Origin of the sequence: Vibrio sp. 1180_3, from assembly GCF_029478545.1 — a bacterium.
GTDB lineage: Bacteria > Pseudomonadota > Gammaproteobacteria > Enterobacterales > Vibrionaceae > Vibrio > Vibrio aestuarianus.
The window spans coordinates 1-57,671 of record NZ_SJFM01000018.1 but is presented as its reverse complement, the minus strand read 5'-3'; the positions used below and the strand labels follow the sequence as shown (position 1 = coordinate 57,671).

The window sequence follows — 57,671 nt, the reverse complement described above, 5'->3', positions numbered from 1 at the left end:
CTAAACCAATAACCCCAGGCAGAACAAAAACCTGCAAAGTCTCCAAAACCCTCTCTGGCGAAACCAAACACACCGCTATTGATGTGCGGCTTATGAATCGCTAATTGTTGGAAAGAAAGCGCAAGAAAGATCATCCCTATACCAGTGATCCCCCATCCAATCATGACGGCTAAAGGGCTAGCCACAGAGGCCATATTTTGCGGCAGGCTAAATACACCAGCACCAATCATTGAACCAATGACAAGCGCTGTGAGTGAGCCTAAACCGAGTTTATTATCCATGGTGATGTTCCTGTGAGTATCTACACATACGAGGAAGAAGGCGCTATTTTAGAGAACAATATGATAAGACATAGCCCTAAAGTGATCTTTATCACCTAGATAGTGATAAAGATGGCAACTTCATTGCCGAGGATCAAAAAGATAGTAAGTTCATCATCAAAATAACAGTGCAAACAGTAAAAAACTCCGCATTCTACACACAGAAAAGCGTCTTAATATAAAAAGTTGCATTAATTCAAACAATAATACTGAGTTAGCCTTAAAAATTAATTACAAAAATAGGTAAATATAGCGATTAAACCGCTTAAAACACACAAATACTAAACCGATTAAAGTGCTGTTATGAAAACATTTAGCCCATAAAAAATGCCGCTCTTAAAAGAGCAGCATTTTTAGCGTAATGATATTTCGCGATTATTTAGCGAATTCAACACCAATAGCGATATCACCTTGCAGTGTTTCAAGCATGCCGTCTAAAGCAGCTTGCTCATAAGCACTTAATACACCGTAGCTTAATACTTCTTCTACGCCATCTTTGCCTAATTTGATTGGTTGAGCAAAGAAAGAAGCATGTTCGCTACCACCATCAACGTAAGCGCACTCAACAATACCAGGTTCACCTTGCAGTGCTTTCACTAAAGACAGACCGAAACGGCAAGCCGCTTGTCCCATAGAAAGTGTCGCACTACCGCCACCCGCTTTTGCTTCAACCACTTCAGTACCCGCGTTTTGAATACGCTTAGTTAAAGCTTCGACTTCTTCAGCGCTAAACTCAACACCTTCAACTTGAGATAGAAGAGGCAAAATAGTGACACCAGAGTGACCACCAATAACTGGTACACGAACCTGGCCTGGATCTTTATCTTTAAGTGCTGCCACAAAGGTTTCAGAACGAATAACATCCAGTGTAGTCACACCAAACAATTTGCGCTTGTCGTACACACCCGCTTTTTTCAATACTTCAGCCGCAATTGGTACTGTTGTGTTTACTGGGTTAGTGATGATGCCAACGCAAGCTTTTGGGCACACTTTAGCAATTTTTTCTGCCAACGCTTTTACAATACCAGCATTAACATTGAATAGATCAGCACGATCCATACCTGGTTTGCGCGCAACACCAGCTGAAACTAAAACCACATCCGCACCTTCCAGTGCTGGTGTTGGATCTTCTCCAGCATAACCTTTGATCGATACCGGCGTCGGGATATGGCTAAGATCAGCAGCGACACCAGGAGTAACTGGTGCAATATCGTATAACGCTAGATCTGAACCAGCAGGAAGACGGTTTTTAAGTAGAAGTGCTAGGGCTTGACCGATGCCACCAGCGGCACCAATAACAGCTACTTTCATCGTAGTTCTCCTTGAGAGTTAATCTCTTATAAATGTTTTTAGTAGGGTATTTTTAAGGTAGAACGCTATAGCAATCACAATATGATTACAATCAATTAACGTCAGCTTTGCGACCTTGCGCAATCGCAAAAAACCGTGCCACAAAACCAGTGGCGATTATGACGCTTATTATCTTTACTGACAAAGGCTTAAGCCGCTATTCGACCAAAGTTTTACGTCAACTTTACAGTGACCTTTTAGACACTTTTGCAGGATAGTTTGGCTATAACTGCATAGCTATGCGAGAATATGCAGCAATAAATGTTCAATCGAAGACGATGACTATGCGCAATAATGATAAGCAAGATAATCTAGTTCGTGCTTTTAAAGCCCTACTAAAAGAAGAACGATTCGGCTCTCAAGGTGACATCGTTGATGCACTGCGTAACGAAGGGTTTGAGAATATCAACCAATCTAAAGTTTCTCGCATGCTCACTAAGTTTGGTGCCGTACGTACTCGCAATGCAAAAATGGAAATGGTTTACTGCCTTCCTGCTGAGCTTGGGGTTCCGACAGTATCAAGCTCACTGCGCGAACTGGTGCTAGATATCGACCATAACGCTGCACTGGTTGTGATCCATACCGGCCCTGGCGCAGCGCAGCTTATTGCTCGCTTGCTCGACTCTTTGGGGAAATCAGAAGGTATTTTAGGCGTAGTAGCCGGTGATGATACGATTTTTATCACCCCAACTTTGAATGTCACGACAAAGCAACTATTTGATTCTGTTTGCGATCTGTTTGAATACGCAGGTTAAACTTCAGCTCAAACTCCGCTCATTTTCTAACATTATCAGAGTCGTGCCGCTTATTGAGGCGTGACTCTGTTCACATCTTCAAAAATAAGACATCACTAATTAAGCGATAATAACTCATTGATAGGCAAGCCATTGTCATATATTTGACACTAAAGGAGTCACTAATATATAGCCTATTTCGCTATATTTTTTAACATTCCTATAATTATGTGTCGATTTTTTGGTATTATTTAGCCGCTTTTTCAACACACGGATTGAAAAAGACGACGTTTCCTAGTTAAGGAAACTCCCCCTATATTGCTATTATTTATGGGGTTAATAATGGATAAGGAAGGAAAATTCATGGCATTGAATAAATTGATTAAAGTTGGAGCGATTGCAGCTGCAGTGATTGGCGCGGGTGCGGTCAATGCTCAAGAGTTCATTACAATTGGTACCGGTTCGGTGACGGGTGTTTACTACCCAACAGGCGGTGCGATTTGTAAACTTGTCAACAAAGGACGTAAAGATCACAACATTCGTTGTTCTGTAGAATCAACTGGCGGCTCTATCTACAACGTTAACACTATTCGTGCTGGTGAGTTAGATTTCGGTATCGTTCAGTCAGATTGGCAGTACCACGGTTACAACGGTACCAGTAAATTTGAAGAGCAAGGTCCATTCAAAAAACTACGCGCGGTTTTCTCACTTCATACCGAACCTTTTAATATCATCGCGCGCGCTGATTCTGGCATTAATGGCGTAGCAGACCTGAAAGGTAAACGTGTCAACATTGGTAATCCAGGCTCTGGTGACCGCGCAACCATGGGCGTTGTTATGGATGCGATGGGTTGGACTAACGATAGCTTCAAACTTGCCTCTGAACTAAAAGGTTCTGAGCGTTCTCAAGCATTATGTGATAACAAAATTGATGCCTTCATCTACATGGTTGGGCACCCAAATGGTTCAATCAAAGAGGCAACAACTTCTTGTGATGCAAAATTAGTTTCTGCAACAGGGCCTGAGATTGAAAAAATCGTCGCTGATAACCCTTACTATGCATACAGCACAGTACCTGCTGGCATGTACCGTGGTACAGATCAAGATGTGAAAAGCTTTGGTGTAGCGGCAACATTAGTGACGAGCACTGACGTTTCAGACGATGTTGCCTACAACTTAGCTAAAGCAGTATTTGAAGATTTCGATACCTTCAAACGCCTACACCCTGCTTTCGCAAACTTGAAAAAAGAAGACATGGTAAAAGCGGGGATCTCTATTCCTCTTCACCCTGGCGCTGAAAAATACTACAAAGAAATTGGCCTGCTAAAATAATGTCGCACTGCGATAACTCATAACTTAGCGAACCAGAAAGGAGGTGTCATGCCTCCTTTCATTAACACATTCATATATTCCAAACCGTTAGAGTTTAGCCAAGCTGTTCAAACTCTATATCTTAGGGATGTATTTTGGTTTTCAATGATTAGAAAACCAACTTTGATCGATTCCTGAAAACCCTACTAATCTGTTCACGGCAATGAATCATTCATGCCGAATGCACTGATGTATGGAAACTTTTCAGATCAGACCATCACATAATAAGGATAACGTACATGACGAAGACAACGACTCAGTCTACCGATGTGCAAGAAATGGTGGCGCAATCCGATACTGGCGCAAGAAACCCAAGTGGGTTATCTGGGCGCATTCTATGGTTTGTCCCACTATGTTGGTCATTGTTCCAACTTTGGTATGCATCACCGTTACCATTTATCTTCAATTTTGCTGTCTTGAACGATACTCAAGCACGAGCCATTCATCTTACTTTTGCCGTATTCCTAGCGTTTACCGCTTATCCCGCCATGAAGAGTTCATCGCGAGATCGCATTCCTCTTATCGACTGGCTGTTGGCCCTAGCAGGAAGTTTCTCGGCTGCCTACATCTACCTTTTTTATACCGAGTTGGCGGGGCGTTCGGGAGCTCCGACAATATTAGACATCATCGTTTCAGTCATTGGTATGGTGTTACTTCTTGAAGCAACACGCAGAGCGTTAGGTCCACCGTTAATGATGGTGGCTGCGATATTCTTGCTCTATACCTTTGGCGGCCCATACATGCCAGATGTCATTGCTCATAAAGGTGCAAGCTTAAATAAAGCAATGTCGCATTTATGGCTAACGACTGAAGGGGTATTTGGGGTTGCGTTAGGGGTATCCACTTCTTTTGTCTTCCTCTTTGTTTTATTTGGCGCCATGCTTGAGCGTGCGGGAGCCGGTGCTTATTTCATTAAAGTAGCGTTTTCAATGCTTGGCCATATGCGTGGTGGTCCAGCAAAAGCTGCGGTGGTTGCATCCGGTTTATCTGGCCTAGTATCTGGCTCATCGATTGCCAACGTTGTGACAACCGGAACCTTTACCATTCCATTGATGAAACGAGTTGGCTTTCCGGGCACTAAAGCCGGAGCGGTCGAAGTTGCGGCATCAACCAACGGACAATTAACGCCACCAATCATGGGGGCGGCGGCATTTTTGATGGTCGAATATGTCGGTATCTCGTACGTTGAAGTTATCCGTGCCGCATTACTGCCTGCACTCATCTCTTACATTGCGCTTATCTATATTGTGCATTTAGAAGCCTGTAAAGCCGGTATGACCGGACTACCTCGTCGTAATACACCGACCTTGCTTCACAGCTTGCTCTCTTTTACCGGCACAATTTTAGGTTTGTGTGTCATCAGCGCCGTCGTTTATTACGGCATTGGCTGGACTAAAGACGTATTCGGCGCAGCAGCAACCCCTATCGTTACCATTGCATTACTGTTGACCTATGTCGCCTTAGTTAAGATCTCTGCTAGCTATGCCGCTGAAGGGGCAATGGATATGGATGCCGAACTGACCGAAGTTCCGGATCCGGGTCCGACGGTAAAGTCTGGTCTTCATTACCTCTTACCAATTGTGGTTCTAGTCTGGTGCTTAACGGTAGAACGTTTTTCCCCAGGGCTTTCCGCCTTCTGGGCCACCGTGTTTATGATCTTTATTTTGATCACTCAACGACCTCTCATGTCGCTCATTAACAAAACCAATGATGTGAATACCCAGATCAAAGCGGGTTTTATCGACTTAAGTGAAAGCCTAGTGTCTGGCGCTCGCAACATGATCGGTATTGGTGTAGCAACAGCGGCAGCAGGGACTGTCGTCGGTGTCGTGACGTTGACGGGGATTGGTCTCGTCATGACTGACTTTGTTGAGTTCATCTCTGGTGGTAGCGTGATCATGATGCTGATCTTCACCGCAGTGATCAGTCTGATCCTCGGTATGGGTCTACCAACAACAGCTAACTATATCGTTGTATCGACGTTAATGGCTCCGGTGATTGTTACTTTAGGCGCGGCACATGGGCTTATCATTCCACTGATTGCAGTCCACCTATTTGTGTTCTACTTCGGTATTTTGGCAGATGATACACCACCGGTTGGTCTCGCAGCCTTTGCCGCGGCGGCTATCGCGAAATCAGATCCGATTCGTACTGGTATTCAAGGTTTTGCCTACGATATTCGTACCGCTATTTTGCCATTTATGTTCGTGTTTAATACACAACTACTGTTGATGGGTATTGATACTTGGTGGCATTTAGCATTGACCATCTTCTCAGCCATCACGGCGATGCTACTGTTCTCAGCAGCAACTCAAGGGTGGTGGTTTACTCGCAGCAAATGGTGGGAAACCGTCTTATTGCTGGTGCTCACTTTCTCATTCTTCCGCCCTGGTTTTTGGTGGGATATGATTTATCCAGCGACCGAGATTCACCCAGGTACTGAGATTGCTCAAATTACTGAGGCGCTCAATGTCGGTGAGTCTATTGAACTGATCGTTGCTGGTGAAACACTTGACGGAGATTTCCGTTCAAAGACGGTACTACTACCTTTTAATGATAAAGCAGTAAGCGCTGAAGAGCGTATTCAGTCTATGGGGCTAACACTCAAGCAAGTCAATAACCGTATGATTGTCGACATGATTGAATTTGGTAGCCCAGCAGAAGCATCAGGGATTGATTTCGATTGGGAAATTCGCTCAGTCGTGGTTGATAGTGACCGTCCAATGAAAGAGTGGGTATTCCTACCTGCGCTACTATTGGTCATTGCTTTAGCATGGAATCAAAAACGCCGTATCAGAACACAAAAAATACGCGCTTAATCAATATGCCTAGCTAAAGCTAGGCATATACTTAACGGAAACAAGGTGCTCCAAAGCGCCATATCGCACAATGAGATAAACAATAATGTATAAACATATCCTTGTTCCAGTTGACCTAAATGATAAAGGCTTTGCAGATAAAGCCGTTGAACTTGCTGTTTGGCATGCAAGACATTCAAACGCTGAAATTCATCTATTAAACGTACTACCTGGCATTCACATGTCTATGGTCGCGACTTACTTCCCTAAAGATGCTGCAGCTAAAATGAAAAGTGATGTCAAGCAGCAGCTCAAACAGTTCGCTGATCAGCATATCGATGATGAAATTATTTACAAACTGCACGTAGCTGAAGGCAAAACCTACGCGACCATTTTAGATTATGCAGAAAAGCTCGGAGCGGATCTGATTGTGATGCCAAGCCATAAACGTTCGAAGATCGATAAAGTCATGTTGGGTTCAGTGGCGAGTAAAGTCGTGCAGCATTCACCGATTAACGTGTTGGTTGTAAAGCCACAAGGTTAAAAACCTTATCCCCCACCGAAAAAAGGCGCTGAATGCGCCTTTTTTACGTTAGGAATCAACTATCACATTAATCGATATTTCCACCTTTCCATTATGAGAATAGTTATCAATAATGTTTGTATCCCATAGATAATCAATAGGTATACGACATGAAAAAGACACTTAACTTTGCAGCTATACATTTTAGCATTGCGTTTACAGTGGCTTATTTATTAACCGGTGACATCATTCTCGGTAGCTTGATTGCTTTGCTTGAACCTATGGTCAACACAGTTGCTTTTTACTTCCATGAGAAGCTATGGGCTCAATATTCACTGCTGCAACGCTTTGCTCAGTCCGCCACAATCAAAACCACCAGTTTTGCTGTCATACATTTTAATGTCGCCTTTGGGGTCGCCTACTTAATGACAGGGAGCTTTTTAATTGGTGGGGTAATGGCGATGATCGAACCAAGCATTAATACTTGTGCTTACTACTTCTACGAGAAATTTTGGCAACGCAAACATGCAGCCACTTGGCACCCAGCCCATTGTTCACACTAAAATGTCTTGAAATTGCAGTAGAGGTGCAAACAAGTCCCTCAATGGCTGTAAACAAGGTAATTGGGAAAGTTGAGCGCCATCAGCAACTTCACAGCGCAAGGCTTACAAAGGAAAATGAGTGACACATAAATCTTCACTCAATGCGATATGAAATGATTGCTGCTGTCCATCAAGTTGCACGGTTAACGTGTAAAGATCACTCGGATCAAGCTTATTCAGATCAGCATATTTAGGGGCTTCAACTTGAAATAGCGCACTGGCGTGATCTTGACGTACATCGATCGGCAACTGATAGCTCATCCCATTAAATTTAACCACCGCCGCCACCAACCCTGGTGAGTAGGTTTTGTAGTGCAGATTGACCAAAAACTCACACCCACCACCGTGGTGCCAAATCTGTTCAGTGGTCACATGCTCTAAACGAACGTGACGAATAAACTGTAGATACGGCTGCTGCCAAATACCGATTCGTTGATCGTACTTTTTAACCTGATGATGGCCCAGTGGACAAAGTTCAATCGCATCTTCTTCATCAAGCAACCACTCTTCTTCCTGTTCGAGAAATAAAATCTCAAAACGATTGCGCCCAAGCTGCATTAAAGGACGAATATCTTTTTTATAGATAGACTGGCTACCATCACAATCGAAAAGGGCCACGCCGTTTAACCGTATTTCGGCATAAAAATCGATCCCTTCCAATACCAAATCTACCGCGGCAAACGCCAGCATAGACTCATCGACATCAATATCATGCATCAAATGCCATTCTTGTTCGGCAATCTGCTGCTCTGTCATTGTTTCAGGCAAAACTTGACTAAGAGGAGCAGGAAAGCACAAATCATCTTGAGGGATCGACAAATCAGTCAACGGTGAAAGCTGCCAAAAGCCAGCGAGAGAAAGTTGCATAATAAACTTGAGCCAGATCAATTTTGTCGCATTATATACAAAAAAAACACTCAAATGTGCGCTTACAGGTAACTATTTATTCTGTAGTCCAAGATAAGCAAAGATGAAATGTTGGATAAATCAATGCACCTTGCCTAGTTGCAGATAAAAAAATACCAGCAACAAGGCTGGCATTCTTTAACTGAGGAATTACTCTTCATCATCCTCGTCGTCGTCACCGTACAGTGCATCCTCACCAGAGTAGTAAGTGCCCCATCCATCGTAGATGATGTCATATTTTTCAGCAAGATTGATAAGCTTAGCCGCTTGTTCGTCAATAGCCTCGGCATTAAGCGTTGACTGCATTGTCGCATCACAGCACAGTAATTTATTGCCATCTTCATCTTCAGTTTCTTCAGCTTCAAGAACTTCAAAGCCCATTTTAAATGCTTCAACGACCGCTTTTTCTAACGTGTCAAAATCTTCAGCAAACAGATGGTGCTCAATCTCATATAACGCTTCTGGATCACTTCCATCTTCCAATAGTGCTTGAATGATGTCGCGAGTATCCTCTTTTTGGATTTCAATTAACTCTTCAACGGACACGTAATCATCTTGTTGAGGTTGAGACATAAGGCGCTCCAGATTTGGCAAAAATAGATCTAAATGAATTGCGACGAAATATGGCATGGATCGCTAAAAATTACCACCAACAAAGCATTAAGATCGTTATCTTTGTAGAAGATCATTCACCTTAAAACTCTCGTAAAGCGGCGAGACAGCATAATTTAACAATTTATTTTCAATTGACCACTTCAGCAGATTATCTGCCTATCGTTTTTGGTGAATTACGCCTGAAAGTGCCCATTTATCGATCATCCATGCATATTCGAAAATTAGAACTTACAGAGAATCTCTGACCTTTATTCACTAAAAACGCATAAAAGCGAAATTTTATGCATATATTGTTCATGCTTGATTACTTTCTATTTTACACAAAAGCGCATAATAAGGCATTTTCTATTCTAGCTCTTATTTATGTAAAATTGGAATTTATGAGTGTTAAAGTAAATATTAATGAAATTTAAAACTAATAATGTTGGTTTTTTTGGTTTATATTACCAGAAGGATAACTTGCATCTTAACGGTAAGCTTGTCATTAATAGCCTCAGGAATAAGAGTAAGGATACAAAATGAGTAAGTTGTACGTGGGATCTGAAGTAGGCCATTTACGAAGAGTACTGTTAAATCGACCAGAACGCGCCTTAACCCATCTTACCCCTTCGAACTGTCATGAACTGCTGTTTGATGACGTTCTCGCGGTAGAAGATGCGGGAAAAGAACACGATGCTTTTGCTGATACACTAAGAAAGCAGGATGTCGAAGTATTGCTATTGCATGATCTTTTAGTCGATACCTTAGCGGTGGCAGAAGCAAAAACCTGGCTGCTTGATACTCAGATATCTGATTTTCGCTACGGGCCGATCTTTGCTCGCGATCTTCGCCGTTATCTAGCCGAGATGGACAACGAGCACCTTGCCACTATTTTACTTGGTGGGCTAGCCTATTCGGAACTACCGATACCTTCATCATCAATGCTACCAAAGATGCATAGACCATTGGATTTTGTGATTGAGCCTCTACCCAACCACCTATTCACTCGTGATACATCATGCTGGGTATACGGTGGCGTATCACTCAACCCAATGATGAAACCAGCTCGTCAACGTGAAACTAACCATCTGCGTGCAATTTATCGCTGGCACCCAGTCTTTGCTGGTCAAGATTTCATTAAATATTTTGGCGATGAAGATCTGCATTACGATAATGCCAATATCGAGGGTGGTGACGTACTGGTGATTGGTAAAGGTGCGGTTCTGATTGGTATTTCAGAACGAACCACACCACAAGGTGTAGAAAATTTAGCGGCGAACCTATTCAAACATGGTCAAGCCAAAGAGGTAATTGCGGTTAATTTACCCAAACATCGCTCTTGCATGCACCTAGATACCGTCATGACACATATGGATATTGATACGTTCTCTGTCTATCCGGAAATTATGCGTAAAGACTTAGATACCTGGCGTTTAACACCAAAAAACGATGCTGATATACAGGTCGAAAATGTCCCCAGTTATATTCACGCCATTGAATCGGCCCTCGAGGTTGATTACCTTAAAATCATCACCACTGGTGGTGACAGCTATGAAGCAGAGCGTGAACAGTGGAATGATGCTAACAACGTACTGACAGTAAAGCCAGGCGTGGTTATCGGTTACGAACGCAATGTGTATACCAACGAAAAATACGATAAAGCAGGTATTGAAGTACTTACGATTCCAGGAAATGAGCTTGGACGCGGTCGCGGTGGAGCACGCTGCATGAGTTGCCCAATTGAACGCGATGGTATTTAACCATTTCTAACTTGGTAAGTATTGCCTCATAAAAAAGCGGCGAATCATATCGCCGCTTTTTGTTAATCCAACCACCCCAAAAGTGCTTATTCCGTACCACCAACCGTCAAGGAATCAAGTTTAAGTGTGGGCTGACCGACACCCACTGGTACACTTTGTCCTGCTTTACCACACACGCCAACACCACGGTCAATGCTTAGATCATTGCCGACCATCGACACCTGCTGCATAGCTTCAATCCCTGAACCGATCAAGGTTGCACCTTTAATTGGGTGAGTGATCTTACCATTTTCAATCATGTAAGCTTCTGAAGCTGAGAAAACAAACTTACCAGATGTAATATCGACCTGACCACCGCCAAAATTAGGCGCATAGACCCCTTTTTTAACGGTAGAAATGATCTCTTCTGGTGTGTGTTCACCTGGCAACATGTAAGTATTGGTCATACGCGGCATAGGCAAATGTGCGTAAGATTCACGACGACCGTTACCGGTCGGGTTCACGCCCATCAAGCGCGCATTAAGCTTATCTTGCATGTAGCCTTTTAATACGCCCTTTTCAATCAAGGTATTATATTGGCCGTTCACCCCTTCATCATCAACATTGAGTGAACCACGCAAATCTTTCAAAGTGCCATCATCAACAATAGTACAAAGATCTGAAGTCACTTTTTGGCCGATCTTACCGGAAAATACCGATGAGCCTTTACGGTTGAAATCACCTTCCAGACCATGTCCGACCGCTTCGTGAAGCAGTACACCCGGCCAGCCAGAACCCAAGACCACTGGCATAGTGCCCGCGGGAGCGGCTACCGCTTCTAAATTCACTAACGCTTGGCGAATCGCTTCATCTGCAAATTGGAAAGCAATTTTGCTTCCGTCTTGTTCAGTCAAGAAAAAGTCGTAGCCAAAGCGTCCACCACCACCAGCACTACCGCGCTCACGGCGGTCACCTTTTTGAGCCAATACGCTGATAGACAAACGAACCAATGGGCGTATATCCCCAGCATAAGTGCCATCAGTGGCAGCGACTAACATTTGTTCGTGCACACCACTTAAGCTAACCGACACCTCCTGAACCATTGGCTCTTTAGTTCGGATGTAAGCATCGAGCTCTTTGAGGAGATCTGTTTTTTGCTGCTTTTGCCAGCTTTCTAATGGATTATCCGCAGAGTAAAAGGCTTGGTTATCGGTTCGCTTAAATGCTTGAACACGGCCATTTTTACCTTGCTGAGCAATACCACGCGCCGCCATAGCACTTTGTTTCAACCCTTCAAGTTGAATTTGGTCTGAATAGGCAAACCCCGTTTTCTCTCCGGTAACAGCGCGTACGCCAACACCGCAGTCGATATTAAATGAACCATCTTTGATAATGCTGTCTTCAAGTACCAATGACTCATGCCAGCTAGATTGAAAATAGATATCGGCATAATCAATTTGGCGAGTGGCAATGCTCGCTAGCGTGTCAGCAATATCTTGCTCAGTTAAGCCAGCGGGTTTTAATAGTGCATCTTCAATGCGGTTAATACTCATAGTTTGCTCTTATCATCTATAAATTGATTCGTGAATCGTGTATGTGTGGCAATGGGCATGCGTTGGCGAATCTGCTCAACGATGCTTAAATCAATATCAACCACCAAGTTATCAGCTTGGTTGGCTAAGCTTGCGACAACTTCACCCCAAGGATTGATAACCATAGAATGCCCCCAAGTTTCACGCCCACATGGATGAACGCCCGTTTGCCCGACGGCAACGACCCAACACTGATTTTCTATCGCTCGCGCTCGCAGCAGAATTTCCCAATGTGCTTGTCCAGTCACAGCGGTAAAAGCTGCGGGAACTATTAAAATCTGTGCACCTTGTTTTCGAAGCTGAGAATACAAATGAGGAAAGCGAACATCATAACAGATGGATAGACCTATTTGACCAAATGGTGTCGAAACAACATTCAGCTTTGTGCCGGGGGTAAAAGTTTCAGACTCTCGATAGCGTTGATGGCCATCGGTAACATCAACATCAAACATATGTAGCTTATCGTAATGTGCGCAAAGTGTGCCTTGCGCATCAAACAGCAACGATGTTGTCGTCACAGCAGCACCTTGCTTAATCGGCATACTACCAACCAACAACCAGACCCGATACTGACGCGCAATCGATGCTAACTTGGCTTGAATATCACCTTGCCCTAGTGGCTCTGCATATTGGTGATAATCTTGCCGAGTACCAAATACAATCGAGTTTTCTGGTGTGACAACCCATTGAGCGCCTTGAGCAGCCAACTGACTAACTTGTTGCTCGATATCAGCAAGATTCAAATCCGGCCGAGGGCCGGAAGTCATTTGAATAAGTCCTACGCTATCCATGCTTGTGTCCTTATTTTTCTGCGATATTTCTCAGTTTTTCGGGCAGTTTGAATTCACCTTTGCTACGTGACAGTTCTTTAACAACAGGAGCGTTAATGGGCCCTTTAACCTCATAGTTCACTTGGCTAAACACTTCCACTACGGGCGCAATGACCGTGGTAATTGCCAATACATACAACGCGGTTTGTGGCGTTACCGCAAACGCTGTCAGTACTGGAATGCCAGAGGTAATATCAGGCACAAAGTTAACTTCAGCATCGACTATCCGTGTATTAAGGTTGGCTAACCCTTTAATTTTCATGTCACCCGCAACCGCATCCATCTCGATATTATTAGTCACAAATACCCCTTGGGAAATTTCACCGCTACCGGTAATCGAGTTAAATGCCATACCTTTATCAAACACGTCGCTAAAATCGAGCTGCATCTTACGGATGATCGAATCTAAACTAAACAAACCAAGTAACCGCGCCGCGCCACTTACATCTGAAATGATACCTTTTCCTAATTTAGTTCTGAGTTGTCCTTGTAGCGTATTGATCTTCATTGACCATGGTGCGCCATCCCAATTACTTTCAGTGGACAATTCAAAAGGCGCTTTCTGAATGCCGGAACTAATACCAAAACGTTCCATTACATCGCTGTTATTGTCACCTTTCATATTGAGGTTGAAAACAGTGTGACTGGTTTGCTCGCTGAGCGTCCAAGTACCATCTATATTGATCTGGTTAGTACCGCTATTGATGTCAATACTCTTCCATTCGAGCGTGTCACCATGGCGTTGGAAGTCCATATTTAACTGACCAATTTTATACCCTTGCAACCAAAAATCATCGATAGCTAAGGTTAAGTTTGGCATCAACTGATGAAACTGGCGGTCAAAATCAGAAATAAGAGGCTCGGCTTGACGATCTGAATCCACTAGTAAGTTTTTATTATTATCGTCATACAAAGTATCTAAAGATGGAATGTAAACATGCAGACGTTCTAATGAGACAGACAAATCATAAGGCTCAATATAACTGGCTTGTCCTTTGACTTCTTGACTGTCAAGTTGTACCAACCACCCTAGGTTTTTACGTCTTGCACTAAAATCAACATCGTGCCATTCAAGCCCAGCTAACATCAATTCCTTGACGTTAACATTAATCTTTTCTGGCTGTGGAATAGTCGGAGTGTTCATTTTATCAAGCACAGCACTAGCTTTTGGCTGAGGTTCATTGGCTACGTTTAACCACTGGTCTAAATCAAATTGATCACTACGTATCAGAGCATGATGCCCCACGACAGGGCTAATTCTGAAATTTCCATTTCCAACCACTAGGTTGGTGGCGGTAAGCACTGGTGTATTAGGCGTTATGTCTATTTCCGCTTGGTATTTAACTTGTGGCAATTGTAAGCGAGCCGTAATCGACTCTTGATTTCCAGAGGCTTGCAAACGCGCTCTACCCGCCACATTAGATGATTTTTTCAATGGATATGGGTAATCACTTTCGATCATCTTCATATCTGCTGTGCTATCAATTTGGTAAGTAAAACCAATATCATTGAGCTGGAGATCAACGCCCATTTGCCATGGTGCATGACCACCTAAACGACTCACCCAACGTTCACCAACAAACGGGGTCAAGGGTTTTATGTCCCAATCACCTAGCGCATCAATCTTCACTGAGTAGCCTTGAGGGACATTTTCACCCTTAAAATCGACAGAGATTGGCTGAGTCAGCAGTTCAGCGGAAAGACCGGCCGCCGTTACGACATCATTATCAAATTCAATTCGTCCTGATACCCCGTCCAGTGTCATTGGTGGTGCATTAATTTGGACATGGTTACTGTTTAAGTCAGCCCAACCCCACGCTCTGGCTTCTCTATCGTGATCAAAAGGGATATTGAGCTGAAATTGTGATTGAACTTCGCCACTCACTTGAATAGCAGTTAATGCCGCACCAACCGAATCAACCAACGGTGTGGAAGTCATGTAATCACGAACTGCGTTGCCTTGCGCTATCGCCGTGGCTTCAATTTCTATATGACCACCCGGTGCAAGCTTGGGAATACGACCTGTAATTCTTTTGGCTGTCACATCCATTAACGTTGCAGAATGTGAATCTAAATACATCACATCATTTTCAAATAACAGATCAAGCTGCAAATCGGTGATCGGTGGCCATGCGGTATCAAAACTAAACTTAGCTTGCTTTAATCCAACCCACGCCTGGAACATGCCGTTATTTTTATCGTAAGGGAAATCTGCCAGTTCACCGTACCACAATAGTTTAGAAGTAGTGACTTTACCGGCCTGAATAGCCGTTGAAAGATAATCGGTTAAACTACGACCCATCGCAAGCGTTGGTAAATAACGCCACGTTTCACCAGCGTTGTATAAATCCGCTTCCGCATAGAAGGAAAGCAAAGGGCTTTTTTGCTCAGGGAAATCGAGGCGAAATGCACCAAGCACTTGTAGATCGGGCGTTGCTGCAGTGACTTTATCGGCCCATAATGACCAACCGTCAACCTGTTGTTGCCAGACAATATCAACTTCAGCTTGGCGGATATTTAATGGCGCTTGGAAGACTTCGCCATACGGTAACACATCGTCAATTAAAGTGACCTTGGCTCTGGCTTGTTCTGTATTACCAGAAATCGCAGCTTGCAGGTGATGAACTTCAGGCAATAACTTCCATTGCGCCATTGAACCGTCATTCAATTTGGCAGAATATTTCAGTGAATTTAGCGTTTCGCCTTTACTCAACCGGATATCTTCCAGTGTGCCGCCAAAGTTTAACTGTTGCAAAAGCTGGTTGGTTTTCGATGAATCAGGTGCAAGTTTGACTAACGGAAGCAGTGTTTTGATGTCCAATTGAGAAAGGTTTAAGCGCCATTGGCTAGGATGCCAATCAAAAGCGACATCAAGATCTGGCCATGCATCATCATCCGTACGAAGTTTCAGTGAGTAAGCATTTACTTGCCAACCTTTATCCACAGGAGAAAGCTTAACCGTTCCTGATTCTAATAGCAGATCATGTTGACGCTCATCATGCCACACCAGTTCTGACGGCTTTAGCTCAACATAACCATCGACTGGCTGGTTATGTTGAGCCGTTAGCCAACCATCAAAGCTAATATTGCCTTTTTCAATCCCGGTTTCATCTTTCAAGTAACGTGTTAGCCAGGGCCCGATTTTAATATTGTCAGCACTGACATAGAAATTGCCGGAAATATCAAGCAATGAACCATGATCTTCGAAGTTAGCACTCACCAACAAAGAGTTGATACTGGTATCAGCAATACTGACCACACCTTCCGCTTTATGCTCAGCGCCATTATTTTGCCAACGCAGACGCTCTATATCTAACTGACGAATATCGCCCGCTACCGACTGATAAAAGACAGTAGAGTCGAGCAACGCAAAATCATCCAGTTGCCGTAGCAGTAAGTTATCTAAACGATGAATGACACTGCTCTGAGTGTTATTTTGAGGATTATCATCTTGATTAAGTTCTAACCAATTTACCGAACGAATATCGAGTTTGAGTTGATGTACGCTCAGGTCAGCAATGACAGGCTGTAACTGTAACAGAGATTGAATAAGGTCAAACTCAACATCAATTTGCTGGGCGGAAAAATAAATTTTCGAACCATCGGGTAAATTAGCTTGTAGCCCTTTTAAGGCAATAGAAGGGTGCGTATTACGCCAGAATCCCTTTACCTCACTGAGCTCAAATTCAAAGCCTGAGTTTTGGTTGATCCAATGCTGAATCTCGCCCTGAAAACGATTCATTTGTGGCAGTGCAACACGCAAGGTGGTTACAGCAATGGCTAAGACCACCATGGCACTGACTAGTAGCCATAACACGATGCGCCAAAGGCGCGTAAAAGGTGATATCACAAAGGTCCTACTACATCATTACAACGTCAAATTGCTCTTGAATATACAGTGGCTCAGCCTGAATACGCACTTCTTTACCAATAAAGACTTCCAGTTCAGCCAGAGCATGAGACTCATCTCCTTGCAAACTTTCTGCCACAGCTGGCGATGCATACACCACAAATTTATCCGAATCGTAGGCGCGATTGACGCGTGTAATTTCACGTAATATTTCAAAACAAACAGTCTCAACCGTCTTCACACTGCCACGACCCTCACAGGTTGGACAAGAAGAACAGAGCACATGTTCAATACTTTCGCGTGTGCGTTTACGCGTCATCTCTACCAATCCGAGTTGCGTAAAGCCGTTGATGTTGGTTTTTACACGATCTTTAGATAACGCAGCATCTAATGAAGCGAGTACCCGCTTACGATGCTCTTCCGACATCATATCGATAAAATCAATAATGATGATGCCACCAAGATTACGTAACCTAAGCTGACGAGCGATCGCCTGGGTTGCTTCAATGTTGGTGTTAAAGATGGTTTCTTCAAGGTTACGACGACCGACAAACGCACCAGTATTAATATCAACTGTGGTCATTGCTTCGGTTTGATCAATGATCAGATAGCCACCAGATTTAAGCTCAACCTTTCTCTCTAGAGAGCGTTGAATTTCATTTTCGGTGTCATACATGTCGAAAATTGGTTTATCCCCTTCATACAGTTCAAGCTTTTCGGTAAGCTCTGGCACGTATTCAGAGGTGAATTCTTTGAGGTTTTCAAATTCAAGACGTGAGTCAATGAGGATCTTAGTCAGTTCTGTGCCAACAAAATCTCGTAAAATACGTTGAGATAGACCTAATTCACCGTACAAGGTAGTGCGTGTTTTGTACTTTACGCGTCGTTCTAACACTTTCGACCATAAGCGTTTAAGAAAGGCAGCATCTTGCGACAGCTCTTTTTCATCCGCCCCTTCCGCAGCCGTGCGAATGATAAAGCCACCATGTTCATCACAGTAATGTGAAACTACTTTTTTTAGTCGCTCACGCTCACATTCACTTTCAATACGTTGTGAAACACCCACATGACTCGCTCCAGGCATGAACACTAAATAGCGAGAAGGAATGGTAATATCGGTTGTCAAACGAGCGCCCTTGGTACCTAGAGGGTCTTTCACCACTTGTACTACAATATCTTGCCCTTGACGAACCAGCTCTGAAATATCACGCACTTGAAACTGCTGTTTCTCGTTTTCAGCAACACATTCGGTATGAGGAACGATGTCGGATGCGTGTAAGAAAGCGGCTTTATCTAAGCCAATATCAACAAAAGCCGCTTGCATACCAGGTAAAACCCGGCTGACTTTACCTTTGTAAATATTACCGACAATACCGCGCTTTGCTTCACGTTCAATATGGATCTCTTGAAGAACTCCACCTTCAATCATCGCCACACGAGTTTCACTCGGGGTGACATTTAGTATCAACTCTGCACTCATGAGCACACCTCAATGTTAAATTATAAGAATTCGTGCAAGAGCTGGTCAGTTTCAAATAGCGGTAACCCTACAACGGCGTAATAACTGCCTTCGATCCTCGTTACAAATCGTCCACCCAATCCTTGAATGCCATAACTGCCAGCTTTATCGCATGGTTCTCCTGACTGCCAATATTGTTCTATCTCATTGTCTGACAGAGGTTTAAACCAAACATCCGTGGTCACAACCACGGATTTATAGTGATCATTTGTTGCTACGGTTACAGCAGTCATCACTTGATGCTTTGTCCCCGATAAATGGCGTAACATTTGTTGAGCATGGTTAAAATCAATAGGTTTTTCCAGTACGGAATCACCTTGCACAACGATGGTATCTGAACCGATAACAATCGCATCTGCGGAAATCAGTTTAAGTCCAGCAAACGCTTTATCACGAGAGAGCCGCTCAACGTAAGCTCTCGGGCTTTCATTCGCTTGTCGCGTTTCTTCCACATTCGGTACGTTAATATCAAATTGATAACCCAATTGGGCGAGCAATTCTCGGCGTCTTGGCGAGCCAGAGGCTAAAACAATTTTTTTACTCATCACTTCACATGCCAATGGCGACGAACTCGACGAAGTAGTAAAAACATCCATGGCCATAAAATGCAGTTAATCAACCCACTCCATAGTGAAAGAGGATTGAAAGTCACATCTTGAATCAAATATTCACCACAGAAAATCAATACATCTAGCAACATCGAAAGCAAACCAATCACTACCGCTTGTTGCCACAACGCCATATTGCGTAATACTAAAAAGTTGATCGCAACCAAATAGATCACGATCGCCATCATCATACCGCGAATACCGAGTGTAGAACCGAGCAATAAATCCCAAAGTAAACCAAGGATTAATGCGGTGCCGACGTTGATTCGATACGGCAAAGCCAGCACCCAATAACACGCAACCAGCAATAACCATGATGGGCGCATCAGATCTAATTCACCAGGCCATGGAATAGTTTGCAAAATCAGAGCGAAAAGAAACGAAACACCAATAACCAATTTACCGCGAAATACTCTATTGGCCATGTTCTACGTCCTCTGACATTTGCTCTGGTGTTGCTTGTAATACTTTATGTTGGCGGTCTTCATTAGGCCAAATAAGTAACAAGTACCGCAGCCGATCAAAATCGACAACAGGGTCAGCAATGATGGAAGCAAACTCGCGCTGCGTGTCTTTATCAACAACAGAAACGTGCGCCACTGGGTATCCTTCTGGATAAACGCCACCCAGACCTGATGTTACTAATAAATCACCCACTTCAACATCAGTGCTAGTTGGTATGTGCTCTAACTGAATTCGGTCAATCTGACCATTACCAGAAGCAATGACCCGTATGTCGTTGCGGATGATCTGCACCGGAATTGCGCTATTGGAATCGGTAAGCAGCAACACTCGGCTATTATGTGCCGCAACAAACGTAACTTGCCCAACAATGCCTTTATCGTTGATAACCGGTTGTCCTTCATAAACACCATCAATACGTCCTTTATCGATCACAACTTGATGTCGATAAGGTGAGGTATCCACCGCCATGACTTCGGTAACGACCTTCTTTTCATCACGAACAAAAGAAGAACCAAGTAGTTTGCGCAAGCGCTGATTTTCTTCACGGTATTGGTCAAATAAAATCAAATCACTTTTCAGCCCTAAAGCTTCTCGTTTCAGTCTTTGATTAGATTCTAAAAGGTGTTGGTGTGTTGTAAATCGTTCATAAACTCCATCAAACATACTGCGCGGTAAATCAGCAGCATATTGAATGGGGGCAACTAAACTATTTAAAAAAAACCGAACGTTAGAAAATGCGCCTAAACGACTATCAGCCAGCATTAAACTGGCTGATATAATGACAGCGAAAAAAAGACGTAGCTGAAGAGATGGTCCTCGACCAAATATTGGCTTCATTCTATAAAAATCCTAGATTTCATGATGAGAGCACAACGGCTCTCAAAGCCATTATTCTTCGCTAAATAGGTCGCCACCGTGCATATCGATCATTTCTAACGCTTTACCACCACCAAGGGCGACACAAGTTAGAGGATCATCAGCAACAACCACTGGAATACCTGTCTCTTCCATCAATAGGCGATCGATATCTTTCAGTAGTGCACCACCACCAGTCAGCACCATTCCATTTTCTGAAATATCAGAAGCTAGCTCTGGTGGACACTGCTCAAGCGCAACCATTACCGCAGAAACGATACCGCTCAGAGGCTCTTGAAGTGCTTCTAAGATCTCATTGGAATTCAACGTAAAGCTACGCGGCACACCTTCAGCAAGGTTACGACCACGCACTTCAATTTCCATTACTTCATCACCCGGGTAAGCTGAACCGATTTCGTGCTTAATTTTTTCTGCCGTTGCTTCACCAATTAAGCTGCCATAGTTGCGACGTACATAGTTGATGATAGCTTCGTCAAAGCGGTCACCACCGATACGAACAGAAGAAGAGTAAACCACACCGTTTAGTGAGATAACCGCAACTTCGGTCGTGCCACCACCGATATCGACCACCATTGAACCTGTTGGCTCTGATACGCGTAGGCCAGCACCAATTGCCGCCGCCATTGGCTCATCAATCAAATATACTTCACGAGCACCAGCACCGAGTGCAGACTCACGAATAGCACGACGCTCAACTTGAGTTGAACCACAAGGCACACACACAAGAACACGTGGGCTTGGTTTAAGGACACTATTGTCATGCACTTGCTTGATAAAGTGCTGTAGCATTTTTTCAGTCACATAGAAGTCAGCAATAACGCCATCTTTCATTGGACGAATAGCAGAAATATTGCCCGGTGTACGACCTAGCATTTGCTTTGCCGCATGACCGACAGCAGCAACGCTTTTACCGCCACGACCTTTGTCTTGACGAATAGCAACAACGGAAGGTTCGTCGAGGACAATACCTTGTCCTTTAACGTAAATAAGAGTATTGGCGGTACCTAAATCGATCGATAGGTCGTTAGAAAACATGCCACGCAGTTTTTTGAACATATTCTTCGCTCGTCCTGCAAGAATTAGAAGATAAAAAATTGCACTAAATGTACCAATGCCTCGCCATCACAGCAAGGCATTGCTACATAAACATGAACCGAAACCCGTAATTTCTAACAGATCCCTAACTTAGGTAGGAAAAAACGCTCTAAATTGAACTCATTCTTCGATTAATTTCTTTCGCGCCACCAGATAACGCGATCACTACCTCGGTACAAACCAAATTGAACTCGTCCCGATACGCCGTTTTCAAAACTCCCATCTTGATCTTCATCGATGCGTAACCAAGGCAAACCATTGGCATCAAGATCGAGTAAAGTATCAATAAATCCTTGCTCCCCCGCACCTGGAGCAGAGAATTTAATCGTTGTCACACCAGATGATAATGTACGATTCGTTAGGGTCGCCTCTACAGCCGGTGGTCCACCCGAGCCTAAAGTCAGATCCGTCGCTGTTAAAGTGAAATTCGCAATGTCTGGCAACTGAGTACAACTATCGAAACGGTTAATGACAAAACCATTTGTCGAATAATATTCACTCACCACCTGTTGCAATAACGGTGCTGTGTCTGGGCCGTAAGTATCGTGGATCACCAGTTTTCCCCAACGCAGTTTCATTTCGTTATCAATATCGGCAATCGTATAGTCTATGCAAGGGCTACTTGCCGTCGCCCTATAACAAACACCATCGAGATCAGTAAGATCGGACGCGGTGAGAGTAAGCTCTAGTTTGCTATTAAAAGGAGTAATCGCCTGTGGTGGTTTTTGATAAATTAACTCTTCGCCTAAAAGCTCAATACGGGAATCCCCCGCATTGATTCGGTTTACGCTAGTCGCATCTTTATCAAAGCTGATTGATAAATCATGCACGGTATCCTCATAGGCTCGATTATCCCACTGTTGGTTATAACGCCACCAAGCACTGTCGAAATAATTGACCGTTTCATTGCCTAACGCGGATCTTGGGTTTAAGTAGACACCAGGATTTTCTTGATACCCAAAAGGTTGTCCTAAATAGCTAAAGGATTCCGTGCTTGAAGAAGTAACCTCACATTCAGCCTTTAGGATTGTCACAACCGAGGTTGGAGAAAAGTAAGCGGGAATAAAACGCCCAACGGGCCCAGTCGATACCATAGTAATTGGTAAATTTTCCGCTAATAAATCAACGCCAAGGTAAGAAGTCGGCGACAGCAAAGAAAAATCAAATGCCCCAACTTCACTCACTTTTTGTAGCACAGTGGTTGAACTGCCCAATTGATGATTGTATTCCACTTCACCAAGATTACCCGGCACGCCAGTTGCCGGCTCTATCACTGTATGCGAGAGCTCAATATTTGTTTGCTGATAATTTGTCACCCCTAGATTATTGGTGAAATCATTATCTTCAACGGGTTCAGCCGCTACCGCCTTGACGTGCAGATTGAAGTTTTCATCGGCCCTAGCAAAAATATCACAACTCATATTGGCACTTGGACACGCTCCATCATCACCATAATAATTAGTAGCACTGAGCACCAAAGCGCGAGGGACACGAACAAAACTGTCTTGCCCTGTGAGCGTTAAATCCTGCTCTTCTCCGCTACCATTAAAACGCGCATTTAAAGCAAGGCTACCTGCGTCACGATAAGAGACACTAATGCTCGCCTCGCCATTTTGGTTGAAATTGAGATTAACAGGAACCGAAGAATTTGATGATTGCCCTACAGCAACGTTATTCACTCCAACGCTGTAAGCTGTGAAACCTTGCCCTGCACTTGGACTCAAGTAATCACTCCAAAAAGAAACGGATTTCTGTACATTCTGGAAGCTAGGCAAACACTGCTGCGAAGCATTGTCTTTACGTACCGCTTTGATGGTTCCTGTTACTGTTTGATTGGCATAGGAATTCGGCACATCCAAAATAAAACCACTGTCAGCAAAAGTGATGGTGCAGTTGTTAGTCGAAAATGGGCCTGCATCGCCATTATGGCTACATAACGTATCATTGAAAGCGATCGCTGTAGGAATAGATCCGGACACACCAACGGTGACATTACCTGCACTGTTACGCCTTAATTGAGTATTGCCCACACCATTACTGAAAGATAATGTTGAGCCCCCCACCCAACCACCATTGGCGCTTGGCAAGGAATTAGGTATTAGATAAGCCGTCACCGGATCAGTGAATAAATTATTACAACTGTCGTCGGCACACGCTTTTATAGAAACATCAGAAGCGGCACAAGTTAACCCTTGCGCAGGCAAGGAGATACGGAAGTGATTAATCTGTTCTCCGACTGGTCGTGAATCGAGCGCACAGACTTCAAAATTATCAATTTCATGATAATTGGTTGAGCCTCCCGTTGACCCTGTAATGGAAAGTAACAGCTCGTCAGGAACATTACTTTGCCCAGCAAATCTTAGGACGTTAATTGGTCCAATTAATGTTTCCCAATTATTTGAACCCACTTTTCGTTTGATGGTGACATTAGATACACCCGCTTGCGTCGAGTCGATCGAGATTTGATAACGATGCAAAGGGTTACCATTATTGCTATCGATTTTAGGATTTAAGCAGTCACCATTGCTGTTTTGTGAACCATTATTACAAGTACCGGCTAAATAACCGTAACCACTATAACCACTACCAGAGCCTCTAAGTGCAACGGCTTGTCTTCGACGCCCCGGCCCATCAGGGCCGCCTTCGATGGAATAGTTACCAAATTCATCAATACCAATCCCCAGCCAGCCACCCGCAAACCCCGGTTTCTGCTCATAGGTTTTATAGCCATAACCTAACGGGCCACCAAATGCTCCCACTTGTGGAGTTATACTCGCATCAGAAAAGACGATGGCTACGCCATCTGCTCCCGAACCTCCATAAGCAAAATAATCAAACTCAACATCGATTTTATTATTTGCCGCTGGAAATATACGCTGGAAGGTTGAAGCAGTGGCCTGATTCCCCACCGCCTGAGTCAAGCGTAAACGCTGGTTAACGATCGAGGGAGTAAATGAACCGCTACTACTAAAAACGCGCCACTGCTCGTCCAAAGGTTTACTCTGAAAATCATCGGTAAAACAACTTGGCGTGAGACCTCCACATAGGTGACGCTGATTATAAAGGTCCCAAATTTGCTGATCGGTTAATGAACGATTAAAGATCAAAACCTCATCAATATTTCCATCAAATGCACGCCCAGGATGGTTTTGATCTTGTCCTATTTGCAATGGGCGATTATTAGTTTGCAGTTGTTTGTTTTGGTTCGATGTTCGAGACCCCGCAAGTACACCATTAATAAAAATATTTGCGCTGCTATTTTTAAAATTATAGCGAATAGTAACGTGGCTCCATTGATTATTAGGAATGCGTGATGTACTGGTTAAAGTGCGGGTTGAACCATTTTTTTCTTGCCACCACCAATAAACATAACCAGCAGAGTTTATATGAAATTCGTAGTTGTTATCTTTAGATAAGATGCTGTATAAGTCGCGATTTGGACGACTCTTCGGATACACCCATGCTGAAATCGTTAACTCTTTATCCAGATCCAATTTGTTATCGTATGGTACCTCTACATACTGATTACGTGCATGTGTAAACTCACCATAACCACATGTCCCTAAGTTATTAATCTCAGGTAAAGCAGGCAAATCCTGTGTGGTACTCGCTCCATTAATCGCTCGGCCATGAAGATTATGTCCCGAACTATCAGCAACAGTACCTTGAAGATTATCCCAACTGTCCTCATCCATTTTTAACCACATGACAGGATTCGATGGCAGGGTATTACTGCCCTCGATGATTGCATCATCGGTCATTATCAATTTACGGCTATTGGTACGACCGACAATTCTGGCTGAATTATAGAGATTCAAAGTCTCCGATATATATAAATCACCGGTTATTTGAGTGTCACCTTCGAGCTCTGCGCCGCTATATCCAATGACTTGAACGTTACTATTAATCGAGGCTTCAATAGTGGCTGCTGTATTTAATGCGATCTTGCCATTAACGAAAATTCTCACATCACCATTTGCGATTATCTTGCTGCTGCCATTGAGTTGCAGCCAATTAAACCAATAATCACCAGTATGAAGTATCACTTCAGCATTGCTGCCCATAGCCAGTGAATTCACCCGATATTCCGTTCTTGAACTATCAAACTCTAAAGTGCAATTACTGTATAAAGAAATATCCTGTGTATTGGGGTCATTAATGGATAAGCGGTCCCCAGAATCACAGTAACCGATTGAGCTACCACCGTTATTATTTTTAAAATTATCTAAATTTAACTCTGGCGTTGGAGAGCCTGACACATTACAAAGCACACCATTACCAGCACTATCATCACAACTGCTGTCCGGTCTCTCATTGCTTGTGTTTATAGTGCAAAATGGTAAATCAACGCCATTTGTGTCTTTGATCTGTGAGCGGCCATATTGAGTCAATTGCGAACCAGAAATGTTACTGCAACTGCCACTTACGGCATGCCCTTGTGCGCTATTCGGGAAATAGACAGACTCATTAATCGGTGCCAGTGCTTTAGCCAAACTGGCAAAGCACAACATTAAAATACAAAATGCAAACTGGCCCAATGGCTTAACTATCATCACGAATTCCAGCCTCAATAATTCTTCGGTAGATACTATCTCCTGCTTTACAGGTTCCGGTACTCTCTAATTGATAAACCTGATCTCCACTATCATCCAGCACTCCAATTGAATGACAAGATACCTTTGCTTCACACCGCTCAAGCCCTTCACCTTCAAAAGTATAGTTACTATCAGTACCAAGCCGGCAGCTTCCTTGTGCCTGTGGGCTATAAAAACGGCTAATATCGATTTGCATCGCAGAGCGAGCGGCCATTTCGGCTCTTGTGCCTAAGACCATGGATACCAACTGTTGACTATTACGTTGTTGATTTCGGTTGGCAACCGCAGCAACAAAGCCCACCACCACAATGATAAAAATAACCAACACCAAACCACTGCCTTGTTGTCTATGGCGTGTTGTAGATAAGCGCATCATGGTCAAACTTGATCTCCTCACCACGGTCAGAAAACGTTAATTCAATTTTAATTAACCCATTTCGTTGCAGCTCAGGTTGTGTAACTTGAAAGCTAGCTTGGCTGAGATTTTCAGCGACTAACACTCCACTTCCAAGCTGACTCGGTGTTAGTGCAGTGCGATTTAAAGAGTAGTTAGCGTAACGATAAATACGCTGATTTTGATAACAAAAGGCGACCGGGGCACGATAAAAATAGAGTCGCTTAGCCGGAGATTGAATTGAAAAACCGGTCGCTTGAGTCAGCGAGACATCAACCATAGTGGCACGGTTCACATCGGTAAACTCAACATCAGCATCCACTTCTGCCATCTGACCATTTACCGAAGGGGCTTGGCGTAATAATGCCGCATTGGTTGGATAAACGACGAGTCGCTCTCCTTTGGAGACGCTTTTATTTATAGGCAGAATACGGATCGCACTTGATGCTGCTTGAGGGGAAGGAAGGTTATTGTAAATCGCGCTATTGGTGATAGGTAAAAACTCAATGCAGTCATTTTCCACCAGCACACTGTTAGGTACCGCTTCTCTTAATTCTCGGCTTAAACGTTCAGTAATAAAACGCCCTTGTTGGATAAGCGCTTCGCGCGCGGTGGTATCGACATAAATGCCCATCCCTTGGCTGATCACTGAACCTAAAAATAGCCCAACAACAGATAAAAGAATGATGGAAATCACCATTTCAATCAGGGTAAAACCACGCATTAAAAGTTTCCCCTCGTTGCAGCAAAAGGATAGCGGTTACCACTAGGGTCGATGATCACTACTGATATTCGTTTATAGTCGGTTATCGTTGCTGCATCTTGCCCGGTCATAACACCACCGTTGTTTTGTTCATAAAACACTTTAATCTCAACGTTATAACGTTGGTAATCAGCACTAATATCAGCGCCTAATACATCTTTAACTGAACCAGTTAAGCCATGAAAATCATCAACATCGTTATAAAGCGTATTCGCATTTTCACCCGCGTCAGGCCCAAGCGCACTCGGCAAGGTGCAAGTTTCTCGCCCTGTGGTAGCCACCAATACACACTCCGGCACCCCACCATTGGGGCCAGAGTTTTCGTCAAAAGCGCGGCCTATTACTTCATCTAATACGGCGCGACCAAGTTCAGCCGCTTTCACCGCCAATACTTGCTCAGCGCTCTGCTGAGAACGCGGATAAAGCGCAGCGGTGATGCCGGTCATGGCAATCGCAATCAAGGTGATCACAATGATCATCTCGATTAAGGTAAAGCCTGTTGTTCGCTTAGCAGCCATAAATAAACCCTTCGCTATTGATGCACACTTGGCGAGACTCTCCAGACTGGGGGTTGCTTACTGTCACTGTACATTGAGCGGCAAGGCATTGAGCGGCGCGCCCTAAGCTATCAAAATCAAAATAGTGGCTACCGTCGTTGTTGGTCAATGTCAGGGTAATATCGTTTGCTGCCGCATCAACAAAACTGCTGTCTGTCGACGGATTGGGTAGTGAGGTGGTGCAAGCACCAGCAGAAACGGAAGGAGACACTTGTTGCGCTTGATTATTACTGACCAACCAGCGGTTACAATAGCCCGTGCGCTGCATGGCACGGTTTTGCGTTAAACGTAATGAGGCCAGAACTTCACTTTGCGTCGTAATGGTAGAAAATGTGGAAACACCACTGTAGCGGCTCGCCGCATAAACAGAGACAATGCCAAGCAGTAGAATAACGACAATCAGTTCGATCAAGGTAAAAGCCGACTGCTTCACTAAACGTTGTCGCATCACAATGCCTCAAACAAAAATAAGTACTTAGATTATATAAGAAATAGCGGAGTTAGACCTAAATTTTGCTGGGTTTTATTGCGAGAAGAGCTGGGTCGATCAGATAGATATAATAAAGGCCAGCAATGCTGGCCTTTATACTCAGTGAAAAGTGATTAACAGCCTTTATCAGTTACAGCAACAGAAGGTTCAGCTGCCGAAGATGCTGCTTCAGAATAGCTCACGTAGCAATTAGTCGCTTCAATTTGTGTAGCCCCAGAAACAGTGTCACTTTTAAATGTTGCAACTAAAGAGTTAGGTGTTCCACTTTTAGCGGCATAACTCCAATCATCCTCAAGACCAGAAACGGCTGCAACAATACCTGTTTTAGTTGCAGCTGGATAACCATAAACAACATCAACACCATTGACGCTCTTTCCTGAAGATACGGTTTCAACTCCGTCAATTGCAGATTTACCATATACAATACCGGAAGCTCCAGATATAGCTCCTTTTAAACCTTGTAAAGCCGACTCACGAGCATCACTCTGTAGGTTCAAGAAACGTGGGGCTGCGGTAACCGCCAAAATACCCAAAATTACAATTACCACCACTAGTTCAATAAGGGTGAAACCGCCTTGTCTTTTCATAGTTACCATCTCTCTATGTTTAAATTAAATGCGCAGACTTACTGCAAAGTTACGGTCACACGACCTGTTTTGATTTCGTACACAAACTGGTGTGCGGTTCCGCCCTCTTGTTGTACATAAGTACAAGTGGATAAACCGGTATCGGCTTGTGCTGAGTATTTTACGTCAGAGTTAGTCGCAGCATTAGCGACTGTGTCAACTTTTGGTGGGTTTTGTAATAAATTATCCATTAAATCAATACATGCTTGGTCAGTAATCGCATTTGGGTAACTAGTATTATCGGTATTCAACGCAATTGGATAACCATCACGAAAGCCGGTTGATGCCCCACTGCTGTCTTCCGAACGAGTTAGCCAAAAGTTTACCCCATCATAATTGACGGTATTTTGTTTCTCAGCGCCCAGCGTCACCGATGTTCTCGCTTGTGCCTCCCACTGAGCACGAGCCGACAATACACCAGTAGCATAACCACCAGCGACACCTTCAATACTGGCTTTTTTGGCTTCATCAGTTACATCTAAGAAACGAGGCAACGCAGCAACGGCAAGTAAGCCGACTACCACAATGACAACCACTAATTCAACCAAAGAGAAACCGGTTTGCTTGTTATGCATGCTTCTACCCATTTATTATCAGTACGACGTATTATACGCGCATATTTTCACATAACTCTATGTTAAGTGACAATTTATCTTACTATGCCGGAAAATCGACGCTAACGGTAAACTTATCACTCAAAATTTCAATAGTTATCACTTGTTTTTGGCTGTAATGATAGCGACATTGGTATTGGTTAGTTTCAATTTTAGCATCAATCGCAACCACACGGCTTTCTAGCACTTTTTCATCAGGGTACAGTAAGTGTAGCCAATGCTGGCAATTGAGCATTGGTGATTCATCCTTAGCCTCATCGATTACCGTTGCATCGTTATTAAACAATGGCAGTACCCATCCGGCCTTGCTCATTGTTAACTGTTGACCATCCATATTAAGAATTAAAGGCTGACCTTTTAGTAACCAGTTTTGTTTATAGAGATTGGCACTTTCAACAATTCGGTTACGTGCAACCGCAAAAGCCGTTTGGTTCGCCTCCTGCTCTATTGACTTCCAAACAAATAAAAATGAAAGCAACAAAATGAGTACCAGAAAAAGCCAAATCACGAACTGAGAGCGCTCTATCGCTGTTTTCACATTAACGACCTTTAATCGCGTCTAACATGCCCCACATTGGTAAGAAAATACCGAGTGCTAGCACCAATACCATACCAGCGACAATCACCAATAAAATCGGTTCGATGCGAGCCGTTAATGTTTTAAGATCGTAATCCACTTCTCGATCATAGAAATCAGCGACTTCCAGCAACAACTCATCAATACGTCCCGTTTCTTCACCCACTGAAATCATCTGAATGACTAATGGGGTAAAGATCTGCGCATTAATGGCTGTAGCTGACACGCCTGTCCCAGCTTCAATCGCGGCTTTCATTTCCAATAGCCGAGACTCTAAAAATTTGTTATCTAATGCTTCTGCAGATAAAGCGACAGCTTGGTTAAGCGGTATACCTGCTTTCAACATTAACGCGAAGGTGCGAGAAAAACGCGCAAGCTGCGCTCTGTTGACTATGCCACCGACAATGGGCATTCGCAGGCGAAATTTATCCCATTTCTCACGACCGGCAGCGGTATTCAACCACGCTCTAAATCCAAATAAACAACCAATAATAACGCCGACCATCATTGGCCAATAGTTGACAAAAAAATCTGACATACCAATCAAAATACGCGTCGGTAGCGGCAAGTCGACACCAAAACGACTAAACATACTGGAAAATTGAGGTATCACTTTAATGTTGAGAATAAATAGTGCGACCACGATAAAGCTAATCACAAACGTTGGATAACGCATTGCTGTTTTAATCCGCTTACGAGTTTCCACTTCTTGTTCGTAATAGTGAGAAAGTTGCAATAACGCCTCATCAAGCCGGCCTGTATTCTCCCCGACCTGAATCATAGAGACGAATAATGGGCTAAACACTTTAGGGTGTAATTGCATTGAGCCAGACAAACTGCGCCCGTTGGTCAGTTCGGCACTGACCTCTTCTAATGCTTCTTTTAACTGTTTATTGGCGCAATTTTGGATCAACCCTTTCATTGAGCGTAATAACGGCACCCCAGCTTTGGTTAAGCTATAAAGTTGACGACAAAATATCACCAACACTTCAAGCGGTACCGCGGGGGTGAACACACTTTTCCAGTCAACACTAAAGCCAGAGGCCCCCTTATCTGATGAGATAAGCGTAGGAATAACCCCCTTGTTAAATAACGCTTCAGCGGCCAGCTCTTCAGTTGGAGCTTCCACTTGCCCTGAGGCTTTACTGCCATCTAAATTTCGGCCTTGATAGCGATAAGTTGGCATTGGTTATCCTATAAATAAATCGCTTGGATGACGCCCGATGAATCACCTTCACCCAAGCTCATCACTTCATCTAAACTGACGATACCTTGCAACGCAAATTCCATCGCTGATGCCAGCAGTGGTTTATACTGCTCGGATTGACGCGCAGCAGCGGCAAAGCCAACCGCATCATTTGCCCTTAAGGCATCCATCATGCCGTGTTCCAGCTCGAGCATTTCAAACACACCAATTCGACCACGGTATCCGGTTAAATTGCAGTTTTGACAACCGCGACCATGAGTAAATGTCGCCTCGACTTGGTTTGGGAAACGAACCGCTAACCACTGCTTACGAGCCTCATCGACGTCATCATTGGTCTTACAATCTGGGCACACTTTACGCACCAAACGCTGTGCCACTACAGCACGTACGGCACTGGCTACTAAGTAACCTGGCGCACCCATATCCATCATCCGTAAAGCACTGTCGACCGCATCGTTGGTGTGCAACGTACTGAGCACCAAGTGACCGGTTAGTGCTGCACGCAAGCCAATTTCAACAGTTTCTTGATCACGCATCTCCCCAACGAGAATGATATCTGGGTCTTGTCGCAAAAAGGTTCTGAGTACTTTTGAAAAATCGAGATCAATTTTGGTATTGATTTGTACTTGGTTAACACGCGGTAAACGATACTCGACTGGATCTTCAGCAGTAATGATTTTTTTGCCCGGAACATTGAGTTCGGACAACGCACCGTACAAGGTGGTGGTTTTACCTGAGCCGGTTGGTCCGGTGACTAAGATCATGCCATGTGGACGTTTCAGTTGGCGACGCAAGCGCTTAAGCAGATCATCGGGAATACCTGATTCTTCTAGCTTACGAACTCCAGAAGACTGATTGAGCAAGCGCATCACCACAGACTCACCATATTGCACTGGCATGGTAGACATACGAATATCGACCGATTGGCCTTTAACTCGGATATTAAAACGACCATCTTGTGGCAGGCGTTTTTCTGAAATATCAAGGTTTGCCATCAGCTTTAAACGCAGTACTAACGCAGAAGCAATGTTAGTTTCATTGAGAAGGGTTTCATGCAATACGCCATCAATACGCTGACGCAAACGCAACACATTGGCATCCGGTTCGATGTGAATATCCGATGCCCCGACTTGAATCGCATCTTCAAATAGTGAGTTAATCAGCTTAACAACCGTAACTTCATCACTATCATCGCCACCAATATCAAAATCAAATGCATCGTTACCTTGGTGCTCAAGCTGTAACTGTTCGGCAAAGGAGGCAATTTCTTTTGTACGGCGGTAATAACGGTCAAACCCTTCAACCAGTTGTTTTTCAGGTGCGATAGCAAATTCAAAACGATATTGAGGCAGTTGAGTTAACAGTGATTCTTGGGCAAAGAGATCCGCAGGATCACTCATTGCAACGCGCAGTATGTCGCCATTTTGACCAATAACTAGAGCACGTAGACGGCGCGCATGAACTTCAGGCAGTAGTTGCACCGCATCAATATCGACGTTCGCTCTGCTCAAATCAATTAAAGGCAGAGAAAGCTGCTGAGACAAAAAGCTCAACATTTGCTGTTCCGATAAAAAGCCAAGTTCGATCAGGGTGTCACCGAGTTTACGACCGGTGTTTTTTTGCGCGGCAAGCGCTTGTCCAACCTGCTCTTCAGTAATGATGCCTTCTTCAACCAGCAGATCGCCCAGCCGTTTACGTAACTTAATTTGCATTTGTACTCTCCTCTAAACTACCGAGCACTTTCAGGCGATCACGAATAAACAGCTGTGACTGATTAGAGAGCCCGACTTTAGTGAGTGATTGTTGATAAGAGTATTTAGCTGCGCTTAAATCCATATTTCGCTCTTGGGTAATAGCAAGCCCAAGCCACCAGCGAGCATTCTCACTGTCTAGCTTGACTAAAGATTGGTAGCTTTCCAAAGCCATCGTATCTTGTTTCACTTTTTGTGCTAATGCTGCCCGCAGCGCAAGATAGTCCACGGAAGGATTATGCGGTAAGTGCACTAATGGGGTTAATGCCGCCTCTGTTTGCTTTTCTTTAAGCAGTAATTTAGCCAAAGCAATACGTAACGCTTCACCTTCATAATTCGATTTGATACCAGCCTGCAAGATATCGAAAGCCTTGCGTGCATCACCTTTACCGTAATATAAAGCGGCCAATTTTTGGCGAGCAATATCATTATCAGGAGTGTAACGCAGTACTTCATTGTACGAATCTAAGGCTTCTTTCAGTGAATTACTGTCTACCGCTTTAGCGGCGCGCTGCATCGCTTTTTCTGCAAGTTGCTGTGGGGTTAACTCGACTTGTTCGATCATCACACTAGATGTATCGACAATCACAGAAGCCTCTGGTATTGACGCAACTTGCGCAATCTTAATCGGTGCATTTTTTTCTGGTTCAGCAGGAGAAGGCACACGCTGCACTTCAACATGTGATTTAGAATCAGTGCGAGACTGTATCGAAGGCACTGAATAAACCTGACCATCATTGGTCACTATTTTTTTGGTTGGTGACGGAACCTCTTGCTCACTAAAAGCAATGGGGGTTGTCAATGTGCTGACTTGCTCGCTAACCGTCACTTGCTGTTGTGAAACAGCCCAACCACCAACCGCTAAACTGGCAGCAAAGCCGGCAACTAACCATAACCAAGCTCGGCTGCGCTTTACTTTGGCAACCTTTGCTTGTTCAAGGCTCGCCATCGTCGGGCGTTGCTGTGCAAGTTCGGATAGCGCATTATTAATAGCACTCATGACTGACTCCATCCCCAAATAAAAGGGCGTTTAAACTTAGGCTTACAGGTATCAAAAGTGTCGTGAATAGCTGTAAATAGGTGTTGATTATCAATACTCGATTGCCCCTGAGTAAATGCGAGCAACAGTGCTTTATGACAAACTTGATTAATCAAACGTGGTATTCCATGACTTGATCGCCAGATGGCTTTTTTCTGCTCAAGACTAAACAGTTCCGTTTTAGCGCCAGATTTAGTGAGACGGCTATCGACATAAGCGACAGACTCATCTAATGATAAAGGTCGCAGAGAGGCACTAAATGTTATCCGCTGACGAAATTGTCGCAAATGGTGCTGTGCTAAACGCTCATCCAACTCGGGTTGCCCTATCAAAACCAATTGCAGTAATTTAGTGTATTCAGTTTCTAAGTTACCAAATAACCTTAATATTTCTAATGCATCGTCAGGTAAGGCCTGCGCTTCATCAACGATAGCGACCACTCTTTTTCCTTGCTGCTTGAGTGAAATCAGTTGCTTCTGAATTTGGTCAACAATATCGGCTTCATTTTGTTTGCCCAGCCCTAATTCATTCGCAACCGCTTGCCGCAGTTCTCGACCATTTAAGGCGGGGTTGGGCAGGTAAATTAACTCGATATGTGGTTGCAGGTGATTGATCAACATCCGGCAAACCATGGTCTTGCCCGTCCCCACTTCACCCGTTATCTTGATCACCCCCTCACCTAACTCAATCGCAGCACTCACCGTCTGAATCGCTTCATAATGTGGGGCTAACCCCAAAAACAACGAGGTATTGGGCGTTAAGTGAAAAGGTAATTGCTCAAAGCCAAAATGCTCAAGATACATGGTGTTTATTCTTCGTCTGGGAACCACTCCTGCAGCAATTCACGTGAACGTTCGAGCTCTTTTTGCCAAGTATTGACGCCAACGACGGTTGGTTTAAGCAAAATGACCAGTTCTGTTTTTTGGGTGATTTTAGATGTATTTCTAAATAAGTGCCCAAGTGCAGGAATGTCACCTAAAAATGGTACTTTAGAGACTTGATTTATATTGTTGGACTTCATCAAACCACCAATGACCACAACATCGCCATCTTGAGCTCGAATAATGGAGTCAGACTCTCGAATCGTGCTTTTTGCTAGAGGTAAAATGATTTTCGTCTCACCATAATCAATTTCTTTACTCTGCTGCTCGACTTCAATAACCGCAGGATGAACATGGAGGAATACATTCCCTTGGTCATCAATTTGCGGTGTCACATCCAGAGAAATACCAGAAAAGAATGGCGTTAATTCAACTTCAGGTGCAACATTTGAGTTATCAGCATTACCCACTACACTCGATAAATCAGTCACATAATATTCATCAGCCCCAACTTTAATCACTGCTTTTTGGTTATTGGATGCCGTTACTCGTGGGCTAGAAAGAACATTGAGATCACCTTGTGTACCCATAAAGCTCAACACAGCATCAAAGCTACCACTTGATATCACAACATTTGACTGTCCACCCAGCAATGCACCGATCGAATCTAGCCCTGGTAAAGCTGCTGGTAAAATATTGCCCGCTGCATCTTTGACGATGCTGCCAGCCCCAATAGTATAATTGGTACCATTAGAGGTGAACATCTTCGACCAATTGATACCTTGCTGGTATCCATCACTTAATGTGACTTCTAGAATTTTGGCTTCTAAAATGACCTGGCGTTGCATTCGATCATGAGAAATCCCGAGAAAATTGCGCACTTCGCGAATTTCATCAGGGTAAGCGCGAACCGTAATCACACTGGCTTGAGGCGTTACGACAACACTTTGTCCCTGCCCTGAACCAATCAACTGCAAAACGGCTTTTTCTAACTGCGGCCAAAAGTCACTCTCACTGATAGTTTCAATCTCAGTGCCACCTTTAGTGGTCGTCGATGAGCTACTATTTGAATTCGAACTGCTATTGGAACTATTGGATGAATTAGAGTTGTTATTCGAGCCCGTATCAGTGTTAGTGATGGTACCGGTAGTAATCGATGTCAGCGAGCGACCTGTGCGCTTGAGCTGCAAATAGTCGACCGGAATCGTCACCGTACGTAAACCTGCCGGATAGACTTGAATCACTTTGCCTTTTTTGGTGATTTCAAATCCATACATATCGCGTACAACCGATAGCACATCATCAAGTGTGACATCGGTTAAGTTAACCGTTACACGTCCTTCAACATTAGGGTGAATAGCAGCACTAAATTCTGTTCCTTTGACCAAACTGGCAAAGAAGGCTTTTGCCTCAACATTATTGGCTTTAATTCGAAAACGCTTCACCGTTTCTTGGCTACGTGGTGTTACCCCTTCAATGTCAGGCATAAGATCAGCTTCCACAGAAGGAGGAAGCGCGTCTAAGTTTCGGCCATTCGATTCATTAATCGACTGATTTAAAGATTGCTTAATCTCTACTGGATCACGATGTCCCATCGAACAACCCACTAATGATGTAATCAACACGCCTAATACGATTTTACGCATACGATTTCTACTACCTTACTGCTTAATATCTAGGGAAAAGAGGCCTAAGTTCCATAACCTTCCTCCACGAGAAAGCGTCACTTGTTGAGGTTCAATCGCTTGCACGGTATAGCCCCTCAATGACTCCCCAACGGTGATCACCTCGTCATTTAACACGGCAACACATGGTGTCGTTTGCTGGCAGGTAATACTTTGCAAAGTAGGTAGCGGATAGCTAACCACCTTTTTAGCGGGAACAACACTTTGTTCTACCCAGCCTAATGGTGCGGTAGGGTCTTGCGTTGCCCAACTATGGAATGCAATAGCCGACAACAATAATGAGAAAACAACCTTAGCCACCAATAAACTCCTGTCTAACCCCTAACGTATACACTTCCATGATCACTCTGGCTTGAGGGTAATCTTCCACCGAGTATTGAAAGTGACGCCAGTAATACTTCATTGGTAAACTTTCCAGACTGGCGAGATAGTTTAAAATTGCAAAATATTCCCCAGTAAGCTCAAGTCGAACCGGGTGGACATAATAGCCTGAATATTCTGATGTTTTACTGTTATTGGCTATCGATTCTGCACTTAAAGACTCTAACGACACAAGTTTTAAATTTTGACTGTTCGCTAACACGCTTTCTAACTGTTCTGCCATTTGCGCTGGTGTGATCAAGCTGTCGACCACTTTGGATAACTCCAGTGACAGCGCTTGGCTTTGCTCTAATAACTGTTTGAACTCTATATCAATCTCTTGATTTGGATCTTTATTGAGTTTAGCAGTAAGTAACAGAATATCGCCTTGAATACGCTGATTGCCTTGCTCAAGCGATTGAAGTTGCAATTTATTGGCTGTGATTGACTTCAGTGTCGGTTCCAGTAATACGCTAAAAATCAACAATACGCTGACTACTAGCCCACACAGTGCAATTAACACTTTCTCGCGCGGGCTAAGTTTTGAAAATTTGTTATTGAGATCCTGCCAATTCATTATTTATCACCTTCCGTTGTTTTAAGCTCAAAGGTGATGATGTCTTGCTCATTACGACCTATTTTCAGCTTCTCAAAGCTGCGTCCAACCAAGTTAAGCTCACTTTTAAACTGACTTAACCAATTAGGAATCACTTTAGCTTCACGAGCGAGACCGTGAAGATCAAGCTTGTCTGAATCGATCTCGATTGAGGTTAATGAAATGTCATTGCGACTTAATTTGGCCAATGAGCGCATCACTCCTGAATAGCCTACTTGTTGCGATTCATCGAATTGATGCACGGCATTTAAAGAGTCCTGCTTGGCTTTTATTTCAAGCTTAAGTCGCTCAATCGCGGCTATTTTATCCGCTGATGGTTTATGGCGATCCGCTTTTTGTTTCATTTGATCAAATTGAACTTTCAGTGTTTGAGCTTCGCTTTGTACCATTTGTAACTGTTGAAGTTGACGCTGATTTTGCCATTGATAACCACCATACATAAGCAGCATCAACAATGTCACACCACCCCATACCGCAACCACTGCAGATAAAGAAAAATAGTCTTTCTTCGGTTTGAGATGCTCTGGGTACAGATTTAGCATCTCATCATTAATGCTGGTGATTTTTTCGAGCAAAAGATCCACAGAATCAGGGTGGCGTTCATCCAACAAAGAGACTTTAACGCTTAAACGCTCATTTAGCGCATCGACTAACTCTTGTTGCTCTTCTTCATCACACTGCACTTTTAACTGATGAAGCGAGGCACCTTTCAGTTGCGATGAAAGGTAATCAATCGAACGTTGCAGCTCTAAGGCTAGTCCATCAAGTTGTAGTGCTGAACTTGCTACACCAGTTATAGGGGGAACCACACCTCTTATGGTGCGTTGAAAACTGCATTTACGGTCAATAAAGGCATCGAATTTAAAACTGCTATTTTTATTGCGATGCAATAAAAGAAAGTTACCTAGTTCCCCAGCACTTCGTGCCCACACTTCACTTTCAGGGATAACTTTACCCAGTAACAAACCGTTGGCTTGCAATAATGCACTCACCTCCAAAACCAAACGTTTTGCCACCACATAAGCCTGAATTTTATTGCCAATAGGCAACGAAAAAGCATCAGCAACGATTTCGGTCACTTTTTCGTTAATCAGGTCTTTGAGTAAAAATGGCAGCGCAACTGACCACTCTTCCTTTGGTAAATTAGGTTTTTCTATTTGATAGGTTTGATAAAGATTGGAGTGCAGAACAAGGTGAACCACCAAACCTTTTGCATTAAGCGCCTTTACGCTATCGAGTAATACACTCTGCCACGTTGCTCCCTCAAGAGGAACCTCTCTTGGCAAAGTAACGCCCTCTAACGAGGAGAAATAGATAGCCTCTGGCTGTACAACAGCAAAAAGTTGTTTAGTAGCCGCTTTTGATGGCTTTATTTTTTCAATCAGTGACTGAACATTCATTGAGGATCACTTTTATTTTTTACGCCAACGATTTCTTCGCCCTGCTTTTACAGTAGGAGCAACTATTTTCTCTGGTAACAAGGGAAGCTCTTCTTCAAACAATCGCCCTTGCCCACCTTGAACACCAAGGTTTTGTAATGTTCGCCATTCTTGTTCGGTTTCAACACCGACAGCAATAACCTGTGTCTGTGTTCCACTACAAGCACCAAGCATACTGCGAACAAACAATTGATTCTCATGCCGTTGGTCTATTTTTTTAACCAAACTGCGATGTAATTTAAGATAATCAACGTTTAAATCTTTTATGTAGTGGGTACTGACGATGGTTCTACCCGCTTGGCCCACGACCACTTTAGCGCCAAGGCCTGAAATCATTTTTATTACAGGCCGCATATAATCAAGATGCTGTACTAATCGCCCTTCTGGAAATTCAAATGAGAGCAAAGCCCTAACATCAGAAGAGAGTTGAAGTAACTCATATCTAAACCATTTGAAGTATAGTTTATCGGCAAAAGGGAGCACATGCAGATTAACTGAAACCGGATCAGTAAGTTCTGACGTTTTTAACAAGCGTAGCACTTTCAATAGCACCGCACGATCCATCATCATTTCATAACCGACGGTTTCTAGCGCCGCATGAAAACGAGAAGCTTTGATCACACCTTGCTCAGGATCATCAATACGAGCAAACAATTCGTGGTGTACCCATGTTAAATCATTTGATTTTTCAATTAAATAACAAGACTGCCGGTATAATAAAATAGCATCTGGAGTGAGCACTTGATCAAACAAGGTTCTCCAACGAACGCTTCCTCGCTCTTCTTGAATAAAATTGCTCTTTTTAAAACGACTCCAAGTATTCACGCCTTGTAACTGCGCACTTTTCAGTGCCGTTTCAGCTTCATCCAATACTCGGCCACGTCGCTCACCTTCGCTGTACATGCTAATACCAATGTGGCACCAATTTTCTGGCTCAAGAGGCTCTGGAGGGTTAACGCGTGCAAATAATTTAAGGCATTGCACTGCGATAGAGGCGACCTCTTTGACGCCCTGATGAGGTACAAAAATAGCAAAATCCGCATCGTAATAGCGCGACAAAATGACATCAGGATAACGCTGTATCACATTAGAAATACTTTCACCCACTTCGACGATTAGATCGTCAGCGACTTTTTTACCGCACTCTTCGCACAGGGAATCCCAATCATCAATACGTATCATCAACACTCCACCACGAGCACCACTTTCAAGTAAAGCGGATTCCAATTTGCTATCAAATAATACGCGGTTAGCTGTTCCGGTCAGTTTATCTAAGAAAGTCTGAGTACGAATGAAAGTATCGAATCGACTGCGCTCTTGACGGGCATCTTGTAGCTCATCAATTAACACATCAAGCGCTTCACTTGCGGTGTAAGGCCACTCACGGTGATCACCTTGCGCATATTGCTCTACTCGACCAGCTAAGATCATACGACCACGCTCTTCAAGCAATTCAGAGCCTATCAACTGCTCTTTCAACCATTTGATGCCTCTGATCAAACAGAAAACTATCAGCCCGACCGCTAGGGTAATTGACCACATCGCTCCTAACGAATAGCTGTAGCCAAGATATGGAGGAATGGCCTTGAAAGAGACGCTATAACTGGGATTGCGCTGTAAGGGGATATCAATATGATAAAGACGCTCAGGTGCAATTGTTGAAGAGGTATCTTTAAAACGATAGATAACACCCGCTTGTGAAGTTAGCTGCATCTCGACAATATTGCTGGCTTGCAACATTTTAGGCATCCAACGTTGCATTGAATAGGCAGCGTCAGGGTCTTCCATTTCTTTGTCTACGACTTCCACAATCCCGGTCAGATAGTGATTGAGGTACTCTTGTCCCATACGCTGAAAAGACAAGGTTCCACCAATAAACAAAATAAACATCGCACTGGTAACGATTAAGGTAACAAATGCCCCTAAGCGCGTGCTCAGTTTCAATGTGGGGGTATACCGCATGAATACTGAATTCCTTTTCGATTCAAACCATATAAAAAGAAAATGTGCCGACAGATAAGAAAGTCTTAACTAGGGCGTGCTGACCTAATGATAACTATATAAAAAAGCCGCGGTTTTCGCGGCTTTTTTCGAAATTAGAGCGTCAAAACGGGATGTCGTCATCAAAATCCATCGGCGGCTCGTTATATTGTGGCTGAGCCTGTTGAGGTGCAGACTGCTGCTTCTGAGGTTGCTGCTGCATCGCTGGTTGTTGAGGTTGTCCCCATCCACCTTGTTGCTGAGACTGAGGCATACCACCTTGAGCAGGTGCACCGCCTTGTGCACGACCACCTAACATTTGCATCACGCCGTTAAAACCTTGAACAACAACTTCTGTTGTATAACGGTCTTGGCCACTTTGATCTTGCCACTTACGCGTTTGTAATTGGCCTTCGATATAAACCTGTGAACCTTTACGCAAGTATTCACCAGCGACTTCAGCTAATTTGCCAAATAGTGCAACACGATGCCATTCGGTTTTTTCACGTTGCTCACCCGTTGCTTTATCACGCCATGACTCTGACGTTGCGATGGTGATGTTTGCCACAGCACCGCCACTTGGCATATAACGAATTTCTGGGTCGTTACCTAGGTTACCCACTAAAATAACTTTATTTACTCCACGGCTTGCCATGTTTTGCTCCGTCTTCCATCATGAGTGTTCTAAAAATAGCTGACTAGGATACCACGCTTTACGCGGGGTACAAATATACATAGAGAGACTGACAAATATTCAGCGCTATGCCCCACCCTTTTTCTCTTTTTTAGAACAGCCCCCTCAAAATTAAGGGTGATAAAACACTCATTTACTTTCTCATATGAAACCCAACGCAATTTTATTTCTTTGATTCGCATTATTTTGGTAGTTAGTTCATTTTCGCGACAGATGGATAATTGTTATCCACTGAGGAAATAAAGGATATCCCATTAACAGGACGTTAAAATGAGAAAAGCCAACTACACCCGCACCATTTATTTTTTGTGTTTAGATGCTCAAAGCTCCTCACCCTATATCGAACAGCTTACCTCGCTATTAGCGCTACCGATCCCCAAAATAGAGCCAGAAGCACTGCGCCAATCTAGCGGTTTTGATAAACATAAAATACTAATGATTGATTACGGTAACTATGTACAACTTAGGCAACGGTTAGGCAATAGCCCACTAAACAGCAATCACCACGAAACGATATTATTCAATGTATCACAGCGTCTTACCACCGATGAATTGCTCACCTTTGGTCATTTAAAAGGGCTATTTTACCGTAGCGATAGTTTCGAAAGCATCGCACATGGACTCGGTGAGATCATTAATGGCCAAAACTGGCTACCTCGCCATGTCACCAGTCAATTATTGCATTATTACCGTTATACTTTTGAGTCTCATACTGCACAGGTCATTACCGATTTAACCGCCCGCGAGGTGCAAATTTTGCGTAGCCTTCAAACCGGAGCATCCAACAGTCAGATGGCTGAAAGCCTGTTCATTAGTGAGTTCACCGTAAAGTCTCATCTTTATCAAATATTCAAAAAACTCTCGGTAAAAAAACGCTCACAAGCGATCGCCTGGGCAAATCAAAACATACTGTCTTAATTATGAGGCATGGCACAGAATTTCATCAGCATCAAAGTGTTGATGATGATACCCACCAGTAAAGCGTGGTAAGGTTGCGCCATCCTCCAATTATTATTCACAATTATAAGGTTATAGCATGATCAAAAAGTGCCTATTCCCAGCCGCTGGCTACGGTACGCGTTTTCTTCCAGCGACTAAATCAATGCCAAAAGAAATGATGCCAGTGGTTAATAAGCCACTGATCGAGTACGGCGTTGAAGAAGCGATTCAAGCCGGGATGACGGGAATGTGTATCGTGACAGGACGAGGTAAACACTCGATCATGGATCACTTTGATAAGAACTATGAATTAGAACATCAAATCAGCGGCACCAACAAAGAAGAGCTGTTGGTTGATATCCGTGAAATCATCGATACCGCTAACTTTACCTATATTCGCCAACGTGAAATGAAAGGCTTGGGTCACGCAATCTTAACTGGTCGTGAGCTGATTGGTGATGAACCTTTTGCTGTCGTGCTTGCTGATGACCTTTGTGTTAATGAAGAACGAGGCGTTCTGGCACAAATGGTCGCTCTGTACAAACAGTTCCGTTGTTCGATTGTTGCAGTTCAAGAAGTTCCTGACAATGAAACACACAAGTATGGTGTTATCTCTGGTGAGATGATTAAAGATGATCTATTCCGTGTTGATGACATGGTTGAAAAGCCAGAACCAGGCACCGCGCCAAGCAACCTTGCCATCATCGGCCGCTACATCTTAACGCCTGATATTTTTGACTTAATTGAGCAAACAGAACCTGGTAAAGGTGGGGAAATCCAAATCACCGATGCACTGCTTAAACAGGCGAAGTCAGGTTGCGTGCTTGCTTATAAATTCAAGGGACAACGTTTTGACTGCGGTAGTGTTGAAGGCTATATCGAGGCCACTAACTACTGTTTTGAAAACATGTATAAGAAAAATGAGCAAAAAGTAGCGCTAGACAAACATTCAACCCATAAAGCTTAACTTACCGATATGTTTATATCCTAGTTGCAGTTTCACGAAACAATTTGTGAACAATACCCAAACAACTTGAAGTTGCAGGTAGCCAACACAGCTGCAACTTCAAGTCGGAAGGGTATACGCTCGCCAATAAAGCCACGTTAAATTGCGTGGCTTTTTATTTACTGTTTTTTTATCCAGTATCTATTTGCACAAAACTCACACTATGCAATACTTGCCACACTTGGTGTTACATAGAGCATAGATGATGGATAAAATCGAAGTTAGGGGCGCACGAACCCACAATCTAAAAAATATCAACCTGACTATCCCACGCGATAAATTGATCGTAATTACTGGACTTTCAGGGTCAGGAAAATCGTCGCTTGCCTTTGATACTTTATATGCGGAAGGCCAACGTCGCTATGTTGAATCTCTTTCTGCCTATGCTCGCCAATTCTTATCTTTAATGGAAAAACCCGATGTAGACCATATTGAAGGGCTTTCTCCAGCGATATCTATTGAACAAAAATCAACATCACATAACCCACGTTCGACAGTCGGCACTATTACTGAAGTCTACGACTATTTACGTCTACTTTATGCTCGTGTTGGTGAGCCTCGTTGCCCGGAACACAAAGTGCCATTAAGCGCACAAACCGTTAGCCAAATGGTCGATAAGGTTCTTGAGCTCCCCGAAGGCTCAAAAATGATGCTGCTAGCGCCCATCGTCAAAGAGCGCAAAGGTGAGCACGTAAAAACATTGGAAAACCTTGCAGCCCAAGGTTTTATTCGTGCCCGTATAGATGGTGAAACTTGTGATCTTTCCGATCCACCAACACTAGAACTGCATAAAAAGCACACCATTGAAGTAGTGGTTGATCGCTTCAAAGTTCGCAACGACTTACAGCAACGCCTCGCGGAATCTTTTGAAACCACTCTTGAGCTATCTGGCGGTATTGCAGTCGTAACGGATATGGATGGTAAAGGGGAAGAAATTGTATTTTCGGCTAACTTTGCCTGCCCACATTGTGGTTACAGCATGCAAGAGCTTGAGCCTCGACTGTTTTCGTTCAATAACCCAGCAGGAGCCTGCCACACCTGTGATGGCTTAGGAGTACAACAATACTTCGATCCTGAACGTGTAATACAAGACAGCAGTTTGAGTTTAGCGCAAGGAGCCATTCGCGGATGGGATCAAAAAAACTATTACTACTTCCAAATGCTCACCTCACTTGCAACACATTATGATTTTGACTTGCATGTGCCATTCAACAAATTACCGAAAAAAGTCCAAGAGATCATTTTAAAAGGATCTGGCAGAACTGAAATCGAGTTCAATTATATCAATGACCGTGGCGACATTCGTGTTAAACGCCACCCATTTGAAGGGATTCTTAATACCCTTGAGCGCCGTTACCGTGATACAGAATCAAATTCAGTGCGTGAAGATTTGGTGAAATACATTTCAACCAAACCATGCACCAGTTGTGATGGTACACGCCTACGTGTTGAGGCTCGCAATGTGTTTATCAACGATACGGCACTACCTGAAGTGGTTGAGCTTAGTATCGCCGACGCGCTGCAGTTCTTCCAAACCTTAGCGCTGACTGGGCAAAAAGCACAAATTGCTGAAAAGGTGATGAAAGAGATCAATGATCGCTTACACTTCTTGGTCAACGTAGGGCTTAACTACCTAAACCTCTCTCGCAGCGCAGAAACACTCTCGGGCGGTGAAGCCCAACGAATTCGACTCGCAAGTCAGATCGGTGCTGGATTAGTTGGGGTAATGTACGTTTTAGATGAACCGTCAATTGGTCTCCACCAGCGTGATAACGAACGGCTATTGAAAACATTGACCCACCTGCGCGATCTCGGCAATACCGTACTGGTTGTGGAACATGATGAAGACGCAATCCGTATGGCTGACCATGTCATCGATATTGGTCCAGGAGCTGGTGTTCATGGTGGGCAAGTAGTAGCGGAAGGAAATGTCGACCAAATCATTGCCAACCCTAACTCACTTACAGGTCAGTATCTCAGTGGCGTAAAAGAAATTGCCATCCCTCAGCAACGTACTCCAAGAGATCCAAAGAAAACCGTTGAGCTTATTGGTGCATCAGGCAATAACTTGAAAGATGTCGATTTATCGATACCTGTCGGTTTATTTAGTTGTATCACTGGTGTTTCTGGTTCAGGTAAATCCACCCTCATCAATGACACATTTTTTAAGATTGCTCATACCGCTTTAAATGGTGCAACTACTGCTACACCAGCCCCCTATAAGAAAATAAAAGGGTTGGAACATTTTGATAAGGTTATTGATATCGACCAAAGCCCAATAGGCAGAACACCGCGCTCAAATCCAGCGACCTACACAGGCATTTTTACACCAATTCGTGAGCTATTTTCCGGAACTCAAGAATCACGATCTCGTGGTTATAAACCGGGCCGCTTTAGTTTCAACGTGCGTGGTGGTCGCTGCGAAGCTTGTCAAGGTGATGGTGTTATCAAAGTAGAAATGCATTTCTTACCTGATGTTTACGTCCCTTGCGATGTATGTAAAGGCAAACGCTATAACCGTGAAACGCTAGAAGTACGCTACAAAGGCAAAGCGATTGATGAAGTACTCGAAATGACGGTAGAAGATGCGTATCAATTCTTTGAACCAGTTCCCGTCATTGCGCGTAAGCTAAAAACATTAATTGATGTCGGCTTATCCTATATTCGTCTCGGGCAAGCGGCCACAACCCTATCTGGAGGGGAAGCACAACGAGTCAAGCTAGCTCGTGAGTTATCTAAACGTGATACCGGTAAAACCTTGTACATCTTGGATGAACCAACAACAGGTCTTCACTTCCACGATATCCAACAACTGTTGATTGTCCTGCACCGCCTACGTGACCATGGTAATACCGTGGTGGTGATTGAGCACAATTTAGATGTAGTGAAAACCGCAGACTGGATCATTGATTTAGGGCCAGAAGGTGGTCAAGGTGGTGGCCAAATTATTGCCCAAGGGACTCCTGAAGATGTTGCACAGGTCGACATATCTCACACAGCTCGCTTTCTTAAGCCTATGTTGAAATAGAAAAAAACGGTAGAGTAGAGAAACCAGCACTCACGATGGCTGGTTTCTTTTCAACTGGAACGTGAGACCTATGGCTACATTGCATCTAAGCGGTACGCAGCTTGAGAACCAAGCACCAGCAATCCCTTTAAATAAACCTTTTTTATTTTCGATTAGCATCATCTATTTACTGGCGATGCATTTTTTTATGCCTAACCCTGGTGGTTCAGGTTTAGCGCTATCTTTTAACCCAACGACTTGGTTAACGCTGAGCATCACGCTCTCATTGGGTTTATATCAACTAGCTTCTAACCGTCGGCTACGTTATTCCAAATTAACTATCGGCTTGTTGATTAGCTGCATCATTATGACCATTCCACTGCTTTACACCAATGCGTCACTGGAACTCTCAGTCAGCCGCTTGGTAGGGCTATGGTGCGGGCTATTGCTTTTTGTCTTACTACAACAATTCCGTTTTAGTAACAAACATAAACAGCGATTACTGTGGTTTATTGTATTAGGCGTGTTGATTGAAGCTCTGTTTGGTTTCTATCAGTATTTTCTATTGCAACCAAATAACCTATTTGGTTATAACACTGAGGTAAATCGGCCTTACGGCATTTTTCAACAACCTAATGTCATGGCAAGTTTCCTTGCTACTGGCTTGGTGATTTCCGGTTACCTGCTTGCTCGCCAACCCAAAAAATACAATCAACAATTAAGCGCAGTAAGCCTTTTATATTTCACTCCGCTTTTAACCGCACCGTTATTGGTCGTACTAGCCTCTCGTACAGGCTGGATTGGTGCAATATTAGGGATTATGTTCGTTCTCCCTTACCTATTTCGATTCTCGACACAAAAACGCTTTTGGGGATGGAGTGCTGCAACATTAATCGGTATCTTGCTCGGTATTGCTGCAATGTATACTCAGGGAAGCGATGGGTTTGTTAGCAATAAAGCCGATCTAGAAAGCCCTCGCCGTTACACCTTTCCTCAAACGCTCGACATGATCATTGAAAAGCCATTTACAGGTTACGGCTACGGCAAGTTTGAAGCGGAGTATTTGCTTTATACCGCAAGACAACATCAGCTAAATTCGAGTTATCATCCGGGGCTCCATTCCATGGATCACCCACACAATGAATTATTGTTGTGGGGGGTCGAAGGCGGGTTACTGCCCGTTATCGGAATATTATTGGCGATTGCCTTCGTAATGATGAGGATATATTCAGCCAAGAAAGGAACAAGGCTCGCAATGTTTGCCTTGTTTATTCCTATAGTCTTACACAGCCAACTGGAATATCCATTTTATCACTCGGCGGTGCATTGGATAACCTTTATCATCTTGCTTTTTTGGGTTGATCAACGTGTTGCCAAATATAAATACGCACCATTTAGCTCGGTGAGTAAGTCATTACTGAGGGTCATAAGTTTAGTGGCTCCTGTACTAACGGGTTTTTACATGGTGAGTGCACTGCACACTAACCATGTACTCACTCAGTTTGAAAAGTCTCAACCACCAAACCCTGATATCTTACAGAAGGTCACCAATCCTGTAGTGTGGAGAAATCGCTTTGATTGGGATGTGTATAGCACCTATCTCAATATTGGTTTATACACTCAAGACCCCGAATTTATAACGCCTTATATAGATTGGTCATTAGAGATCATTAAGCACCAACCTCGGCCTACCTTCTACAGTAATTTGGTGATTGCTTACCAAGGCATTGGCGATGATAGTCGTGCCGAGCAAATTCGCTCCGAAGCCGCATTTTTGTTCCCCAATATGGATTTCAGTGAGGTGCAATATATTCGACCATCTAGTGCTGCTTCAAGTAGTGTGCAAGCAACGGCTACTGAATAATTACCTAACTATGACCAGTAGAGTAACCATTAGGGCTGCTCTACTGGTTTTATTCTACTCAGTTAAAGACTCTTCTAACGCCCGCAAACACAAGGCTATATTTTCTCTACGAGCCCCATAGCCCATTAAGCCAATACGCCAAGCTTTACCCGCAAGAGCGCCTAAACCAGCGCCAATTTCCAAATTATATTCACTGAGCAAGTGGGAGCGAACCTTCGCATCATCAACACCTTGAGGAATATATACCGCATTAAGTTGCGGCAACCGACTTTGCTCTGGCACCACAAAGTTAAAGCCAAGTTTCTCTAAGCCTTGCTTTAACTTTTCATGCATATCACGATGACGAGACCAAGCTTTCTCTAGTCCTTCATTTTTTAGCATTAGTAGCGCTTCGTGTAGCGCATATAAGCTGTTGACTGGTGCGGTGTGATGATAGCTGCGTTTACCTTCACCACTCCAATAGCCGAGCACCAAGCTTTGGTCTAAAAACCAACTTTGTACAGGTGTCGTGCGTGATTGAATTTTCTCAATCGCTTGAGCGGAAAAAGTCAACGGCGATAAGCCAGGGGGACAAGATAGACATTTCTGGCTACCAGAATAAACGGCATCTAACTGCCATTTATCGACATAAAGTGGCACACCGCCTAAAGATGTTACCGCATCTACAATACTCAACATGTTATTTTGCTTAGCCAACTGACCTAACGCTTGTGCATCACTTAATGCCCCGGTTGATGTCTCCGCATGCACAAATGCCAATATTTTTGCATCGGGGTTCGCCTTGATCGCTTGTTCTACTTTATCAACCGAAACTGGCATCCCCCATTCATCATCAACCAACGCGACTTCCCCGCCGCAACGAATGACATTTTCTCGCATTCGCTCACCAAACACACCATTGCGGCAGACAATGACTTTATCACCCGGTTCTATTAAATTGACGAAACACGCTTCCATACCAGCACTGCCTGGCGCAGAAACTGCTATCGTGAATTCATTTTGCGTTTGAAATGCATATTTAAGTAGCTGTTTGAGCTCATCCATCATCTGAATAAATAACGGGTCTAAGTGACCAACGGTTGGACGACTTAGTGCTTGCAATACTTGTGGGTAAATATCTGAAGGACCAGGTCCCATCAAGATCCGTTGTGGTGGGTTGAAACTGGTAATGGACATAATTGCTCCTTGCTTGCGGCCAAATGTGGAAAACCAGAGTAAAGCAAAAATCACCTAGCAACAATTCGACAGAAGTCTAGAGGTCAAACCAGTGTCACAATCTGGTTAATTTTATTTTACATTTGAACTTAATTAGCAATTGACATTAATAGTTCAAAAACGTTCAATGAATGAGCTATCTAGCAGAAGAGGAGCACTGCCCAGGCAGATGTTTTGTGGAGCCTCAACTCCAAAACAAAGCATTGATGGGGAGCAGTGCCGAGATGAACCAAGGTTGTGGATTTGGTTTGTCGGTTGAATGGGCTGAATCCCTTCAACTGTCATTAGCCGCGCTGATGAAGAGCTTCTGAGGTAAACCAATCAAAAACACCTCTTTATATGCTCTAGAAATTTCTCTTCAAACATTGGACGTTGGAACACCAACACATTTTTATTTTAGGAAGTCGTGGGAGAAATGCTATGAGCACATTCAATGTAGCCAAGTTTGGCGGAACAAGTGTAGCTAACTTTGAAGCAATGAGCCGTTGTGCTGCTGTTATCGAAAATAATCCAAATACAAAATTAGTGGTTAGCAGTGCATGCTCTGGTGTCACTAATTTGTTAGTTGAGTTAGCCAGTGGGGTTCAAGATGCAGAGCAACGTTTGGCGATCATCAAACAGTTAGCCGATATCCATCATGCCATCATCGATCAACTTACCCATCCAGCTCAAGTTGAAAAAGAAGTACATTCAATTTTAGATATGGTTGCTAGTGTTGCAGAAGCCGCCTCTTTTCAATCAAGTAAAAAATTGACTGACCATCTCGTTGCGTGCGGCGAATTAATGTCGACCTTTATTCTTACCCAATTGATGCGTGAACGAGGTATGGAAGCGGTGCGTTTTGATATCCGCGAGATCTTGCGCACCGATGATCATTTCGGTCGTGCTGAGCCTCAGTTAGAGCAAATAGCATTACTTGCTAAACAAAAATTAACGCCATTATGTCAACAGCACGTAGTGGTAACGCAAGGCTTCATTGGTTCTGATGAACAAGGAAACACGACCACTCTTGGCCGTGGTGGTAGTGATTATTCAGCCGCTTTAATTGCAGAAGCAGTCCAAGCGTCAGGTTTAGAAATTTGGACCGATGTACCTGGCATTTATACTACCGACCCTCGCATTGCGCCTAATGCTGCACCGATTGCTGAAATCAGTTTTAGTGAAGCGTCTGAAATGGCGAATTTCGGTGCCAAAATTCTCCACCCCTCGACATTGTTACCGGCATTACGACATGACATTCCTGTATTTGTAGGTTCATCGAAAGAACCAGAAAAAGGTGGAACTTGGATTCGCAAACGTGTCGAAAGCTCGCCACTTTTTAGAGCCTTGACCTTACGCGGCAACCAAACCATGGTCACACTGCGTAGTGCTAGCATGTTCCATGCTTATGGCTTTTTGTCGAAAGTGTTCGAGATTTTAGCCAAACACAAAATTTCAGTGGATCTGATTACCACTTCTGAAATCAGCGTCTCCTTAACATTAGACAAGACCGATACTTCCGGGGGTTCACCAGAATTACCACAAGCTGTTCGTCAAGAATTGGAAGAATTATGCACTGTCGATGTTGAACATAACTTAAGTTTAATCGCACTGATAGGCAATAACATGAGTAATACCAAAGGTTACGCCAAGCAGGTATTTAGCACGTTAGAAGACTTCAACATGCGTATGATTTGCTACGGTGCGAGTCCGCATAACTTATGTTTCTTGCTGCATGAATCGGTATCAAAAGCCGCTATTCAGAAACTGCACCAAGAGCTGTTTGAGCAATAATCTAAAGTGCTTTGCTCAATAATTTGAGTGCCACAAAAAGAAAGAGGTTGGATATTCCAACCTCTTTCTTTTTTACCTTAATCTAAATTAGGCCCTAACCATTTTTCTGCTTCTTGCTCGCTCCAGCCTTTACGCTGCGCATAATCTTGCATTTGATCTTGCTGTATTTGTGCGATGGCAAAATAACGAGAATCAGGATGCGAGAAATACCAGCCAGATACCGAAGCCCCTGGCCACATGGCGTAACTGGTGGTTAACGACATATCAATCGCTTGCTCAACATTGAGCATTTCCCATAAAGTTCCTTTCTCTGTATGTTCAGGACACGCTGGATAACCCGGAGCTGGGCGAATACCTTGATACTTTTCACGAATCAATTCGTCATTCGATAAGTTTTCATCTGTGGCATAACCCCAAATATCTTTACGAACTTGCAGGTGTAAATACTCAGCAAAAGCTTCCGCCAAACGATCCGCTACGGCTTGGATCATAATCGCGTTGTAATCATCACCATTTGCTTTGTATTGATCGGCCAACTCACGCTCACCGATACCACCAGTAACCGCAAACGCACCGATCCAATCTTTCTTGCCTGATTCTTTAGGTGCTATGTAATCAGATAGGCAGTAGTTAAATCCTTTCGGCTTCTCCGTTTGTTGACGCAAATTATGCAAAACATGAGCAACCTCAGTACGGGACTCATCACTGTAAACTTCGATATCATCGCCAATACTGGCCGCAGGAAATAAGGCGCACATGCCACGAGCTTCGAGTAAACCTTCTCGCTCGACACGATCAAGTAACTCGTTGGCATCCTTAAACAAACGCAGAGCTTCTTCACCCACCTCTTCATGATCAAAAATTGCCGGGTATTTACCCATCAACGACCATGTCATAAAGAACGGAGTCCAATCGATATACTGCCGTAACGTCGAAACATCAAAATCATTAAACACATGTACACCAGGTTTAAGTGGCACTGGTGGTGTATAGCTATCCCAATTAATCGCGACTTTGTTAGCGCGAGCCTTCTCTAAGGTGACAGGTTTAGTACGCGGACGCTTACGAGCGTGTTGGTCACGCACAACGTCATAATCAGCCTGAAGCTTTTCAACAAAAGCTGGCTTTTGTGTCTCAGACAGTAGCGCCGAACAGACCCCAACTGCACGTGAAGCATTGTTTACATATACCACCGGATGTTGGTAATTTTGTTCTATCTTCACGGCAGTATGCGCTTTCGATGTGGTTGCACCACCAATCAAAAGTGGTAAATCAAAACCCTGACGTTCCATTTCTTTCGCGACATGGACCATTTCATCCAATGACGGTGTAATAAGGCCAGATAAACCAATAATATCAACGTTCTCTTCTTTGGCTACTTTGAGTATTTTCTCGCACGGCACCATCACCCCAAGGTCAATAATTTCGTAGTTATTACATTGCAATACCACACCAACAATATTCTTACCGATGTCATGCACATCACCTTTTACGGTTGCGAGTAGAATTTTACCGTTGGTTGAACCTGCTTGTTTCAATGCATTGATGTAAGGCTCTAAGTGGGCAACCGCCTGCTTCATAACTCGCGCTGACTTAACAACTTGAGGTAAGAACATTTTACCCTCACCAAATAGGTCACCAACTACGTTCATGCCATCCATTAATGGGCCTTCAATTACCTCTAATGGTTTGCTCGCATTAAGACGGGCTTCTTCAGTATCTTCAACGATAAATTCTGTAATGCCTTTAACTAACGCATGCTCTAAGCGCTTTTCAACCGACCATGTTCTCCACTCAAGTGCACTAGCATCTTCTTCTTTTCCTACGCCTTTATCTGCATATTCAGCCGCAATATCTAATAAACGTTCGGTACTGTCGTCGCGGCGATTTAAAATTACATCCTCTACGGCATCCCGTAGCTTTTCTGGAACGTTGTCGTAGATCTCCAATTGACCAGCGTTAACGATCCCCATATCCATACCATTTTTAAAACAGTGGTAAAGGAATACCGCGTGAATTGCTTCACGAACATAGTTGTTACCGCGGAAAGAAAACGAAACGTTGGAGACTCCACCGGAGATCATGGCGTAAGGTAAATCGCGTTTGATGTCTGCAACCGCTTCGATAAAGTCAACGGCGTAGTTGTTATGCTCGTCAATTCCCGTAGCAACAGCAAAAATATTTGGATCGAAGATGATATCTTCTGCGGGGAAACCAACCTCATCGACTAAAATACGATAAGCATTGGTACAAATTTCGATTTTCCGTTGACGTGTATCAGCTTGGCCCACTTCATCGAAAGCCATCACGATAACCGCCGCGCCATAGCGACGGATCAGCTTCGCTTGCTCAACAAATTTTTCTTTACCTTCTTTCAAAGAGATCGAGTTAACGATGCCTTTACCTTGAATACATTTAAGACCGGCCTCAATGACTTCCCACTTAGAAGAGTCAACCATGATAGGCACTTTTGATATTTCAGGCTCAGAAGCACATAGATTAAGGAAACGCACCATGCACGCCTCAGCATCAAGCATCCCTTCATCCATGTTGATATCGATGATTTGAGCACCATTTTCGACTTGCTCACGCGCTACGTGTAGCGCTTCATCATATAGCTCTTCTTTGATTAATCGTTTGAAACGTGCGGAACCCGTAACGTTTGTTCGCTCGCCAACATTAACAAATAATGTATCTTTCGCGATGGTTAACGGCTCCAAACCAGACAAACGACACGACTTTGGCAATTCAGGCAAAGAGCGAGGCTTCACTCCTTCAACTGCTTGTGCCATTTGTCGAATATGTTCTGGCGTTGTACCACAGCAGCCACCAACTAAATTTAGAAACCCAGCTTGCGCCCACTCAGCAATATGCTCTGCCATCTCTTTCGCTTCCAGATCATACTCACCAAATGCATTTGGTAAACCGGCATTAGGGTGCGCTGAAACGTAGCATTCAGAAATACGTGACAACTCTTCAACATATTGGCGTAGTTCATCGGGACCTAAAGCGCAGTTTAAACCAAAGGAGATCGGCTCCACGTGGCGAAGTGCATTGTAGAACGCTTCTGTCGTCTGTCCTGAAAGGGTACGGCCAGAGGCATCCGTTATCGTCCCTGAAATCATCACAGGCAACTTATAACCGAGCTCTTCAAAAACCGTATCGACGGCGAAAGCACACGCTTTGGCATTTAATGTGTCAAAAATGGTTTCAATAAGAATTAAATCACAGCCACCTTTGATTAAAGCTCGTGTTGATTCTGAGTACGCTTCAACAAGTTGATCAAAACTGACATTGCGGAAGCCAGGATCATTCACATCTGGAGAGATAGAACAGGTACGGTTAGTTGGACCGAGTACACCGGCCACGTAACGGGGTTTATGCGGTGTTTTAGCGGTCCATTCATCAGCGACTTCACGCGCTAATTTTGCAGCAGCAAAGTTGATTTCATCACTGATGGCTTGCATATCATAGTCAGCCATTGCGATAGTCGTCGCATTAAAGGTATTGGTTTCAAGAATATCAGCACCGGCCTCTAAATAAGCACAATGGATCTCTTTTATCAATTGAGGCTGCGTCAATACTAGGAGATCGTTATTGCCTTTTAGATCACTTGGCCAATTAGCAAAACGCTCTCCTCGATAATCTTGCTCTTCAAGCTTGTAACCCTGAATCATGGTGCCCATACCACCATCGATCAACAATATTCTTTGTTGCAATTGAGCTTCAATTTGACTCTTCACTTTTCTTCCCACAGTACAGCCTCATTCCTTTTCGTTATTTCCACATCCTATCATATAACCGTTAGAAATCTAGACGTCTAAACAGCACTTTAATAGCTGCTTGTTGTTAACTCTGATGTAATGAAAAAGTGTTTGCTATTTGCTCATCATAGAAGGAGAATTTGTTCATATTTTGTTACACACTGAGAAAAAAATGTCGGTCTACTATACTTTGTGCTTCCTATCGGCAGCCGCGATGATGATTGCTTTCTTAAACAGTAAGATAGGAAAGATGCAAACCACCATTGCTATCACCGCAGGCTCTATGATGCTTTCGTTATTAATCTTAATTGCGGGTCAAAACGATTGGTTTCATCTCACTGAAATTGCTATCGATACCGTTAATAGCATCAACTTTGAAAATTTTTTACTCAAAGGGATCCTAGGCTTTCTTCTTTTTGCGGGTGGCTTAGGTATTAAACTGCCTAATCTTAAAGATCAAAAATGGGAAATAACCGTTCTCGCACTTGGAGCAACATTATTTTCAACCTTCTTCATTGGTTTTGGCCTCTATGGCTTCTGCCAACTGATCGACATTCAATTTGACCTTGTGTATTGCTTATTATTCGGCGCGCTGATTTCACCAACCGACCCAATCGCTGTGTTAGCCATTGTCAAAAAACTTGATGCGCCTAAACGTATCTCAACTCAAATTGAAGGGGAATCTCTCTTCAACGACGGTTTTGGTCTAGTTATCTTTGTCACAATATTTACTATCGCATTCGGTACAGAAACTCCGACCGTTGGTAGTGTCACCATGCTGTTTGCACAAGAAGCTATGGGGGGAATTATCTACGGCCTAGCTCTCGGTTTATTATTTCACTACCTTATTAGCGCGACTAATGACCACTCTATGGAGCTGTTATTAACCATCGGTATTCCAACCGCTGGTTACGTTTTTGCAGATGTCATACATGTCTCTGGGCCACTCGCAATGGTGGTATCCGGTATCATGATCGGTAACTGGACCCGCTTTATCGGTTTCTCAAAGGAAAGCGAAGAGCATTTAGATCACTTCTGGGAGTTAGTTGATGAATTTCTCAATGGGGTATTGTTCCTGTTGATTGGTATGTCGATGCTACTCTTCCAATTTCATGAAGAAGATTGGATGTTAATGGCATTTTCCGTTCCGCTTGTATTATGTGCTCGCTACCTTAGTGTTTTCTTATCGTACATTGGCTTTAAACGTTACCGAAGCTATAACCCATGGTCGATTAAGATTCTTACTTGGGGAGGACTACGCGGAGGATTAGCACTAGCAATGGCTCTATCGATTCCCTCTGGAATTTTAGTCATTCCGGATAAGCTGATCGATGTAAAAGAACTGATACTGGTTATGACGTATGCCGTTGTAGTATTTTCGATACTGATCCAAGGCTCAACCATTACTCCCTTGATCGAAAAAGCGAAACAGGCTGAAAAACAAAGGGAAGCCACAGAATCGACAGTAGTCCAAGAACAAGAAAGTTAATCCCGATTCGAATACATCTCACAATATCTGTTGAATCACCAAGTCGATACCACTGCGTGTCGACTTTTTTAAATCTAACGTATTTGATGATTTAAAAATTTAAAATAGAAACGATTCTTAGGCTCCCCGATTATTTTAAGCTAGAGCACGTTGATATCCAGTTTCAAGACGAAACTAGATTGGGGCAGAATAATACCGCAATAAGGATTTAGTAAAAGTCTAGAGCTGTTCAGCAGCAATTTGGCTACGCTTATCTGTTTGGTGCAGTTGCACCGCGAGTTGGCGCCAACATTATCTAGAGAAAAAGCATTTAAACTTAACCATTGTCCATATCCCACCTTATTCAGCAAAGTTAATCCTATAGAACTTAAGCCGTATCGTTATTTTTCAACATACTGTATCGGCTTTTTCATACTCATTTTTTAGTGCTGTGCACTTCTGTCGCTGTAGCAATAAAGAGAAGAGAGGCTAGTAGGAAAAGAGGTAACGAGTATAGCTTAATGCCCTAAACGCAAAAAACCCCAGCATTGCTGCTGAGGTTTCTAATAAAGTGGCGGAGCGGACGGGACTCGAACCCGCGACCCCCGGCGTGACAGGCCGGTATTCTAACCAACTGAACTACCGCTCCGCTGCG

The 57,671-nt window shown here is 43.6% G+C and carries 44 protein-coding genes, 1 tRNA gene and 1 riboswitch (1 of these 46 running past the window's edge); of the genes, 12 read left to right on the top strand and 33 right to left on the bottom strand.

All coding sequences use genetic code 11. From position 1 onward, the window contains the following. Together EYW48_RS12355 and mdh are read right to left on the bottom strand one after the other, a co-directional pair. Window positions 1–281: the start of a basic amino acid/polyamine antiporter gene (locus EYW48_RS12355; RefSeq protein ID WP_053308764.1), read on the bottom strand. Its footprint begins 1,126 nt before the window's first position; the window shows 281 of its 1,407 coding nt (coding positions 1–281); the start codon lies at window positions 279–281; its stop codon lies off the left edge, out of view. A gap of 414 nt (window positions 282–695) precedes the next feature. After that, window positions 696–1,631: a malate dehydrogenase gene (gene mdh, locus EYW48_RS12350; protein WP_053308765.1), complete on the bottom strand. Its 936-nt coding sequence runs from the start codon at window positions 1,629–1,631 to the stop codon at window positions 696–698. Window positions 1,632–1,954: 323 nt separating this feature from the next. Between mdh and argR the strand changes: the two genes are divergently transcribed. The 5 genes from argR (at window position 1,955) to EYW48_RS12325 (ending at window position 7,659) form a co-directional block, all read left to right on the top strand. Continuing rightward, the gene (gene argR, locus EYW48_RS12345; RefSeq protein WP_053308838.1) at window positions 1,955–2,425 is read left to right on the top strand and encodes a transcriptional regulator ArgR; all 471 of its coding nucleotides are present in this window, start codon (window positions 1,955–1,957) and stop codon (window positions 2,423–2,425) included. 342 nt (window positions 2,426–2,767) lie between these two features. Then, window positions 2,768–3,736, top strand: coding sequence for a TAXI family TRAP transporter solute-binding subunit (locus EYW48_RS12340; RefSeq protein ID WP_171979676.1), 969 nt, complete (start codon window positions 2,768–2,770; stop codon window positions 3,734–3,736). A gap of 278 nt (window positions 3,737–4,014) precedes the next feature. Beyond that, entirely contained in the window at window positions 4,015–6,594 is a 2,580-nt protein-coding gene (locus EYW48_RS12335) for a TRAP transporter permease (protein ID WP_176313248.1), read from the top strand. Between the two features lie 85 nt (window positions 6,595–6,679). Continuing rightward, complete coding sequence (locus EYW48_RS12330; protein WP_053308768.1) at window positions 6,680–7,117, top strand: universal stress protein; 438 nt, start codon at window positions 6,680–6,682, stop codon at window positions 7,115–7,117. 149 nt (window positions 7,118–7,266) lie between these two features. Beyond that, complete coding sequence (locus EYW48_RS12325; protein ID WP_277432487.1) at window positions 7,267–7,659, top strand: DUF2061 domain-containing protein; 393 nt, start codon at window positions 7,267–7,269, stop codon at window positions 7,657–7,659. A gap of 102 nt (window positions 7,660–7,761) precedes the next feature. Here the strand turns inward: EYW48_RS12325 and EYW48_RS12320 are convergent, their stop codons facing one another. Together EYW48_RS12320 and rraB are read right to left on the bottom strand one after the other, a co-directional pair. Next, a complete protein-coding gene (locus EYW48_RS12320) occupies window positions 7,762–8,565 on the bottom strand; it encodes a hypothetical protein (RefSeq protein ID WP_053308839.1) in 804 nt (267 codons plus the stop codon). 189 nt (window positions 8,566–8,754) lie between these two features. Next, window positions 8,755–9,177: a ribonuclease E inhibitor RraB gene (rraB, locus tag EYW48_RS12315; protein WP_274674870.1), complete on the bottom strand. Its 423-nt coding sequence runs from the start codon at window positions 9,175–9,177 to the stop codon at window positions 8,755–8,757. 560 nt (window positions 9,178–9,737) lie between these two features. Here rraB and arcA point away from each other — a divergent pair. Next, window positions 9,738–10,958 carry an arginine deiminase gene (gene arcA, locus EYW48_RS12310; RefSeq protein WP_053308805.1) on the top strand — a complete coding sequence of 407 codons (1,221 nt, stop codon included), beginning with the start codon at window positions 9,738–9,740 and terminating at the stop codon, window positions 10,956–10,958. 86 nt (window positions 10,959–11,044) lie between these two features. On the opposite strand, the gene tldD is transcribed toward arcA, so the two are convergent. The 26 genes from tldD to EYW48_RS12180 all read right to left on the bottom strand — a co-directional run bounded on the left by tldD (window position 11,045) and on the right by EYW48_RS12180 (window position 41,941). Next, window positions 11,045–12,490, bottom strand: coding sequence for a metalloprotease TldD (gene tldD / locus EYW48_RS12305; RefSeq protein ID WP_168523484.1), 1,446 nt, complete (start codon window positions 12,488–12,490; stop codon window positions 11,045–11,047). Beyond that, window positions 12,487–13,320 carry a carbon-nitrogen hydrolase family protein gene (locus EYW48_RS12300; protein ID WP_171979689.1) on the bottom strand — a complete coding sequence of 278 codons (834 nt, stop codon included), beginning with the start codon at window positions 13,318–13,320 and terminating at the stop codon, window positions 12,487–12,489. The genes tldD and EYW48_RS12300 overlap by 4 nt, the downstream gene beginning before the upstream one ends. 10 nt (window positions 13,321–13,330) lie before the next feature. After that, window positions 13,331–17,209, bottom strand: coding sequence for a YhdP family protein (locus EYW48_RS12295; RefSeq protein WP_277432486.1), 3,879 nt, complete (start codon window positions 17,207–17,209; stop codon window positions 13,331–13,333). Window positions 17,210–17,219: 10 nt separating this feature from the next. Then, the gene (rng, locus tag EYW48_RS12290; protein WP_053308809.1) at window positions 17,220–18,689 is read right to left on the bottom strand and encodes a ribonuclease G; all 1,470 of its coding nucleotides are present in this window, start codon (window positions 18,687–18,689) and stop codon (window positions 17,220–17,222) included. 20 nt (window positions 18,690–18,709) lie between these two features. Then, window positions 18,710–19,276: a Maf family protein gene (locus EYW48_RS12285; RefSeq protein WP_053308810.1), complete on the bottom strand. Its 567-nt coding sequence runs from the start codon at window positions 19,274–19,276 to the stop codon at window positions 18,710–18,712. After that, on the bottom strand, window positions 19,273–19,761 hold the full coding sequence (gene mreD / locus EYW48_RS12280; RefSeq protein WP_053308811.1) for a rod shape-determining protein MreD: 489 nt from the start codon (window positions 19,759–19,761) through the stop codon (window positions 19,273–19,275). The genes EYW48_RS12285 and mreD overlap by 4 nt, the downstream gene beginning before the upstream one ends. Beyond that, entirely contained in the window at window positions 19,751–20,638 is an 888-nt protein-coding gene (gene mreC, locus EYW48_RS12275) for a rod shape-determining protein MreC (protein WP_053308812.1), read from the bottom strand. Before mreC ends, mreD begins: the two co-directional genes overlap by 11 nt. A gap of 51 nt (window positions 20,639–20,689) precedes the next feature. Next, window positions 20,690–21,733 carry a rod shape-determining protein gene (locus tag EYW48_RS12270; protein WP_053308813.1) on the bottom strand — a complete coding sequence of 348 codons (1,044 nt, stop codon included), beginning with the start codon at window positions 21,731–21,733 and terminating at the stop codon, window positions 20,690–20,692. Between the two features lie 170 nt (window positions 21,734–21,903). Next, window positions 21,904–26,325: a DUF6701 domain-containing protein gene (locus tag EYW48_RS12265; protein ID WP_277432485.1), complete on the bottom strand. Its 4,422-nt coding sequence runs from the start codon at window positions 26,323–26,325 to the stop codon at window positions 21,904–21,906. Beyond that, window positions 26,315–26,743, bottom strand: a complete 429-nt coding sequence (locus EYW48_RS12260) for an MSHA biogenesis protein MshP (RefSeq protein WP_176246086.1) — start codon at window positions 26,741–26,743, stop codon at window positions 26,315–26,317. Before EYW48_RS12260 ends, EYW48_RS12265 begins: the two co-directional genes overlap by 11 nt. After that, window positions 26,715–27,485, bottom strand: coding sequence for a prepilin-type N-terminal cleavage/methylation domain-containing protein (locus EYW48_RS12255; RefSeq protein ID WP_277432484.1), 771 nt, complete (start codon window positions 27,483–27,485; stop codon window positions 26,715–26,717). The genes EYW48_RS12260 and EYW48_RS12255 overlap by 29 nt, the downstream gene beginning before the upstream one ends. Continuing rightward, window positions 27,485–28,042, bottom strand: coding sequence for a type II secretion system protein (locus EYW48_RS12250; RefSeq protein ID WP_277432483.1), 558 nt, complete (start codon window positions 28,040–28,042; stop codon window positions 27,485–27,487). The genes EYW48_RS12255 and EYW48_RS12250 overlap by 1 nt, the downstream gene beginning before the upstream one ends. Next, window positions 28,032–28,529: a type II secretion system protein gene (locus EYW48_RS12245; protein ID WP_053308817.1), complete on the bottom strand. Its 498-nt coding sequence runs from the start codon at window positions 28,527–28,529 to the stop codon at window positions 28,032–28,034. Before EYW48_RS12245 ends, EYW48_RS12250 begins: the two co-directional genes overlap by 11 nt. Window positions 28,530–28,684: 155 nt before the next feature. Next, window positions 28,685–29,158, bottom strand: a complete 474-nt coding sequence (locus EYW48_RS12240) for a type II secretion system protein (RefSeq protein WP_277432482.1) — start codon at window positions 29,156–29,158, stop codon at window positions 28,685–28,687. Between the two features lie 38 nt (window positions 29,159–29,196). Then, window positions 29,197–29,772, bottom strand: a complete 576-nt coding sequence (locus EYW48_RS12235) for a prepilin-type N-terminal cleavage/methylation domain-containing protein (protein ID WP_168523505.1) — start codon at window positions 29,770–29,772, stop codon at window positions 29,197–29,199. 82 nt (window positions 29,773–29,854) lie between these two features. Then, a complete protein-coding gene (locus EYW48_RS12230) occupies window positions 29,855–30,349 on the bottom strand; it encodes an MSHA biogenesis protein MshF (protein WP_176313397.1) in 495 nt (164 codons plus the stop codon). 1 nt (window position 30,350) lies between these two features. Then, window positions 30,351–31,574 (bottom strand): type II secretion system F family protein, encoded by a 1,224-nt coding sequence (locus EYW48_RS12225; RefSeq protein ID WP_277432481.1) that lies wholly within the window; start codon window positions 31,572–31,574, stop codon window positions 30,351–30,353. A gap of 8 nt (window positions 31,575–31,582) precedes the next feature. After that, window positions 31,583–33,307, bottom strand: a complete 1,725-nt coding sequence (locus EYW48_RS12220) for a GspE/PulE family protein (RefSeq protein ID WP_176246080.1) — start codon at window positions 33,305–33,307, stop codon at window positions 31,583–31,585. Beyond that, window positions 33,297–34,346: a hypothetical protein gene (locus tag EYW48_RS12215; protein WP_277432480.1), complete on the bottom strand. Its 1,050-nt coding sequence runs from the start codon at window positions 34,344–34,346 to the stop codon at window positions 33,297–33,299. The genes EYW48_RS12220 and EYW48_RS12215 overlap by 11 nt, the downstream gene beginning before the upstream one ends. Continuing rightward, window positions 34,343–35,188 (bottom strand): AAA family ATPase, encoded by an 846-nt coding sequence (locus EYW48_RS12210; protein ID WP_053308824.1) that lies wholly within the window; start codon window positions 35,186–35,188, stop codon window positions 34,343–34,345. Before EYW48_RS12210 ends, EYW48_RS12215 begins: the two co-directional genes overlap by 4 nt. A gap of 5 nt (window positions 35,189–35,193) precedes the next feature. Then, window positions 35,194–36,852, bottom strand: a complete 1,659-nt coding sequence (mshL, locus tag EYW48_RS12205; RefSeq protein ID WP_277432479.1) for a pilus (MSHA type) biogenesis protein MshL — start codon at window positions 36,850–36,852, stop codon at window positions 35,194–35,196. Window positions 36,853–36,867: 15 nt separating this feature from the next. Beyond that, window positions 36,868–37,194 (bottom strand): MSHA biogenesis protein MshK, encoded by a 327-nt coding sequence (locus EYW48_RS12200; RefSeq protein WP_171979702.1) that lies wholly within the window; start codon window positions 37,192–37,194, stop codon window positions 36,868–36,870. Further along, window positions 37,184–37,828 carry a type II secretion system protein GspM gene (gene gspM / locus EYW48_RS12195; protein ID WP_171979703.1) on the bottom strand — a complete coding sequence of 215 codons (645 nt, stop codon included), beginning with the start codon at window positions 37,826–37,828 and terminating at the stop codon, window positions 37,184–37,186. Before gspM ends, EYW48_RS12200 begins: the two co-directional genes overlap by 11 nt. Beyond that, window positions 37,828–39,267 carry an MSHA biogenesis protein MshI gene (locus tag EYW48_RS12190; protein ID WP_277432478.1) on the bottom strand — a complete coding sequence of 480 codons (1,440 nt, stop codon included), beginning with the start codon at window positions 39,265–39,267 and terminating at the stop codon, window positions 37,828–37,830. The genes gspM and EYW48_RS12190 overlap by 1 nt, the downstream gene beginning before the upstream one ends. Before the next feature lie 12 nt (window positions 39,268–39,279). After that, entirely contained in the window at window positions 39,280–41,268 is a 1,989-nt protein-coding gene (csrD, locus tag EYW48_RS12185; protein WP_277432477.1) for an RNase E specificity factor CsrD, read from the bottom strand. Between the two features lie 142 nt (window positions 41,269–41,410). After that, entirely contained in the window at window positions 41,411–41,941 is a 531-nt protein-coding gene (locus EYW48_RS12180; protein WP_053308830.1) for a single-stranded DNA-binding protein, read from the bottom strand. Between the two features lie 309 nt (window positions 41,942–42,250). Between EYW48_RS12180 and EYW48_RS12175 the strand changes: the two genes are divergently transcribed. The 4 genes from EYW48_RS12175 (at window position 42,251) to EYW48_RS12160 (ending at window position 48,796) form a co-directional block, all read left to right on the top strand. Then, window positions 42,251–42,898, top strand: coding sequence for a LuxR C-terminal-related transcriptional regulator (locus EYW48_RS12175; protein WP_274672186.1), 648 nt, complete (start codon window positions 42,251–42,253; stop codon window positions 42,896–42,898). A 118-nt stretch (window positions 42,899–43,016) separates the two neighbouring features. Then, window positions 43,017–43,886: a UTP--glucose-1-phosphate uridylyltransferase GalU gene (gene galU, locus EYW48_RS12170; RefSeq protein WP_053308832.1), complete on the top strand. Its 870-nt coding sequence runs from the start codon at window positions 43,017–43,019 to the stop codon at window positions 43,884–43,886. Between the two features lie 244 nt (window positions 43,887–44,130). Further along, window positions 44,131–46,953, top strand: coding sequence for an excinuclease ABC subunit UvrA (gene uvrA, locus EYW48_RS12165; protein ID WP_053308842.1), 2,823 nt, complete (start codon window positions 44,131–44,133; stop codon window positions 46,951–46,953). A 70-nt stretch (window positions 46,954–47,023) separates the two neighbouring features. After that, complete coding sequence (locus EYW48_RS12160) at window positions 47,024–48,796, top strand: PglL family O-oligosaccharyltransferase (RefSeq protein WP_171981172.1); 1,773 nt, start codon at window positions 47,024–47,026, stop codon at window positions 48,794–48,796. A 54-nt stretch (window positions 48,797–48,850) separates the two neighbouring features. Here the strand turns inward: EYW48_RS12160 and EYW48_RS12155 are convergent, their stop codons facing one another. Next, window positions 48,851–49,972, bottom strand: coding sequence for an alanine--glyoxylate aminotransferase family protein (locus tag EYW48_RS12155; protein WP_261927658.1), 1,122 nt, complete (start codon window positions 49,970–49,972; stop codon window positions 48,851–48,853). A gap of 178 nt (window positions 49,973–50,150) precedes the next feature. Further along, a riboswitch (Lysine riboswitch) is annotated at window positions 50,151–50,326 on the top strand. 105 nt (window positions 50,327–50,431) lie between these two features. On the opposite strand from EYW48_RS12155, the gene lysC reads away from it, so the two are divergent. Further along, window positions 50,432–51,784, top strand: a complete 1,353-nt coding sequence (gene lysC / locus EYW48_RS12150; protein WP_277432476.1) for a lysine-sensitive aspartokinase 3 — start codon at window positions 50,432–50,434, stop codon at window positions 51,782–51,784. A gap of 77 nt (window positions 51,785–51,861) precedes the next feature. On the opposite strand, the gene metH is transcribed toward lysC, so the two are convergent. Continuing rightward, window positions 51,862–55,539 (bottom strand): methionine synthase, encoded by a 3,678-nt coding sequence (gene metH / locus EYW48_RS12145; protein WP_176313387.1) that lies wholly within the window; start codon window positions 55,537–55,539, stop codon window positions 51,862–51,864. A gap of 181 nt (window positions 55,540–55,720) precedes the next feature. Between metH and EYW48_RS12140 the strand changes: the two genes are divergently transcribed. After that, complete coding sequence (locus EYW48_RS12140; RefSeq protein ID WP_172532129.1) at window positions 55,721–57,037, top strand: sodium:proton antiporter; 1,317 nt, start codon at window positions 55,721–55,723, stop codon at window positions 57,035–57,037. A 551-nt stretch (window positions 57,038–57,588) separates the two neighbouring features. Here EYW48_RS12140 and EYW48_RS12135 read toward each other — a convergent pair. Beyond that, a tRNA-Asp gene (locus tag EYW48_RS12135) sits at window positions 57,589–57,665 on the bottom strand. Between the last annotated feature and the right edge of the window lie 6 nt (window positions 57,666–57,671).

Coding starts and splice junctions, on each gene's coding strand:
- mdh (WP_053308765.1), bottom strand. CDS start 1,631: ATGAAAGTAGCTGTTATTGGTGCCGCTGGTGGCATCGGTCAAGCCCTA.
- argR (WP_053308838.1), top strand. CDS start 1,955: ATGCGCAATAATGATAAGCAAGATAATCTAGTTCGTGCTTTTAAAGCC.
- EYW48_RS12340 (WP_171979676.1), top strand. CDS start 2,768: ATGGCATTGAATAAATTGATTAAAGTTGGAGCGATTGCAGCTGCAGTG.
- EYW48_RS12335 (WP_176313248.1), top strand. CDS start 4,015: ATGACGAAGACAACGACTCAGTCTACCGATGTGCAAGAAATGGTGGCG.
- EYW48_RS12330 (WP_053308768.1), top strand. CDS start 6,680: ATGTATAAACATATCCTTGTTCCAGTTGACCTAAATGATAAAGGCTTT.
- EYW48_RS12325 (WP_277432487.1), top strand. CDS start 7,267: ATGAAAAAGACACTTAACTTTGCAGCTATACATTTTAGCATTGCGTTT.
- EYW48_RS12320 (WP_053308839.1), bottom strand. CDS start 8,565: ATGCAACTTTCTCTCGCTGGCTTTTGGCAGCTTTCACCGTTGACTGAT.
- rraB (WP_274674870.1), bottom strand. CDS start 9,177: ATGTCTCAACCTCAACAAGATGATTACGTGTCCGTTGAAGAGTTAATT.
- arcA (WP_053308805.1), top strand. CDS start 9,738: ATGAGTAAGTTGTACGTGGGATCTGAAGTAGGCCATTTACGAAGAGTA.
- tldD (WP_168523484.1), bottom strand. CDS start 12,490: ATGAGTATTAACCGCATTGAAGATGCACTATTAAAACCCGCTGGCTTA.
- EYW48_RS12300 (WP_171979689.1), bottom strand. CDS start 13,320: ATGGATAGCGTAGGACTTATTCAAATGACTTCCGGCCCTCGGCCGGAT.
- rng (WP_053308809.1), bottom strand. CDS start 18,689: ATGAGTGCAGAGTTGATACTAAATGTCACCCCGAGTGAAACTCGTGTG.
- mreD (WP_053308811.1), bottom strand. CDS start 19,761: ATGGCCAATAGAGTATTTCGCGGTAAATTGGTTATTGGTGTTTCGTTT.
- mreC (WP_053308812.1), bottom strand. CDS start 20,638: ATGAAGCCAATATTTGGTCGAGGACCATCTCTTCAGCTACGTCTTTTT.
- EYW48_RS12270 (WP_053308813.1), bottom strand. CDS start 21,733: ATGTTCAAAAAACTGCGTGGCATGTTTTCTAACGACCTATCGATCGAT.
- EYW48_RS12265 (WP_277432485.1), bottom strand. CDS start 26,325: ATGATAGTTAAGCCATTGGGCCAGTTTGCATTTTGTATTTTAATGTTG.
- EYW48_RS12260 (WP_176246086.1), bottom strand. CDS start 26,743: ATGATGCGCTTATCTACAACACGCCATAGACAACAAGGCAGTGGTTTG.
- EYW48_RS12255 (WP_277432484.1), bottom strand. CDS start 27,485: ATGCGTGGTTTTACCCTGATTGAAATGGTGATTTCCATCATTCTTTTA.
- EYW48_RS12250 (WP_277432483.1), bottom strand. CDS start 28,042: ATGGCTGCTAAGCGAACAACAGGCTTTACCTTAATCGAGATGATCATT.
- EYW48_RS12245 (WP_053308817.1), bottom strand. CDS start 28,529: ATGCGACAACGTTTAGTGAAGCAGTCGGCTTTTACCTTGATCGAACTG.
- EYW48_RS12240 (WP_277432482.1), bottom strand. CDS start 29,158: ATGAAAAGACAAGGCGGTTTCACCCTTATTGAACTAGTGGTGGTAATT.
- EYW48_RS12235 (WP_168523505.1), bottom strand. CDS start 29,772: ATGCATAACAAGCAAACCGGTTTCTCTTTGGTTGAATTAGTGGTTGTC.
- EYW48_RS12225 (WP_277432481.1), bottom strand. CDS start 31,574: ATGCCAACTTATCGCTATCAAGGCCGAAATTTAGATGGCAGTAAAGCC.
- EYW48_RS12220 (WP_176246080.1), bottom strand. CDS start 33,307: ATGCAAATTAAGTTACGTAAACGGCTGGGCGATCTGCTGGTTGAAGAA.
- EYW48_RS12215 (WP_277432480.1), bottom strand. CDS start 34,346: ATGAGTGCTATTAATAATGCGCTATCCGAACTTGCACAGCAACGCCCG.
- EYW48_RS12210 (WP_053308824.1), bottom strand. CDS start 35,188: ATGTATCTTGAGCATTTTGGCTTTGAGCAATTACCTTTTCACTTAACG.
- mshL (WP_277432479.1), bottom strand. CDS start 36,852: ATGCGTAAAATCGTATTAGGCGTGTTGATTACATCATTAGTGGGTTGT.
- gspM (WP_171979703.1), bottom strand. CDS start 37,828: ATGAATTGGCAGGATCTCAATAACAAATTTTCAAAACTTAGCCCGCGC.
- EYW48_RS12190 (WP_277432478.1), bottom strand. CDS start 39,267: ATGAATGTTCAGTCACTGATTGAAAAAATAAAGCCATCAAAAGCGGCT.
- csrD (WP_277432477.1), bottom strand. CDS start 41,268: ATGCGGTATACCCCCACATTGAAACTGAGCACGCGCTTAGGGGCATTT.
- EYW48_RS12180 (WP_053308830.1), bottom strand. CDS start 41,941: ATGGCAAGCCGTGGAGTAAATAAAGTTATTTTAGTGGGTAACCTAGGT.
- EYW48_RS12175 (WP_274672186.1), top strand. CDS start 42,251: ATGAGAAAAGCCAACTACACCCGCACCATTTATTTTTTGTGTTTAGAT.
- galU (WP_053308832.1), top strand. CDS start 43,017: ATGATCAAAAAGTGCCTATTCCCAGCCGCTGGCTACGGTACGCGTTTT.
- uvrA (WP_053308842.1), top strand. CDS start 44,131: ATGGATAAAATCGAAGTTAGGGGCGCACGAACCCACAATCTAAAAAAT.
- EYW48_RS12160 (WP_171981172.1), top strand. CDS start 47,024: ATGGCTACATTGCATCTAAGCGGTACGCAGCTTGAGAACCAAGCACCA.
- EYW48_RS12155 (WP_261927658.1), bottom strand. CDS start 49,972: ATGTCCATTACCAGTTTCAACCCACCACAACGGATCTTGATGGGACCT.
- lysC (WP_277432476.1), top strand. CDS start 50,432: ATGAGCACATTCAATGTAGCCAAGTTTGGCGGAACAAGTGTAGCTAAC.
- EYW48_RS12140 (WP_172532129.1), top strand. CDS start 55,721: ATGTCGGTCTACTATACTTTGTGCTTCCTATCGGCAGCCGCGATGATG.